General features: G+C 51.2%; 54 protein-coding genes, 1 other RNA gene and 1 other annotated feature (2 of these 56 running past the window's edge). Of the genes, 25 read left to right on the top strand and 30 right to left on the bottom strand.

Annotation, left to right across the window (positions count from 1 at the left end; translation table 11 throughout):
- From chbC to chbG, 5 genes are all read left to right on the top strand, one after another.
- Positions 1 to 435 carry the 3' end of a PTS N,N'-diacetylchitobiose transporter subunit IIC gene (gene chbC / locus OGX94_RS22045; RefSeq protein ID WP_257661666.1) on the top strand. The gene continues 924 nt to the left of window position 1, outside the view, so only the last 435 of its 1,359 coding nucleotides appear in the window; its start codon lies beyond the left edge, outside the window; its stop codon occupies positions 433 to 435.
- 54 nt (positions 436 to 489) lie between these two features.
- Positions 490 to 837: a PTS N,N'-diacetylchitobiose transporter subunit IIA gene (gene chbA / locus OGX94_RS22040; protein ID WP_003832549.1), complete on the top strand. Its 348-nt coding sequence runs from the start codon at positions 490 to 492 to the stop codon at positions 835 to 837.
- Between the two features lie 10 nt (positions 838 to 847).
- Complete coding sequence (chbR, locus tag OGX94_RS22035) at positions 848 to 1,690, top strand: transcriptional regulator ChbR (protein WP_085951046.1); 843 nt, start codon at positions 848 to 850, stop codon at positions 1,688 to 1,690.
- A gap of 124 nt (positions 1,691 to 1,814) precedes the next feature.
- A complete protein-coding gene (locus OGX94_RS22030; RefSeq protein WP_032943151.1) occupies positions 1,815 to 3,170 on the top strand; it encodes a 6-phospho-beta-glucosidase in 1,356 nt (451 codons plus the stop codon).
- Between the two features lie 12 nt (positions 3,171 to 3,182).
- On the top strand, positions 3,183 to 3,941 hold the full coding sequence (gene chbG / locus OGX94_RS22025) for a chitin disaccharide deacetylase (protein ID WP_063941492.1): 759 nt from the start codon (positions 3,183 to 3,185) through the stop codon (positions 3,939 to 3,941).
- 36 nt (positions 3,942 to 3,977) lie between these two features.
- Here the strand turns inward: chbG and katE are convergent, their stop codons facing one another.
- Positions 3,978 to 6,236, bottom strand: a complete 2,259-nt coding sequence (gene katE, locus OGX94_RS22020) for a catalase HPII (RefSeq protein WP_149335783.1) — start codon at positions 6,234 to 6,236, stop codon at positions 3,978 to 3,980.
- A 192-nt stretch (positions 6,237 to 6,428) separates the two neighbouring features.
- Between katE and cedA the strand changes: the two genes are divergently transcribed.
- Positions 6,429 to 6,692: a cell division activator CedA gene (cedA, locus tag OGX94_RS22015; RefSeq protein WP_072025560.1), complete on the top strand. Its 264-nt coding sequence runs from the start codon at positions 6,429 to 6,431 to the stop codon at positions 6,690 to 6,692.
- 65 nt (positions 6,693 to 6,757) lie between these two features.
- Here the strand turns inward: cedA and tcyP are convergent, their stop codons facing one another.
- From tcyP to hxpB, 4 genes are all read right to left on the bottom strand, one after another.
- Positions 6,758 to 8,149: a cystine/sulfocysteine:cation symporter gene (gene tcyP / locus OGX94_RS22010; protein ID WP_003832558.1), complete on the bottom strand. Its 1,392-nt coding sequence runs from the start codon at positions 8,147 to 8,149 to the stop codon at positions 6,758 to 6,760.
- A gap of 135 nt (positions 8,150 to 8,284) precedes the next feature.
- Positions 8,285 to 8,884 (bottom strand): metal-dependent hydrolase, encoded by a 600-nt coding sequence (locus OGX94_RS22005; protein WP_008784570.1) that lies wholly within the window; start codon positions 8,882 to 8,884, stop codon positions 8,285 to 8,287.
- 83 nt (positions 8,885 to 8,967) lie between these two features.
- A complete protein-coding gene (gene kduD, locus OGX94_RS22000) occupies positions 8,968 to 9,729 on the bottom strand; it encodes a 2-dehydro-3-deoxy-D-gluconate 5-dehydrogenase KduD (RefSeq protein ID WP_257661667.1) in 762 nt (253 codons plus the stop codon).
- A gap of 154 nt (positions 9,730 to 9,883) precedes the next feature.
- Positions 9,884 to 10,552 carry a hexitol phosphatase HxpB gene (gene hxpB, locus OGX94_RS21995; protein ID WP_197385035.1) on the bottom strand — a complete coding sequence of 223 codons (669 nt, stop codon included), beginning with the start codon at positions 10,550 to 10,552 and terminating at the stop codon, positions 9,884 to 9,886.
- A 166-nt stretch (positions 10,553 to 10,718) separates the two neighbouring features.
- Here hxpB and OGX94_RS21990 point away from each other — a divergent pair, with 166 nt between their 5' ends.
- A complete protein-coding gene (locus OGX94_RS21990; protein WP_008784573.1) occupies positions 10,719 to 11,255 on the top strand; it encodes a YniB family protein in 537 nt (178 codons plus the stop codon).
- Positions 11,256 to 11,319: 64 nt separating this feature from the next.
- On the opposite strand, the gene OGX94_RS21985 is transcribed toward OGX94_RS21990, so the two are convergent.
- Positions 11,320 to 12,180 carry a fructosamine kinase family protein gene (locus OGX94_RS21985; RefSeq protein WP_003030598.1) on the bottom strand — a complete coding sequence of 287 codons (861 nt, stop codon included), beginning with the start codon at positions 12,178 to 12,180 and terminating at the stop codon, positions 11,320 to 11,322.
- Between the two features lie 270 nt (positions 12,181 to 12,450).
- Positions 12,451 to 13,380: a 6-phosphofructokinase II gene (pfkB, locus tag OGX94_RS21980; protein ID WP_003832567.1), complete on the bottom strand. Its 930-nt coding sequence runs from the start codon at positions 13,378 to 13,380 to the stop codon at positions 12,451 to 12,453.
- A gap of 287 nt (positions 13,381 to 13,667) precedes the next feature.
- On the opposite strand from pfkB, the gene OGX94_RS21975 reads away from it, so the two are divergent.
- Entirely contained in the window at positions 13,668 to 14,426 is a 759-nt protein-coding gene (locus OGX94_RS21975) for a DUF481 domain-containing protein (RefSeq protein WP_003832568.1), read from the top strand.
- A 163-nt stretch (positions 14,427 to 14,589) separates the two neighbouring features.
- Here OGX94_RS21975 and yniD read toward each other — a convergent pair whose 3' ends face one another.
- A complete protein-coding gene (gene yniD, locus OGX94_RS21970) occupies positions 14,590 to 14,697 on the bottom strand; it encodes a small membrane protein YniD (protein ID WP_003030590.1) in 108 nt (35 codons plus the stop codon).
- A gap of 304 nt (positions 14,698 to 15,001) precedes the next feature.
- Between yniD and thrS the strand changes: the two genes are divergently transcribed.
- The 14 genes from thrS (at position 15,002) to selO (ending at position 27,783) form a co-directional block, all read left to right on the top strand.
- Positions 15,002 to 16,930: a threonine--tRNA ligase gene (gene thrS, locus OGX94_RS21965; protein WP_003832572.1), complete on the top strand. Its 1,929-nt coding sequence runs from the start codon at positions 15,002 to 15,004 to the stop codon at positions 16,928 to 16,930.
- Positions 16,931 to 16,933: 3 nt separating this feature from the next.
- The gene (gene infC, locus OGX94_RS21960) at positions 16,934 to 17,476 is read left to right on the top strand and encodes a translation initiation factor IF-3 (RefSeq protein WP_048997935.1); all 543 of its coding nucleotides are present in this window, start codon (positions 16,934 to 16,936) and stop codon (positions 17,474 to 17,476) included.
- Between the two features lie 96 nt (positions 17,477 to 17,572).
- Positions 17,573 to 17,770: a 50S ribosomal protein L35 gene (rpmI, locus tag OGX94_RS21955; RefSeq protein ID WP_003030583.1), complete on the top strand. Its 198-nt coding sequence runs from the start codon at positions 17,573 to 17,575 to the stop codon at positions 17,768 to 17,770.
- A 55-nt stretch (positions 17,771 to 17,825) separates the two neighbouring features.
- Positions 17,826 to 18,182, top strand: a complete 357-nt coding sequence (gene rplT, locus OGX94_RS21950) for a 50S ribosomal protein L20 (protein ID WP_003030578.1) — start codon at positions 17,826 to 17,828, stop codon at positions 18,180 to 18,182.
- A gap of 120 nt (positions 18,183 to 18,302) precedes the next feature.
- Positions 18,303 to 18,427: a sequence feature (Phe leader region), on the top strand.
- Complete coding sequence (pheM, locus tag OGX94_RS21945) at positions 18,308 to 18,352, top strand: pheST operon leader peptide PheM (protein WP_001386830.1); 45 nt, start codon at positions 18,308 to 18,310, stop codon at positions 18,350 to 18,352. Its footprint overlaps the feature before it by 45 nt.
- A 124-nt stretch (positions 18,428 to 18,551) precedes the next feature.
- Positions 18,552 to 19,535: a phenylalanine--tRNA ligase subunit alpha gene (pheS, locus tag OGX94_RS21940; protein WP_003832580.1), complete on the top strand. Its 984-nt coding sequence runs from the start codon at positions 18,552 to 18,554 to the stop codon at positions 19,533 to 19,535.
- A gap of 15 nt (positions 19,536 to 19,550) precedes the next feature.
- Positions 19,551 to 21,938 (top strand): phenylalanine--tRNA ligase subunit beta, encoded by a 2,388-nt coding sequence (gene pheT / locus OGX94_RS21935; protein ID WP_257661668.1) that lies wholly within the window; start codon positions 19,551 to 19,553, stop codon positions 21,936 to 21,938.
- Between the two features lie 4 nt (positions 21,939 to 21,942).
- Positions 21,943 to 22,242, top strand: coding sequence for an integration host factor subunit alpha (gene ihfA, locus OGX94_RS21930; protein WP_003030571.1), 300 nt, complete (start codon positions 21,943 to 21,945; stop codon positions 22,240 to 22,242).
- A gap of 121 nt (positions 22,243 to 22,363) precedes the next feature.
- Entirely contained in the window at positions 22,364 to 23,344 is a 981-nt protein-coding gene (btuC, locus tag OGX94_RS21925; RefSeq protein WP_003832584.1) for a vitamin B12 ABC transporter permease BtuC, read from the top strand.
- Positions 23,345 to 23,404: 60 nt separating this feature from the next.
- Positions 23,405 to 23,956: a glutathione peroxidase gene (locus OGX94_RS21920; protein ID WP_003832585.1), complete on the top strand. Its 552-nt coding sequence runs from the start codon at positions 23,405 to 23,407 to the stop codon at positions 23,954 to 23,956.
- Positions 23,956 to 24,705: a vitamin B12 ABC transporter ATP-binding protein BtuD gene (gene btuD / locus OGX94_RS21915; protein ID WP_003832588.1), complete on the top strand. Its 750-nt coding sequence runs from the start codon at positions 23,956 to 23,958 to the stop codon at positions 24,703 to 24,705. Before OGX94_RS21920 ends, btuD begins: the two co-directional genes overlap by 1 nt.
- Before the next feature lie 77 nt (positions 24,706 to 24,782).
- Positions 24,783 to 25,247, top strand: coding sequence for an NlpC/P60 family protein (locus OGX94_RS21910; protein ID WP_003832591.1), 465 nt, complete (start codon positions 24,783 to 24,785; stop codon positions 25,245 to 25,247).
- Positions 25,248 to 25,565: 318 nt separating this feature from the next.
- The gene (locus OGX94_RS21905; protein WP_003832592.1) at positions 25,566 to 26,279 is read left to right on the top strand and encodes an EAL domain-containing protein; all 714 of its coding nucleotides are present in this window, start codon (positions 25,566 to 25,568) and stop codon (positions 26,277 to 26,279) included.
- Between the two features lie 61 nt (positions 26,280 to 26,340).
- On the top strand, positions 26,341 to 27,783 hold the full coding sequence (selO, locus tag OGX94_RS21900) for a protein adenylyltransferase SelO (RefSeq protein WP_003832593.1): 1,443 nt from the start codon (positions 26,341 to 26,343) through the stop codon (positions 27,781 to 27,783).
- Here selO and OGX94_RS21895 read toward each other — a convergent pair.
- The 8 genes from OGX94_RS21895 to ppsR form a co-directional block, all read right to left on the bottom strand.
- Positions 27,780 to 28,559 carry a heme ABC transporter ATP-binding protein gene (locus OGX94_RS21895; RefSeq protein ID WP_126956219.1) on the bottom strand — a complete coding sequence of 260 codons (780 nt, stop codon included), beginning with the start codon at positions 28,557 to 28,559 and terminating at the stop codon, positions 27,780 to 27,782. The two genes, selO and OGX94_RS21895, sit on opposite strands and share 4 nt — an antisense overlap.
- The gene (locus OGX94_RS21890; protein WP_003832595.1) at positions 28,552 to 29,544 is read right to left on the bottom strand and encodes a FecCD family ABC transporter permease; all 993 of its coding nucleotides are present in this window, start codon (positions 29,542 to 29,544) and stop codon (positions 28,552 to 28,554) included. The genes OGX94_RS21895 and OGX94_RS21890 overlap by 8 nt, the downstream gene beginning before the upstream one ends.
- A complete protein-coding gene (locus tag OGX94_RS21885; protein WP_257661670.1) occupies positions 29,544 to 30,365 on the bottom strand; it encodes a heme/hemin ABC transporter substrate-binding protein in 822 nt (273 codons plus the stop codon). The genes OGX94_RS21890 and OGX94_RS21885 overlap by 1 nt, the downstream gene beginning before the upstream one ends.
- The gene (chuS, locus tag OGX94_RS21880) at positions 30,362 to 31,393 is read right to left on the bottom strand and encodes a hematinate-forming heme oxygenase ChuS (protein ID WP_164562862.1); all 1,032 of its coding nucleotides are present in this window, start codon (positions 31,391 to 31,393) and stop codon (positions 30,362 to 30,364) included. The genes OGX94_RS21885 and chuS overlap by 4 nt, the downstream gene beginning before the upstream one ends.
- Positions 31,394 to 31,440: 47 nt before the next feature.
- Positions 31,441 to 33,423, bottom strand: coding sequence for a TonB-dependent hemoglobin/transferrin/lactoferrin family receptor (locus OGX94_RS21875; RefSeq protein WP_286569943.1), 1,983 nt, complete (start codon positions 33,421 to 33,423; stop codon positions 31,441 to 31,443).
- Between the two features lie 74 nt (positions 33,424 to 33,497).
- Entirely contained in the window at positions 33,498 to 33,686 is a 189-nt protein-coding gene (hemP, locus tag OGX94_RS21870) for a hemin uptake protein HemP (RefSeq protein WP_003832599.1), read from the bottom strand.
- Between the two features lie 170 nt (positions 33,687 to 33,856).
- Entirely contained in the window at positions 33,857 to 34,903 is a 1,047-nt protein-coding gene (gene aroH, locus OGX94_RS21865) for a 3-deoxy-7-phosphoheptulonate synthase AroH (protein WP_003832600.1), read from the bottom strand.
- Between the two features lie 126 nt (positions 34,904 to 35,029).
- Positions 35,030 to 35,863, bottom strand: coding sequence for a posphoenolpyruvate synthetase regulatory kinase/phosphorylase PpsR (gene ppsR / locus OGX94_RS21860; protein ID WP_003030553.1), 834 nt, complete (start codon positions 35,861 to 35,863; stop codon positions 35,030 to 35,032).
- A gap of 328 nt (positions 35,864 to 36,191) precedes the next feature.
- On the opposite strand from ppsR, the gene ppsA reads away from it, so the two are divergent.
- A complete protein-coding gene (gene ppsA / locus OGX94_RS21855; protein WP_003832604.1) occupies positions 36,192 to 38,570 on the top strand; it encodes a phosphoenolpyruvate synthase in 2,379 nt (792 codons plus the stop codon).
- A gap of 67 nt (positions 38,571 to 38,637) precedes the next feature.
- Here ppsA and fadK read toward each other — a convergent pair whose 3' ends face one another.
- The 5 genes from fadK to OGX94_RS21830 form a co-directional block, all read right to left on the bottom strand.
- Positions 38,638 to 40,275 carry a medium-chain fatty-acid--CoA ligase gene (gene fadK / locus OGX94_RS21850; protein ID WP_218667472.1) on the bottom strand — a complete coding sequence of 546 codons (1,638 nt, stop codon included), beginning with the start codon at positions 40,273 to 40,275 and terminating at the stop codon, positions 38,638 to 38,640.
- Between the two features lie 82 nt (positions 40,276 to 40,357).
- A complete protein-coding gene (locus OGX94_RS21845; protein ID WP_003832609.1) occupies positions 40,358 to 40,651 on the bottom strand; it encodes a ferredoxin family protein in 294 nt (97 codons plus the stop codon).
- Complete coding sequence (locus tag OGX94_RS21840; RefSeq protein WP_257661672.1) at positions 40,648 to 41,937, bottom strand: FAD-dependent oxidoreductase; 1,290 nt, start codon at positions 41,935 to 41,937, stop codon at positions 40,648 to 40,650. The genes OGX94_RS21845 and OGX94_RS21840 overlap by 4 nt, the downstream gene beginning before the upstream one ends.
- Positions 41,938 to 41,993: 56 nt before the next feature.
- Complete coding sequence (locus OGX94_RS21835) at positions 41,994 to 42,929, bottom strand: electron transfer flavoprotein subunit alpha (protein WP_063941506.1); 936 nt, start codon at positions 42,927 to 42,929, stop codon at positions 41,994 to 41,996.
- 21 nt (positions 42,930 to 42,950) lie between these two features.
- Entirely contained in the window at positions 42,951 to 43,715 is a 765-nt protein-coding gene (locus OGX94_RS21830) for an electron transfer flavoprotein (protein WP_003832614.1), read from the bottom strand.
- A 506-nt stretch (positions 43,716 to 44,221) separates the two neighbouring features.
- Between OGX94_RS21830 and OGX94_RS21825 the strand changes: the two genes are divergently transcribed.
- A complete protein-coding gene (locus tag OGX94_RS21825; protein WP_257661673.1) occupies positions 44,222 to 45,112 on the top strand; it encodes an AraC family transcriptional regulator in 891 nt (296 codons plus the stop codon).
- A gap of 54 nt (positions 45,113 to 45,166) precedes the next feature.
- Here OGX94_RS21825 and OGX94_RS21820 read toward each other — a convergent pair whose 3' ends face one another.
- The 9 genes from OGX94_RS21820 to ydiK form a co-directional block, all read right to left on the bottom strand.
- Entirely contained in the window at positions 45,167 to 46,318 is a 1,152-nt protein-coding gene (locus OGX94_RS21820; RefSeq protein WP_003832619.1) for an acyl-CoA dehydrogenase, read from the bottom strand.
- Positions 46,319 to 46,331: 13 nt separating this feature from the next.
- Positions 46,332 to 47,927 (bottom strand): acyl CoA:acetate/3-ketoacid CoA transferase, encoded by a 1,596-nt coding sequence (locus tag OGX94_RS21815; RefSeq protein WP_003832621.1) that lies wholly within the window; start codon positions 47,925 to 47,927, stop codon positions 46,332 to 46,334.
- Between the two features lie 155 nt (positions 47,928 to 48,082).
- Complete coding sequence (aroD, locus tag OGX94_RS21810; RefSeq protein WP_003832623.1) at positions 48,083 to 48,841, bottom strand: type I 3-dehydroquinate dehydratase; 759 nt, start codon at positions 48,839 to 48,841, stop codon at positions 48,083 to 48,085.
- Positions 48,842 to 48,877: 36 nt separating this feature from the next.
- Entirely contained in the window at positions 48,878 to 49,744 is an 867-nt protein-coding gene (ydiB, locus tag OGX94_RS21805) for a quinate/shikimate dehydrogenase (RefSeq protein WP_063941508.1), read from the bottom strand.
- 21 nt (positions 49,745 to 49,765) lie between these two features.
- Positions 49,766 to 51,001 carry an MFS transporter gene (locus tag OGX94_RS21800; RefSeq protein ID WP_003832627.1) on the bottom strand — a complete coding sequence of 412 codons (1,236 nt, stop codon included), beginning with the start codon at positions 50,999 to 51,001 and terminating at the stop codon, positions 49,766 to 49,768.
- Between the two features lie 240 nt (positions 51,002 to 51,241).
- Positions 51,242 to 52,462 (bottom strand): MFS transporter, encoded by a 1,221-nt coding sequence (locus OGX94_RS21795; RefSeq protein WP_003832629.1) that lies wholly within the window; start codon positions 52,460 to 52,462, stop codon positions 51,242 to 51,244.
- Between the two features lie 48 nt (positions 52,463 to 52,510).
- Positions 52,511 to 52,867 (bottom strand): YdiL family protein, encoded by a 357-nt coding sequence (locus OGX94_RS21790; protein ID WP_126956230.1) that lies wholly within the window; start codon positions 52,865 to 52,867, stop codon positions 52,511 to 52,513.
- A gap of 157 nt (positions 52,868 to 53,024) precedes the next feature.
- Positions 53,025 to 53,132: antisense sRNA RprA (gene rprA / locus OGX94_RS21785), an RNA gene on the bottom strand.
- A gap of 183 nt (positions 53,133 to 53,315) precedes the next feature.
- Complete coding sequence (ydiK, locus tag OGX94_RS21780) at positions 53,316 to 54,425, bottom strand: AI-2E family transporter YdiK (RefSeq protein ID WP_003832632.1); 1,110 nt, start codon at positions 54,423 to 54,425, stop codon at positions 53,316 to 53,318.
- 213 nt (positions 54,426 to 54,638) lie between these two features.
- Here ydiK and ydiJ point away from each other — a divergent pair, with 213 nt between their 5' ends.
- Positions 54,639 to 57,671, top strand: the 5' portion of a protein-coding gene (gene ydiJ / locus OGX94_RS21775) for a D-2-hydroxyglutarate dehydrogenase YdiJ (RefSeq protein ID WP_257661674.1). Its footprint extends 24 nt past the window's final position; the window shows 3,033 of its 3,057 coding nt (coding positions 1-3,033); the start codon lies at positions 54,639 to 54,641; its stop codon lies off the right edge, out of view.

The following is a 57,671-nucleotide window of genomic DNA, read 5'->3' as shown; positions in this document are numbered from 1 at the left end:
GCAACGCTGGGTCTGATTATCGCTATCTTCCTGGCATCGCGTCGTCCTGACTATCGTCAGGTTGCTAAGCTGGCACTGCCATCAGGTCTGTTCCAGATTAACGAACCTATCCTGTTCGGTCTGCCGATCATCATGAACCCGGTGATGTTTATCCCGTTCATTCTGGTGCAACCGATTCTGGCGGCGATTACGCTGGCAGCTTACTACTCAGGCATTATTCCACCGATTACCAACATTGCACCGTGGACTATGCCAACCGGTTTGGGCGCGTTCTTTAACACCAACGGTAGCGTCGCTGCTCTGCTGGTCGCGCTGTTCAACCTCGGTATCGCAACGCTGGTTTACCTGCCGTTCGTGGTGGTAGCCAACAAAGCGCAGAACGTTATTGACCAAGAAGAAAGCGAAGAAGATATCGCTAACGCATTAAAATTCTAAATTTAATCCGGCATGGCTTTACGGTCATGCCGGACTGAACCAGAGGAAAAAAGTATGTTGGATATCGAGAACATCGTCGACACGCAGTCAGAAGCAGAAGAACTTGAAGAAGTGGTGATGGGCCTCATCATCAACTCCGGTCAGGCGCGTAGCCTGGCGTACGGCGCACTCAAAATGGCCAAGCAGGGTGATTTCGAGTCAGCTAAGACCATGATGGACCAGTCTCGTCTGGCGCTGAACGAAGCGCACCTCGTGCAAACGAAATTGATTGAAGGCGATCAGGGCGAAGGTAAAATGAAAGTTAGCCTGGTGCTGGTCCACGCACAGGACCACCTGATGACATCAATGCTGGCGCGTGAGCTGGTGACTGAACTGATTGAGCTTCACGAAAAGCTGAAATAGCGAGGAGTGCATAATGCAGCTACAGATTAACGCACCGGAAATCAAAACCGTTTATGAACAGCAGCTGTTTAATGGCAAAAATTTCCATGTGTTCATCTATAACAAAACTGAGAGCATCAGCGGGCTGCATCAGCATGACTACTATGAATTTACCCTGGTTTTAACCGGGCGCTATTATCAGGAAATCAACGGTAAACGCGTCCTGCTCGAACGTGGAGACTTTGTCTTTATCCCGTTGGGATCGCACCACCAGAGTTTTTATGATTTTGGTGCGACAAGGATCCTTAACGTCGGCATCAGTAAACGTTTTTTTGAACAGCACTATCACCCGCTGCTGCCATTTTGTTTCGTTGCATCGCAGGTCTACCGGGCAAATAACTCGTTTCTTACCTACATTGAAACGGTTATTGCATCACTGAACTTTCGTGAGAGCGGGCTGGATGAATTTGTAGAAGTGGTCACCTTCTATATTATAAATCGGTTACGCCATCATCGTGAAGAGCAGGTGCTGGATGATATTCCGCAGTGGCTTAAAACCACCGTCGAGACCATGCACGACAAACGGCAGTTTAGCGAGAATGCGCTGGAAAATATGGTACACCTGTCCGCGAAATCCCAGGAGTATCTGACCCGCGCTACCCAGCGTTATTACAGCAAAACGCCGATGCAGATTATTAATGAAATCCGCATTAACTTTGCTAAAAAACAGCTGGAAATGACGAACTATTCTGTAACGGATATTGCTTACGAGTCTGGCTACAGTAGTCCAAGCCTGTTTATTAAAACGTTTAAAAAGCTGACGTCGTTTACACCGAATAGCTACCGTAAGAAATTAACTGAATTTAATCAGTAGATATTATTTGCCAATAACCCATTTTTTATAGCTTGCCCAAAATAGCGTCGGGACAGCCACGCTATACCTGACAAACGGGTTGAGCATAATACACGTCAGTGTTTTTACACTGAAGGGAGAAAGTATGAGCCAGAAATTAAAAGTCGTCACTATCGGTGGCGGGAGCAGCTACACCCCTGAATTACTTGAAGGCTTTATTAAGCGTTATCATGAATTACCGGTTTCTGAGTTGTGGCTGGTTGATGTCGACGGTGGAAAAGAGAAGCTGGACATTATTTTTGACCTTTGCCAGCGCATGATCGACAAAGCCGGCGTACCGATGAAGTTGTTTAAAACGCTGGACCGCCGTGAAGCACTGAAAGATGCTGATTTCGTTACCACCCAACTGCGCGTAGGGCAACTGAAAGCCCGTGAAAAGGATGAACGCATTCCGCTGAGCCACGGTTATCTGGGACAGGAAACCAACGGTGCGGGTGGGCTGTTCAAAGGTCTGCGTACCATTCCAGTTATCTTTGATATTATTAAAGATGTGGAAGAACTGTGCCCGAATGCTTGGGTGATTAACTTTACTAACCCGGCAGGGATGGTGACTGAAGCGGTCTATCGCCACACGAATTTCAAGAAATTCATCGGTGTGTGTAATATTCCTGTCGGCATGAAAATGTTCATTAGCGATGTGCTGGCGTTGAAAGAGAGTGATGACTTATCCATCGATCTGTTCGGTCTGAACCACATGGTCTTTATTAAAGACGTGTTGGTGAACGGTACATCGCGCTTTGATGAACTGCTGGACGGCGTGGCTTCTGGACAACTGAAAGCTTCCACCGTGAAGAACATTTTCGACCTGCCGTTCAGCGAAGGGTTGATTCGTTCGCTGAAGCTGCTGCCGTGCTCGTATTTGCTGTACTACTTCAAGCCAAAAGAGATGCTGGCGATCGAAATGGGCGAGTACTATAAGGGCGGCGCACGTGCCCAGGTAGTACAAAAAGTAGAAAAACAATTGTTTGACCTCTACAAAAATCCTGAGTTAAACGTTAAGCCGAAAGAGCTGGAGCAGCGCGGTGGTGCGTATTACTCCGATGCGGCCTGTGAAGTGATCAACGCCATCTACAACGACAAACAGACCGAGCACTACGTCAACATTCCACATCATGGACACGTTGATAACATTCCTGCGGACTGGGCGGTTGAGATGACCTGCACGCTGGGACGTAACGGTGCTACGCCGCACCCGCGTATTACCCATTTTGATGAGAAAGTGCTTGGCCTTATCTACACCATTAAAGGCTTTGAGGTTGCGGCGAGCAATGCGGCATTGAGCGGCGAGCTGAATGATGTGCTGCTGGCGTTAAACCTGAGTCCGCTGGTTCATTCTGACAGCGATGCCGAGATTCTGGCGCGTGAGCTAATCCTGGCGCATGAAAAATGGTTGCCAAACTTCGCCGGGTGCATTGAGAAACTCAAAAGCGAACAACACTAACTGAGGTCGGCTATGGAACGCGTACTGATTGTGAATGCGGATGATTTTGGCCTGAGTAAAGGACAAAACTACGGCATTGTTGAAGCCTGTCGTAATGGCGTTGTCACCTCGACAACGGCATTGGTTAACGGTGCGGCGATTGACCATGCGGTACAGCTGAGTCGCGACATACCTGCACTCGCCGTCGGAATGCATTTTGTTCTGACGCTGGGTAGGCCGTTGACGGCAATGCCGGGCCTTACCCGTGACGGATTACTGGGGAAATGGATCTGGCAGATGGCAGAGGAGGATACTTTGCCGCTGGATGAAATTTCTCAGGAACTGGCCGCGCAGTATCAGCGTTTTATTGACCTGTTCGGGCGGGAGCCGACGCATCTGGATAGCCATCACCATGTGCATATGTTCCCGCAAATTTTCCCTATCGTAGCCGGGTTTGCTGCCCAGAAGGGGATTGCATTGCGTATCGATCGTCAGAGCGTGTTTCAGGCGTCTGATTTTCCGGAAACGTTACGTACCTCCCAGGGATTCAGCAGCGAGTTTTACGGCGAAGCGATTTCCGAGGCTCTGTTTTTACAGACGCTGGATGCGTCAGTCGACCGGGGAGAGTCTTCGCTGGAAGTGATGTGTCATCCGGCCTTTATCGATGACATTATTCGTCAAAGTGCCTACTGTTACCCCCGCTTAACTGAGCTCGACGTGCTGACGTCTTCGTCACTGAAATATGCAATTGCGGAGCGCGGTTATCGTCTTGGCAGTTTTCTGAACGTGTAATTCCTGAGTTTGCGGCGCTTAATGCGCCGCATTTTTTTAGGCGGGAATCGTTTCTATTTTTCCGGCACGTGACCAGACGCGGTGTGCGGTCATCAGCGTCAACAGGGTATCCATAAACTGTGCGTCTGCACTGTCCGCTTCCACCACACCTTCTTCTCCTTCATTTTTGATATTCAACGTTGCTTTAAACTGACGAGCATCGCCGGCCAGGGCGATAGGTTTTAAGTGCTTATACGCTTCGAGTAAATAATATCGGGCATCACCGTTCTTAATGATGTCCGCGAGATTACCGCATGGAACGATAACCGCATCGACCGTCAGGGATGGCGAACCCGCAAAAGTACCGGCGATCGTCAGGGCAGATCCATCATCGGCAACTACCTTACCCATTCGGGAATAGAGCAATTTGGCATGAACACCTTTGGCCTGTAGGGCTTGCATGATGGCGAGCAGGTCGCTCGATTTCACCTGGTCATTAAGTAGGATGGCGACCATGCGGCCCTTAATCTCACCTTGCGCACCTGCATATAAACTGAGTGACGGTGCATTTTTCAAACCGTTAACGTTGGGCGGTGGCGCAATGCTGGCCTGTTCCTTGGTTAGCTTAAAACCGAGATTATCGGCAACCGCCTCGGCGAGGGCAGTATCAATATGAGCTAACTGTTCGACCACTCTTTCCCGAATATAGGGGCGCGTAACCTTACTGAGTTCGAAACTGAATCCGCCGATAATATGCTGCTGTTCAATTGGCATCTGACTTAGCCAGAACAGGCGAGGGTGCGCATAGTATTCGCCAAAAGAGGGGCTACGTTCGCGGATTTTGTTTCCTTCAATCCGTTCCTGATACGACTCAAATCCACCGCGTTTTGGCCCCGGCGGCGTTTCACGCGGCCAGTTATCATTGATGGAATTCGGTTCATAGTTGGCTGGATTGGTATCGATGTCCATTCGATGCATGCCGTCACGCTGGAAATTATGGTACGGACAGGTCGGGCGATTAATCGGGATTTCATGGAAATTGGGCCCACCCAGGCGACTGATTTGGGTATCGGTATAGGAGAACAAGCGACCCTGCAGCAGGGGATCGTTAGTAAAATCGATGCCAGGGACGATATGTCCGGGATGAAAAGCGACTTGTTCATTTTCGGCGAAGAAATTATCAGGATTGCGGTTCAGCACCATTTTACCGACGCGTTGCACCGGAACCAGCTCTTCCGGGATCAGCTTGGTCGGGTCGAGCAGGTCAAAATCGAACTTAAATTCATCTTCTTCGGGAATCAGCTGTAGTCCCAGTTCATATTCCGGATAATCGCCCGCTTCGATAGCTTCCCACAGATCGCGGCGATGAAAGTCAGGATCCCGACCGGTAAGTTTTTGCGCTTCATCCCATACCAGCGAGGCTTTGCCTGCCAGCGGTTTCCAGTGGAAACGGACAAAGGTGGCTTTCCCTTGCGCATTAATCAACCGAAATGTGTGAATACCGAAGCCTTCCATCGTGCGATAGCTGCGCGGAATAGCCCGATCGGACATTGCCCATATGACGTTGTGCAACGTTTCAGGCTGTAATGAGACATAATCCCAGAAGGTGTCATGGGCGCTTTGGCCCTGCGGGATAGCCCAATGCGGCTCCGGTTTAACCGCATGGACGAAATCCGGGAATTTATGGGCATCCTGAATAAAGAAGATGGGAGTATTGTTTCCCACCAGGTCGAAAATACCCTCTTCAGTGTAAAACTTGGTCGCAAATCCCCGTATATCCCTGACCGTATCCGCAGAGCCTGCGCCGCCCTGAACGGTAGAGAATCGGACAAAAACCGGGGTGATTTTATTTTCATCACTTAGAAAGTCCGCTTTCGTCGTCGCACTCAGGTTGGCATAGGACTGAAAGTAACCATGAGCGGCAGAACCTCGGGCATGTACAATCCGCTCCGGGATGCGTTCATGATCAAAATGGGTAATCTTTTCCCGCAGGATAAAGTCTTCCAGCAGGGTTGGCCCGCGATTACCTGCGCGCAGAGAGTTTTGATCGTCTGCGATTCGCACACCCTGATTAGTTGTCAGAGCAAAATCTTCGCTTCCTTTACGAAAACTGTCCAGTGCATTGAGTTTGTCACTTTTGATATCTGGCGCTTTTAAACTGCCGGACGTAGTGGGCTGCATACCTGGCGGTGTGGGTTCAGGTGTTGACCGATGTGAACCGTCTGTGGGTGCCAGTGAGTCAAGTCCTGGCTGGGATTCGCTGGCATCATGAACCGGCGCTGAGTGATGGAGTGGATGCTTATCATTCTGTGACATTAAACTCGTCTCCTGGTTTCATTGCTGAAAGGGTCGTTGTTGTTGTCAAAAGCTTTAACTATAGACCACTCACTCAGCGGCGCAGGTACAGGCCGATGACGTAAAGCGCGATGAACCAGGCAAACAGCGCACGCAAGGCAGGACGCAAGGCGGCAAAATCGGCTAAGATAGCGGTTTTCTGATTTTTAGAATTTGTCTTTAGTGAAGCAACTGATTATGAAACCTCTTCGCCAACAAAATCGTCCGGTTATCAGCTATGTTCCCCGCGTGGAGCCCGCGCCACCAGAGCATGCGGTTAAAATGGATGCGTTTCGTGACGTATGGATACTGCGCGGAAAATATGTCGCTTTTGTCTTAATGGGGGAGGCGTTTCAACGTTCGCCTGCATTTACGGTCCCGGAATCAGCGCAACGCTGGGCTAATCAGGTTCGCCAGGAAAATGAACTAAGCGATTAATGGATATAAAAAAACCGCCGGAGCATGACACTCCGGCGGTTTTTTGTTTTTTTTAGCTGACAGACTTAGCGATGCGCCAGTTCGGCGTTATCGTCGCTGTCCAGAATCGTTTTATCAGTTTGCTTGAGCCATTGGCTGGTCAGCGTACCGGCAGTCATGGAACCGCTTACGTTCAGCGCGGTACGACCCATATCGATCAGCGGCTCAACGGAGATCAGCAGCGCAACCAGCGTGACCGGCAGACCCATAGCGGGCAGGACGATCAGCGCGGCAAATGTTGCACCGCCACCCACACCCGCAACCCCTGCGGAGCTCACGGTCACGATACCAACCAGCGTGGCAATCCACATTGGGTCCAGTGGGTTGATACCGACGGTCGGTGCAACCATTACTGCCAGCATTGCCGGGTACAGGCCCGCACAACCGTTCTGACCAATCGTGGCACCAAACGAGGCGGCAAATGAGGCGATGGATTCAGGCACGCCCAGACGACGGGTCTGCGCTTCAACGTTCAGCGGAATTGAGGCTGCGCTGGAGCGGCTGGTGAAGGCGAAAGTCAGCACTGGCCATACCTTGCGGAAGTATTTCAGCGGGCTAACGCCGTTAATACCCAGCAGGATCCCGTGAACCACGAACATAATGCCCAGACCGAGATAAGAGGCCACGACGAAGCTACCCAGCTTGATGATGTCCTGCAGGTTGGAACCTGCAACCACTTTGGTCATCAGCGCCAGAACACCGTACGGCGTCAACTGCATCACCAGACGAACCAGTTTCATCACCCAGCTTTGCAGGGTATCGATAGCGACCAGAACGCGCTCGCCTTTTGGTGCATCATCTTTCAGCAGTTTCAGTGCGGCTACACCGAGGAATGCGGCGAAGATAACCACGCTGATAATCGACGTCGGGTTGGCGCCGGTCAGATCGGCAAACGGGTTTTTCGGAATAAACGACAGCACCAGTTGCGGAACGCTGAGGTCAGCCACTTTGCCAACATAGTTGGTTTCAATCGCGTTCAGACGTGCGGTTTCGGCACCACCTTGCACCAGACCTTCGGCGGTCAGGCCGAACAGGTTGGTCACCAGAACCCCTACCAGCGCGGCAATCAGCGTGGTAAACAGCAGCGTTCCGATGGTCAGGAAGCTGATTTTACCTAACTGAGAGGCGTTATGCAGACGTGCAACGGCGCTGAGAATAGACGCAAATACCAGCGGCATAACAATCATCTGCAGCAGTTGGACATAACCGTTGCCGACAATGTTGAACCACTGTACGGAATCTTTAAGAACCTGGCTGTCGGAGCCATAAATGGTGTGCAGGGCAAGGCCGAACACGACACCCATGACCAGACCGACCAGTACTTTTTTGGCCAGACTCCACTGTTTGTGACGGGCTTGCGCCAGCACGAACAGCAGCACTACGAACACGATAATGTTCGCGATTAATGGAAAGTTCATCCCCGTTCTCCTGATCTTATTATACGTATCACCGTTTAAAGGTGATTCTGTTGGCGCAAGATTAGCAGAACTGTGACTTGCCTCTTATATTCAAATGGAATTGTTTATACCTAAAATGACTTTTTGGCTGATTTATTAGTCAATCTGATGCGTTATGAAGCGATTAAACTGCATTTGTAGCGTATTAATCATCTGCGAAGACCAGCGTACCGCGCTGTTCTCTTGTACGGTCTGCGGCATCCAGATTGCCCACGCGAACAGCGCCATGCACAGAAACCGCTCCAGCTGGTTGCCTTTTTGCGGCACGAGGATGGGCAGACGAAAACGCCAGCGGCAGGGCCAAAGCAGGGGAACGCCTGCTGGGGTCAGCATGTCGGCCAGAATGTGACTAAGATAGCCGAGTACCATACCTTGTAAGGCATCGGCCGGTATTATCCAGGTATCCGGGACTTTCAGGTAGAACGTGGCCAGCAGGGCAAAAACCGCCAGCAGGCTATGTGTAAACCCGCGATGACCAAATGCCCGGGCAATGGGTTTTGATATCCACTTCAGACGCTGTCCCAGCAGAGATTTGGGATGATCGATATCCGGCAGCAGGCACGTTAAAATGGCTGAAGGAACAATATGCCACCAGTCACCCTGCGCAAGAACGGGCGTTAGTTCGGCATTCTTGGCAAATACCGCACAGGCAATAGAAAAAAGAAGGTGGCCTTCCGCCGTCATGATAAAACCCAATAAACTGTCAATTCATACAGTATAGGGGTTTTATACAGTAGGCGGAAGAGGTGACGTTGTAACCCTATGTCACAAGTGCGGGTTTAGCGTGCCAACCAACCGCCATCCACGGCCAGCGTATAGCCATGAATATAGTCAGAGGCGGGACTTGCAAGGAAAACGACCGGGCCTTTCAGGTCATTTGGCGTGCCCCAGCGTCCTGCGGGAATACGATCGATAATCTCCTGATTGCGCTCGCTGTCCGCGCGCAGTTGCTGGGTGTTGTTGGTCGCCATATAGCCGGGCGCGATGGCGTTGACATTAATTCCCTTGGCCGCCCATTCATTGGCGAGCAGGCGGGTGATGCCCAGAACACCGCTTTTTGATGCGGTATAGGAAGGTACACGGATACCGCCCTGAAAAGAGAGCATCGATGCAATGTTAATGATTTTTCCGCCATTGCCCTGAACCAGAAACTGACGCGCCACAGCCTGCGACAGAAAGAAAACGGATTTGAGATTCAGATTCATCACGTCATCCCAATCTTTTTCACTGAAGTCCAGCGCATCCTGACGGCGTATAGTTCCTGCATTGTTGACCAGAATATCGACCCGGCCAAACGCCGACACCGTTTTTGTCACGATGCTGGTGAGGGCATCTTGGTGACTTAGGTCGGCCTGAATGGCCATAAAGCGTCGACCGAGGGCGTTAATTTTCTCTGAGGTTTCATGCGGTATTTTACGATTCACGCCGACTACATCGCAGCCCGCTTCAGCCAGCGCCACTGCCATACCCTGCCCGAGGCCGGTGTCACATCCAGTGACGATGGCGACTTTACCTTCGAGACGAAAAGCTTCCTGAATCATGTTTACCTCAACTATTTATGTCATTAACGCTTGCGCTATAGGGCAAGGATAGGAGAGGTTAAACAGAAATACAATTTAAAATGAAACGGCATTTTAAAAAATGCAAGGATGAAAAATGAAAAAGCGGGCAATACGATCATTGCCCGTTACAGGATTAGCCGCGCAGATGTGCGGCAGTAAGTTCGGTGAGCGAGGTTAGTTTGACGTCGGCAAGCACGAAGCGAGGATCGTCCTGATTCTCATGCGCTGGTACGACGATGGAACGCATACGAGCAGCTTTCGAGGCAATCATGCCGTTCACTGAGTCTTCCAGTGCTACGCAGTTTAACGGGTCAATGCCCAGTTTTGCCGCACAATCGAGGTAAACCTGTGGGTGCGGTTTGCTGTAAGGCAGTTTTTCTGCAGAAGCCAGCGCGTCGAAGTCATCGCGCAGATCAAACATGGTCAGCACTTTTTCCAGCATATGTAGCGGCGAGGCGGATGCCAGTCCTACTTTGATTCCCTGAGATTTGCACAGTGCCACAGCTTCACGAACGCCTGGCAGCAGCGGTTTTGTCTCTTCAACCAACGCAATGGCCCGGGTAATGATGCTCTCGGTGACTTCCTGACGTGAGGGGCCGTTCCAGGGTTGCTGCGCAAACCACAAATCAACCACCATGTCGATGCGTAAGCCAAGGGTATCGGGAAGTTCATGGCGGCGGGAGATATCAACGCCTAAACTTGCTATCACATCCAGTTCAGCCTGATCCCAAAGCGGTTCAGAATCGACCAGTAACCCATCCATATCGAAAATTGCAGCAAGAATTTGACGCGGGGTTGACATTACAACCTCTCCTTTACGGTGATAAAAGGGATTAGAGCCAGCCTGGACGGACTCTGAGCGTTCATTATGGCTAATTCAGAAGTATACCGCCTTTAAAGATCAGGCGAAAACGGTAATCAACGGGTAAACTTAGGCCAAAATGACACGTCTTAATCAAGGGGAACTCATGACGTATCAACAAGCTGGACGCATTGCCATCTTGAAAAGGCTGGTGGGATGGGTGGTTTTCATTCCTGCGCTGATTTCAACGCTGGTTTCAGTACTGAAGTTTATGTACGCGCACAGCGAAAAGCAGGAAGGGATTAACGCGGTCATGCTCGATTTTGCCCATGTGATGATCGACATGATGCGGGTGAACACACCTTTTCTTAACGTGTTCTGGTATAACTCGCCAACGCCCGATTTTCAAAGTGGACTGAATCTCGTTTTTTGGCTGATATTCATTCTGATTTTTATCGGCCTGGCGTTGCAGGACTCAGGCGCCAGAATGAGCCGCCAGGCGCGTTTCTTACGCGAAGGCGTTGAGGATCAGCTAATTCTGGAACAAGCAAAGGGCAGTGAAGGATTATCCCGCGAGCAACTTGAGTCGCGAATTGTGGTACCGCACCATACGATCTTCTTACAAATTTTCCCGCTTTATATTCTGCCGGTGATCGTTATCGTGATCGGCTACTTCTTCTTCTCACTGCTGGGCTTTTTGTAAGTGCCACTCTATCGGGCCTGCCACGTTGCGAAACGGCAGGCCTGATAAGCAACACGGTACGTCGTTAAGCCGCCAGTAATCTATCCAGCGCTTTCTGCGCCACAACTAAATGCTGTCCCCCGAACAGAATTGCCCGATTCAGCAGCGTATAGAGCTGGTAGATTGGCTGCCTGTCGAGAAAGTCCAGCGGCAGTGGCGAGACAGACTGGTAACCGTCATAAATTTGCGGCGGCTGATCGGTATGTAACGGCAGCATTGCCAGGTCACACTCTCTGTCCCCCCAGTAGCAGGCAGGGTCAAAGATGTACGGACCGTTAGGACCGAGGGCGCAGTTCCCGGACCACAAATCACCGTGCAGGAGAGACGGCTGCGGCTGATGAGAAGAGAGACGTTGCTGGACATGTTCGACGATGGCGTCAATATTGCCAAACGCAATGCCTTTTTCAGCGGCGAGTTCCAGCTGCCAGCCTATACGCTGCTCAGCGAAAAAGGTTGACCAGCGACGTTGCCAGGTATTTGGCTGCGGCGTGGTAGAGAGCGCGTTATCGAAGTCGAGACCAAACTGAGGCTGGTCGCTCCATTCATGCAAATGCGCAAGCTGTTGACCGAGGATAAACGCGTTATGCGCATCAAGCGGACGGGGAGGGAGGAAATCCATCACCAGAAAGCTGTAATCTCTGTCTGCGCCTACTGCCCAGACTTTCGGTACCGATACAGTTTGACTGCGGGAAAGTAGCTCCAGCTGATCGGCTTCTGCCGTAAAGCCGGTTAACAGCTCTCTTTCATCGCATTTGACGAAAAAATCTCGCCCCGCATAGCGTAAATGCCATGCGGCGTGGATCTCTCCGCCGGGCAGTTCATTACGCAGTTCGATTTCGCCTTCACCTAATTGCTCGCTTAAAAGACGACTGATAGCCTGCCACATGATGTCTCTCCCCATGTTGTCTGCCAGATCATAAGGTTAGCGCAAGAATGCGGTTAAAAAACACGAACTGACGCACACCACGGACGCGTCATCGCTGGAAAGGCACTTAATGTTTGTCGTTCTTCTTCACCTCGCACCGTTGTGGAGACACCTGACTGCACATGATTCACTTCTTTGTAATCACGTGATTTTTTATCATAGTCGCATAACACCCATGCTGACAGTTTTACGCGAGAATCCCCCTTTTTCTTCAAAAGAGGGACGGTGTCATTACTGAGCGAGATACGAATATATTTTTTGCGTGTCGTCCAAAGAGCACAGGCGAGTACCCTGATTCAGCGTTGCTGCACTGCCCGCGGCGACACCGTAACGGACAATATCCTCAAAAGGCGCGTTCTCTGCCAGTTTAAGCGTCATGGCCCCGACCATACTGTCGCCTGCACCTACGGTACTTTGACTTTTCACCGGTGGCGGAACCATCTGAACGCAGGTATCGCGATCTACGCCCAGCGCCCCTTGCGGCCCAAGCGAGACCACAACGCGGTGCGCTTTCCCACTCTGTACGATTTCCTGCGCGGCCTTTCGCACATCATCGGGTTGAGTGAGTTCGCGGTTTACCAGCGCACTCAGTTCTTTGAGGTTGGGTTTGACCAGTTCGATATTGCCGATGGCTAACGCCGCCGTCAGTGCTTCGCCTGAGCTGTCGACAATACAGCGGATCCCCTGTTTTTGTGCGGTGGTAATGAGCCGGGTCAACTTCTCAAGCTGTACGCCGGGCGGCAAACTGCCGCTGATGACCAGCAGCGCACCAGACTCAATTTCCAGCACCTGATCCTGAAGTTGGTAGAACTCGTCATCGGTCAGCGCAGCGCCTGGCATGACAAAACGATATTGTTCACCGCTGGACTCCACGTGGACATGAAGATTTTGTCGGGTCCAGTCTTTGGCTTCGACGGTAGATACGGGAACATTTTCGTCGGCGAGCAATGCAACAAGATGCTCTCCGGTTGCTCCCCCCGCGGGGAAAATCGCCGTTGCGGTTCCGCCAAGATGGGCAATTGCGCGAGCGACGTTGATACCGCCGCCGCCGGGTTCAAAAACCGGCGAGGTACAACGAAGCTTACCTTCCGGGTAAATTTGCGGGGTGATTGTTGCGCTATCGAGAGAGGGCGCAAGTGTTAACGTATAGATACGTACCATCTTTACCTCCTGTTAGGCTGAACTCAGTCTGGCACTTAACCTCCCGAAAGTGAAGTAATTAACAACATGATTTTTCATATCTTTATTTAAAATTATCGTCATAAAGATATATAAATAAAATAAAGGTTTAGGAACGCTCTTATTCAAAAAATGAAATAAGAATTTATTGCTATGTTATTCGAGTCTTTTTATAATTTGTTACCTTTCAGGGGTCTTTTGTCATTGATCCATATGAAAGTTTCCGAGACCGTAATGGTCTCTTTTTTTGTTGTACGGACTCTTAATAAATGAAGCTTTTGAAGACAGTGCCCGCAGCACTACTGCTGACGGGAGGCCTGCTTGCGTCAATGCATGCTGTAGCCGATGATTCCGTTTTTACTGTCATGGATGACCCTTCCAGCGCGAAAAAACCCTTTGAAGGTAACCTGAACGCGGGATATCTCGCCCAGTCAGGCAACACAAAAAGTTCTTCTTTAACCGCAGATACCACCATGACCTGGTACGGCCAAACGACGGCATGGTCTCTGTGGGGAAATGCCAGCAATACCTCCTCAAATGATGAGCGTTCATCGGAGAAATATGCCGTAGGTGGCCGTAGTCGTTACAACATGACCGACTATGACTATCTCTTTGGACAGGCAAGCTGGTTGACCGACCGCTACAACGGCTACCGCGAGCGTGACGTGCTGACCGCGGGTTATGGTCGCCAGTTCCTCAACGGACCTGTGCACAGCTTCCGTTTCGAATTCGGTCCTGGCGTGCGCTATGACGAGCACACGGATGGCACCACCGAAACGCAGCCGTTGGGCTATGCGTCCGGGGCCTATGCATGGCAGATGACGGACAACACCAAGTTTACTCAGGGTGTGTCGGTATTCGGCGCTGACGATACCACACTCAACTCTGAAACAGCCCTCAACGTTGCCATCAACGAACACTTTGGGTTAAAGGTGGCTTACAACGTGACCTGGAACTCTGAACCGCCGGCAACAGCGCCGGAGCATACCGATCGTCGTACTACTGTTTCACTCGGCTACCGGATGTAATGACAAATCGGGTCAAATAATTGGCCCGGTTTTTATCTATTAAAGTTAAGGTTATTTAATATTTAATTTGCGTTTTATTTTTTACCTGGCCATAACACGCTATTTTCAGACAAATTCGATTAATCGATAAATAAACGAAACCGGAACAGTGGGTGAGCGTCATTTAGCCCCAGATCATCGCAGCCCAGCGCAGCATCAACATGGCCGCACAAATAACGAGCAGAATCACAACCATCTTCCAGTGTTTCTTCGCAAAGCGATTTGTGGGCATTGTTTTTTTCCTGCTCAGGTTAGATGACTTTGTGCAAGTGTAACAAAGACGGTTGGGTGTCAGTGAATTGATTTACATCATAGAGCGCACGTTGATTGTTGCTTTGATCGACCCGTAATGCCGTGTACACTGTTAAACGGTGTTATCAAAAAGCGGGTGTAGGTCCAGTGTGGTCTTTAAGGCGACCAGTGACATATTTCGCAGAGTGAAGCGGGAATCAGCCCACACCTTTTTGATAATTTTAAATATTGAATCTTTGTATGTGATCTTACGTGTGGGTCACCACTGCAAATAAGGATATAACATGCCTGTTATTACTCTTCCTGATGGCAGCCAACGCCATTACGACCACGCTGTAAGCCCCATGGATGTTGCGCTGGACATCGGTCCAGGTCTGGCGAAAGCCACTATTGCTGGCCGTGTTGACGGTGAGCTCGTAGATGCTTCCGATCTGATTGAGCATGATGCGAAGCTCTCCATCATTACCGCGAAGGATGAAGAAGGTCTGGAGATCATTCGTCACTCCTGTGCGCACTTGTTAGGGCACGCGATCAAACAACTCTGGCCGCACACCAAAATGGCGATCGGACCGGTTGTTGATAACGGTTTTTACTACGATATCGATCTTGACCGTACGTTAACCCAGGAAGATGTCGACGCGCTCGAGAAGCGGATGCACGAGCTCGCTGAGAAAAACTACGATGTCATTAAGAAGAAAGTCAGCTGGTACGAAGCGCGTGAAACCTTCGTGAAGCGTGGCGAGACCTATAAAGTCTCCATTCTTGATGAAAACATTGCCCATGATGACAAGCCTGGCTTGTACCATCATGAAGAATATGTCGATATGTGCCGTGGCCCGCACGTGCCGAACATGCGTTTCTGCCATCATTTCAAACTGATGAAGACTGCAGGGGCATACTGGCGTGGCGACAGCAATAACAAGATGCTGCAGCGTATTTATGGTACTGCATGGGCAGATAAAAAAGCCCTGAATGCCTACCTGCAACGTCTGGAAGAAGCGGCCAAACGCGATCACCGTAAAATCGGTAAACAGCTTGACCTGTATCATATGCAGGAAGAAGCACCGGGTATGGTGTTCTGGCACAACGATGGCTGGACTATCTTCCGTGAACTGGAAGTATTCGTTCGCTCAAAACTGAAAGAATACCAGTATCAGGAAGTGAAAGGTCCGTTCATGATGGACCGTGTGCTGTGGGAAAAAACAGGTCACTGGGACAACTACAAAGATGCAATGTTCACCACCTCTTCTGAGAACCGTGAATACTGCATTAAGCCAATGAACTGCCCAGGCCACGTGCAGATCTTTAATCAGGGTCTGAAATCCTATCGCGATCTGCCGCTGCGTATGGCTGAGTTTGGTAGCTGCCACCGTAATGAACCGTCAGGTGCGCTGCATGGCCTGATGCGTGTTCGTGGCTTCACTCAAGATGATGCACATATCTTCTGTACTGAAGAGCAGATTCGTGATGAAGTTAACGCGTGCATTCGTATGGTCTACGATATGTACAGCACCTTTGGCTTCGAGAAAATCGTCGTCAAACTGTCCACTCGCCCCGAAAAACGTATCGGTAGCGATGAAATGTGGGACCGTGCTGAAGCTGACCTGGCCGTTGCGCTGGAAGAAAACAACATCCCGTTTGAGTTCCAACTGGGTGAGGGCGCGTTCTACGGTCCGAAAATTGAATTTACCCTGTATGACTGCCTCGATCGTGCATGGCAGTGCGGTACTGTACAGCTGGACTTCTCCCTGCCGTCCCGTTTAAGCGCCTCTTACGTTGGCGAAAACAACGAGCGTCAGGTTCCGGTTATGATTCACCGTGCAATTCTTGGGTCGATGGAACGTTTCATCGGTATCCTGACCGAAGAGTTCGCTGGCTTCTTCCCGACCTGGCTCGCGCCGGTTCAGGTTGTGGTCATGAACATCACCGATTCTCAGTCTGAATACGTTAACGAATTAACGCAGAAACTACAAAATGCGGGTATTCGTGTAAAAGCAGACTTGAGAAATGAGAAGATTGGCTTTAAAATCCGCGAGCACACTTTACGTCGTGTCCCTTACATGTTGGTCTGTGGCGACAAAGAGGTAGAAGCAGGCAAAGTTGCCGTGCGCACCCGTCGTGGCAAAGACTTGGGCAGCCTGGACGTAAATGAAGTGATTGAGAAGCTGCAACAAGAGATTCGCAGCCGCAGTCTTCAACAACTGGAGGAATAAGGTATTAAAGGCGGAAAACGAGTTCAAACGGCACGTCCGAATCGTATCAATGGCGAGATTCGCGCCCTGGAAGTTCGCTTAACAGGTCTGGAAGGCGAAGCTTTGGGTATTGTGAGTCTGAGAGAAGCGATCGAAAAAGCTGAAGAAGCTGGAGTAGATTTAGTTGAAATCAGCCCTAACGCCGAACCGCCAGTTTGTCGTATTATGGACTACGGCAAGTTCCTTTATGAAAAGAGTAAGTCTTCTAAGGAACAGAAGAAAAAGCAAAAAGTTATCCAGGTTAAGGAAATTAAATTCCGTCCTGGCACCGACGATGGCGATTACCAGGTAAAACTCCGCAGCCTGGTACGCTTTCTGGAAGATGGCGATAAGGCTAAGATCACGCTGCGTTTTCGCGGTCGTGAGATGGCCCACCAACAGATCGGTATGGAAGTGCTCAACCGCGTCCGTGACGATCTGAGTGAACTGGCAGTAGTCGAATCCTTCCCTACGAAGATCGAAGGCCGCCAGATGATCATGGTGCTCGCTCCTAAGAAGAAACAGTAAGGCCTTCAAGTAGCAATGTCTGTGGAGCCTACGGGTTCCGCAGCCGTTGTTCGCCTACGTTTCGTTTATTAACAATGCGAAGTGGAAGTTATTAAAATGCCAAAAATTAAGACCGTACGCGGTGCTGCTAAACGTTTCAAAAAAACCGGTGGTGGTGGATTTAAGCGTAAGCACGCAAACCTGCGTCATATTCTGACCAAAAAATCTACTAAGCGTAAACGTCACCTGCGTCCAAAAGGCCTCGTGTCTAAAGGCGATCTGGGTCTGGTTATCGCGTGCCTGCCGTACGCATAAGCCGTTAACGTTTAATTCATTTTTTTACTAAGAATATAGATACAGGAGAGCACATATGGCTCGCGTAAAACGTGGTGTAGTTGCCCGTGCACGTCACAAGAAAATTTTGAAACAAGCTAAAGGCTACTACGGTGCGCGTTCTCGCGTATACCGCGTTGCCTTCCAGGCTGTTATCAAAGCTGGTCAGTACGCTTATCGTGACCGTCGTCAGAAAAAGCGTCAGTTCCGTCAACTGTGGATTGCGCGTATCAACGCAGCAGCACGTCAGAACGGTATTTCTTACAGCAAATTCATCAACGGCCTGAAAAAAGCCTCTGTTGAAATCGACCGTAAGATCCTGGCTGACATCGCAGTATTCGACAAAGTAGCGTTCACCGCTCTGGTCGAAAAAGCGAAAGCAGCTCTGGCATAAGCCGGTGAAAAGAGGGAGCCTGGCTCCCTCTCTTTTATTTGTAGAGCAATCAATTAGTTGACAATTTATCCGTAAGCCTTTTCAATAAAGGTTGTCCGGTTTTTACCACACAAGGTAACGCAAGCATGAATGCTGCTATTTTCCGCTTCTTCTTTTACTTTAGCACCTGAACTCAGGAGGCTTGCGCGTGAAAGAAGAAACGGAAAACAGCGCCTAAAAGCCTCCCTGGTGGAGGCTTTTTTTATACGCGTCATCCTTCAAGTTGTCTCTATATTGGCTGCATTCGCTCTTTGGCCGCGTTGATACAACTTGAATGATTTTGCGTATATACGAGCGACTAGTGAATATCGCAACATAACGAGGAAAACCATGTCACATCTCGCAGAGCTGGTTGCCAGTGCAACGGCCGCCATTAACCAGGCTTCAGATGTTGCCGCGTTAGACAATGTCCGCGTCGAATATTTGGGCAAGAAAGGGCACTTGACCCTTCAGATGACAACCCTGCGCGAACTGCCGCCAGAAGAGCGCCCGGCAGCAGGTGCGGTGATTAACGAAGCTAAAGAGCAGGTACAGCAAGCGCTGAACGCACGTAAGGCCGAATTAGAAAGCGCTGCACTGAATGCTCGTCTGGCTGAAGAAACGATCGATATCTCCCTTCCTGGGCGTCGTATCGAAAACGGCGGTCTGCATCCTGTAACGCGTACAATCGACAGGATTGAAAGTTTCTTCGGTGAGCTGGGCTTTACCGTGGCGACCGGTCCGGAAATCGAAGATGACTATCATAACTTCGATGCGCTCAACATTCCTGGCCATCACCCGGCGCGCGCTGACCACGACACTTTCTGGTTTGACGCGACGCGTCTGCTGCGCACGCAGACTTCCGGCGTGCAGATCCGCACCATGAAAGAAAAACAGCCGCCGATCCGTATTATCGCCCCGGGCCGCGTATATCGTAACGATTACGATCAGACTCACACCCCAATGTTCCACCAGATGGAAGGGCTGATTGTTGATACCAACATCAACTTCACCAACCTGAAAGGCACGCTGCACGATTTCCTGCGCAACTTCTTTGAAGAAGACCTGCAGGTACGTTTCCGTCCTTCCTACTTCCCGTTTACTGAACCATCTGCGGAAGTTGACGTGATGGGCAAAAACGGCAAATGGCTGGAAGTGCTGGGCTGCGGGATGGTTCACCCGAACGTGTTGCGTAATGTTGGCATCGATCCGGAAATCTATTCCGGCTTTGCATTCGGTATGGGTATGGAGCGTCTGACCATGCTGCGTTACGGCGTTACCGATCTGCGTTCTTTCTTCGAAAACGATCTGCGTTTCCTCAAACAGTTTAAATAAAGGCAGGATAAAACAATGAAATTCAGTGAACTGTGGTTACGCGAATGGGTAAATCCGGCGATTGATAGCGATGCGCTGTCAAACCAAATCACGATGGCGGGTCTTGAAGTTGACGGTGTGGAACCTGTTTCCGGCGCGTTCAATGGCGTTGTGGTAGGTGAAGTGGTTGAATGTGGCCAGCACCCGAACGCTGACAAACTGCGCGTCACCAAAGTGAATGTAGGCGGCGACCGCCTGCTGGATATCGTCTGCGGTGCGCCAAACTGCCGTCAGGGGTTGAAAGTGGCTGTGGCAACCGTTGGTGCCGTTCTGCCGGGCGATTTCAAAATTAAAGCCGCGAAACTGCGCGGTGAACCGTCTGAAGGCATGCTGTGCTCGTTCTCCGAGCTGGGTATTTCCGACGATCATAACGGGATTATCGAACTGCCTGCCGATGCGCCAATTGGCACCGATATCCGTGAATACCTGAAGCTTGACGACAACACCATCGAAATCAGCGTCACGCCGAACCGCGCCGACTGCTTAGGCATCATCGGTGTAGCGCGTGATGTTGCTGTACTGAACAAAGCCCCGCTGGTTGAACCGGAAATCGCGCCAGTAGCCGCGACCATTAGCGACGTCCTGCCGATTCAGGTTGAAGCCGTGGAAGCCTGCCCACGCTATCTGGGCCGCGTGGTGAAAGGCATCAATGTTAAAGCGCCGACCCCGCTGTGGATGAAAGAAAAACTGCGCCGTTGCGGTATTCGTTCTATCGATGCCGTGGTTGACGTGACTAACTATGTGCTGCTCGAACTGGGCCAGCCGATGCACGCATTCGACAAAGACCGCATTGAAGGCGGAATTGTTGTCCGTATGGCAAAAGAGGGTGAGACCCTGGTATTGCTGGACGGCAGCGAAGCGAAGCTGAATGCAGATACGCTGGTGATTGCGGACCACAACAAAGCGCTGGCGATGGGCGGCATCTTTGGTGGCGAACATTCCGGTGTGAACGATGAAACACAAAACGTCCTGCTGGAATGTGCATTCTTCAGCCCGCTGTCTATTACCGGTCGCGCGCGTCGTCACGGCCTGCACACCGATGCATCTCACCGCTATGAGCGTGGTGTCGATCCTGCGCTGCAACATAAGGCCATGGAACGTGCAACGCGCCTGCTGATTGATATCTGCGGCGGTGAAGCGGGCCCAGTCATTGACGTGACGAACGAAGCCACGCTGCCAAAACGCGCAACCATTACGCTTCGTCGTAGCAAACTGGATCGTCTGATCGGACACCATATTACCGATGAGCAGGTGAGTGACATTTTGCGTCGTCTGGGTTGTGACGTGACGGAAGGGCAGGATGAGTGGAAAGCGGTCGCGCCGAGCTGGCGTTTCGATATGGAAATCGAAGAAGACCTGGTCGAAGAAGTCGCCCGCGTATACGGGTATGACAATATCCCGAACACGCCGATTCAGGCGGGTCTTATCATGGGTACGCATCGTGAAGCGGATTTGTCGCTGAAACGTGTAAAAACCATGCTGAATGACAAAGGCTACCAGGAAGTCATTACCTATAGCTTCGTCGACCCGAAAGTCCAGTCGCTGCTGCACCCGGGTGAAGAAGCGCTGCTGCTGCCAAGCCCAATCTCTATTGATATGTCGGCAATGCGTTTGTCCCTGTGGACTGGCTTGCTGTCTACGGTAGTGTATAACCAGAATCGTCAGCAGAACCGCGTACGTATTTTCGAAACGGGTTTACGTTTCGTGCCAGATACGCAGGCCAACCTCGGGATCCGTCAGGATCTGATGCTGGCTGGCGTGATCTGCGGTAACCGTCATGATGAACACTGGAATCTGGCAAAAGAGACCGTTGATTTCTATGATCTGAAAGGCGATCTGGAAGCAGTTCTCGACCTGACCGGAAAACTGGGGGACATTCAGTTCAAAGCTGAAGCGAATCCAGCACTGCATCCGGGTCAGTCTGCGGCGATTTATCTGAAAGGTGAACGTATTGGTTTCATTGGGGTTGTTCATCCTGAACTGGAACGTAAACTGGATCTGAACGGTCGCACTTTGGTGTTTGAACTGGAGTGGAATAAGCTCGCAGACCGCGTGGTGCCTCAGGCGCGTGAAGTTTCTCGCTTCCCAGCGAACCGTCGCGATATCGCAGTCGTTGTGGCAGAAAACGTTCCCGCTGCGGATATTTTATCCGAGTGTAAGAAAGTTGGCGTAAATCAGGTAGTTGGCGTAAACTTATTTGACGTGTACCGCGGTAAGGGTGTTGCGGAGGGCTATAAGAGCCTCGCTATCAGCCTGATCCTTCAGGATACCAGCCGTACACTTGAAGAAGAGGAGATTGCCGCTACCGTCGCCAAATGTGTAGAGGCATTAAAAGAGCGATTCCAGGCATCATTGAGGGATTGAACCTATGGCGCTTACAAAAGCTGAAATGTCAGAATATCTGTTTGATAAGCTTGGGCTTAGCAAGCGGGATGCCAAAGAACTGGTCGAGCTGTTTTTCGAAGAGATCCGTCGTGCTCTGGAAAATGGTGAGCAGGTAAAACTCTCTGGTTTTGGTAACTTCGATCTGCGTGATAAGAATCAACGTCCGGGCCGTAACCCGAAAACGGGCGAAGATATTCCCATTACAGCACGGCGCGTGGTGACCTTCAGACCCGGACAGAAGTTAAAAAGCCGGGTTGAAAACGCAACGCCCAAAGAAGAGTGATTTAACGATACGCAGAGTATGGCGCGTATAACTAAAAAGGCCGCTATGCGGCCTTTTTCCTTTTCACTACCGAATCAGCACCGTAGAATCACCTCCATCTCTTTTCAGCAGAATGGAAAACATGCTGACTTTCGCCCATCAACAGCAGCGTCGAAACGTACGCTGGATACTGTCACTGTCAGTACTTATGCTACTGGCAACGATTCTAAGCTTGTGCGCAGGAGAACAATGGATCGCTCCCGGCGACTGGTTCAGCGCCCGCGGCGATCTGTTCGTCTGGCAAATTCGACTTCCCCGTACTCTTGCCGTTTTGCTGGTAGGCGCTGCATTGGCCTTATCTGGCGCAGTGATGCAAGCTCTGTTTGAAAACCCGCTCGCAGAGCCTGGATTACTGGGCGTATCTAACGGCGCGGGAGTCGGGCTTATCGCGGCGGTGCTGCTGGGGCAGGGGCAACTCCCCGGCTGGGCGTTGGGCCTTTGCGCCATTGCCGGGGCGTTGATTATCACGCTTATTTTGCTACGTTTCGCCCGTCGACATCTGTCTACCAGCCGTCTGCTGCTGGCGGGGGTGGCGCTGGGGATAATCTGTAGCGCGCTGATGACATGGGCTATCTACTTCTCTACCTCGTTTGACTTACGACAGCTGATGTACTGGATGATGGGGGGCTTCGGTGGCGTAGACTGGCATCAGGCTTGGCTCATGGTGGCGTTGATTCCGGTACTGGTGTGGATCTGCTGTCAGTCGCAGCCGATGAATATGCTGGCGTTAGGAGAGACTTCTGCGCGTCAGCTGGGACTGCCATTATGGTTCTGGCGCAACCTGCTGGTGGTTGCCACAGGCTGGATGGTTGGCGTGAGCGTGGCTCTGGCAGGGGCGATTGGTTTTATTGGGCTTGTGATCCCGCATATTTTGCGACTGTGCGGCCTCACCGATCACCGTGTTTTACTGCCAGGTTGTGCGTTGGCTGGCGCAATCGCATTATTGTTTGCTGATGTTGTCGCGCGTTTGGTGCTGGCCTCGGCTGAGTTACCTATCGGCGTGGTAACGGCCACTATGGGTGCGCCGGTATTTATCTGGCTATTGTTAAAAGCCGCGCGCTAGAACGCGTTGGTTCGGTCTATGATTAAAAACTGAAAATCCACCTGTTGTTCTGGAGATGCTATGCAAAACACTATCCTCGATACAGAAGTGACGACCATCGACGGCGAGGTTACCTCACTGCAGCCGTATTCCGGGAATGTGCTGTTAATCGTCAACGTTGCTTCAAAATGTGGGCTGACGCCGCAGTACGAGCAACTGGAGAATCTGCAGAAAGCCTGGCACCAACAGGGCTTCAGCGTTCTTGGTTTCCCTTGCAATCAGTTTCTGGGCCAGGAGCCGGGCAGCGAAGAGGAAATAAAAACGTACTGCAGTACCACATGGGGCGTAACTTTCCCGATGTTCAGCAAAATTGACGTCAACGGCGAGGGACGCCATCCGCTGTATCAGAAGCTGATTGATGCCGCGCCAACGGCCGTTGCGCCTGCGGACAGTGGGTTCTACGAGCGAATGGCGAGCAAAGGTCGTGCGCCGCTCTACCCGGACGATATCCTGTGGAATTTCGAGAAGTTTTTAGTGGGTCGCGATGGAAAAGTGCTGCAACGATTCTCACCGGATATGACGCCTGAGGATCCCATCCTGGTGCAAACCATCAAGCAGGCGCTGGCAAACTAATGTCTCGATTGATGCAGCTACAGGACGTCGCGGAATCGACCCGTCTCGGCCCGCTTTCTGGTGAGATAAAAGCAGGAGAGATCTTGCATTTAGTGGGACCAAACGGTGCCGGAAAAAGTACGCTGTTGGCGCGTATGGCGGGTCTGACAAACGGAGAGGGCAGTATCACTTTTGGTGATATGCCGTTGGAGGAATGGCCGGCCGCCAGGCTGGCGCAATATCGCGCCTATCTTGCGCAACAGCAAAATCCGCCGTTTGCCATGCCGGTCTGGCATTTTCTGACGCTGCATCAACCCGACAAAGAACGCACCGATCTGTTACAGGAGATCGCCGATGCGCTCGGTCTGGGAGATAAACTGGGGCGCGGCGTGAACCAACTCTCCGGCGGTGAGTGGCAGCGTGTGCGCCTGGCTGCGGTTATCCTGCAGATTTGCCCACAAGCGAATCCATTAGGTCAGCTTTTACTGCTGGATGAGCCGATGAACAGTCTGGACGTCGCGCAACAAAACGCACTGGACCGACTGTTGAGTCAGCTGTGTTTGCAGGGCATAGCGATTGTGATGAGTAGCCATGACCTTAATCACACCTTACGCCATGCGCATAAAGCCTGGCTACTCAAACGCGGGAAACTGCTTGCCAGTGGTTCACGAGATGCGGTACTGACGCCGGCCAATCTGTCTGCGGCCTATGGCGTCAACTTCCGACGTTTGGATATTGAAGGGCACAGAATGCTCATATCAACCACTTAAGTGAAATGGGTTCTTGAAAATCATATAATTTCCACGCTAAATTGGCATAAAAATAAAATTCAGAGGATTCGTACTGAATGCGCTTTTGGCTCCTTTTCATCACAGCATTGTTTTTGGCGGGCTGCAGCAGCCATCGTGCGCCTGCGCCAAATGCCCGCTTGTCGGATTCTATTGCCGTTATCGCCGGTCTTAATGATCAGCTCCAAACCTGGCATGGCACACCCTATCGTTATGGCGGTATGAGTCGTAGTGGGGTGGATTGTTCTGGATTTGTTTTGATGACGATGCGCGATAAATTCGACCTGCAACTTCCGCGCGATACGCGTACGCAATCAAAGATTGGTACCGAAATTGATAAAGATGATTTGCTGCCAGGCGATCTGGTTTTCTTTAAAACCGGGTCTGGGGAAAGCGGTCTGCATGTTGGTATTTACGATACCAATAATCAGTTTATTCATGCTTCAACCAGCCGTGGCGTGATGCGCTCGTCTCTGGATAATGTTTACTGGCGTAAAAACTTTTGGCAGGCACGACGTATTTAATCCCCCGTAACTCCGAGGCTGCCATCGAGTGTGCAGCCTCAACATCACCATTTGAAAGTTAACTTTTATTTCTGCTTTTGGTTAGACAATACCCCTGAACATTAAGAGCGTATCTTGCTAAAAATATGATTTATTCCGAGATATTAAAAAGTGCAAAGCTGGATATTCGCTTATAATCAGGATAAGCTAAAAAAAAGGATTCGATTTACCGGCTAAAAAGGGAAAAATGAAAGGGCCTCTACTTGCATCAGCAGTAACGTATTTCTCCATCCTTTGCTACAGGATGCCGGATAACACCCATGCAGCGGGGCTGGCACGATGATTGTTTCACTGGATAATCTTTACCATTCTGAGTTCTCTTTTCTTCCTGCGAGAAGCGAAAAAGGCGATCTTGAATTCGTCGATATCATCACCAGTTTCGCCAGTGCGCATGGGGATGTGCGTATACCCACCGAGCTGGTCCTACCTCGGATGTCAGACGACGAACAATGTCGTTTATTTGTAGAAAAACTAGAATTAATCGAAACGTGCCAACATTTCTTTATTCAGCGAAAAGTATCCGCCTGGATTAATTTAACGCCAGCAGTTGCTAATACTTTATTATCAGATACTGAACTTGCTTCACAAGTTGAACGATTTTCATTTCTGGAGCTGACTATTAATGAAAGCTATCCGGAGTTAAACAAAGGTAAAGATAATCCAATATTGGCCGCACTTGCTGCGCGATTTCCATTAGTCCTGACAAACTATGGTTCTGGTGGTATATCAACCCGGGCAATTTTTGACGGCCTGTTCAAACGCGTCGTGCTGGATAAAAACTTTGTTCAACAAAGGATTACACATATTTCGTTTGAACCGTTTATGCGGGCTATTCTGGCGCAACTATCGCCCAGCTGTGAGTCAATAATCATTAGCGGAATTGATACACAAGAGATGCTGGAGCGCGTCTTGCCTGTGGGATTCAGTGCCATGCAGGGAGGATTGTGGCCTGCGGTGCCTCCTGCGCAGATAATTTCGCTCGCTAAGATATAACCCTTTTATTTGCTGGTGTTTAACAGGCTATTAACAGTCTACACTAGAGGCAGGAGGCCCTATGACCCTGTCTTTTACCACTCGCTGGCGTGATGAACTACCAGCAACCTATACCGCGCTTTCACCCACCCCTCTGAAAAACGCGCGCCTTATCTGGCATAACGATGCGCTGGCGGAGCAATTAGCAATTCCTGCGGCGCTATTTGATATTCCGACTGGTGCAGGCGTTTGGGGAGGCGAATCGTTGCTTCCCGGGATGTCGCCTTTAGCCCAGGTTTATAGTGGGCATCAGTTCGGCGTCTGGGCTGGTCAGCTTGGCGACGGACGTGGGATCCTGCTGGGCGAACAACAGCTCGCGGATGGTTCAACGTTTGACTGGCACCTGAAAGGCGCCGGACTCACGCCGTATTCCCGCATGGGTGATGGGCGTGCCGTGCTGCGCTCGACCATTCGTGAAAGCCTGGCCAGTGAAGCGATGCATTACCTGGGAATACCGACCACGCGGGCATTGTCGATTGTCACCAGCGACACGCCGGTTTATCGCGAAACGGTCGAAGCGGGGGCGATGCTCATTCGCGTGGCGCAAAGCCATATGCGGTTTGGCCATTTTGAGCATTTTTACTATCGCCGAGAGCCGGAAAAAGTGCGCCAGTTGGCTGACTTTGCGATTCGCCATTACTGGCCGCAATGGCAGGAAGAAGCCGATAAGTATCAGCTGTGGTTTAACGATGTTGTCACGCGTACTGCGACGTTAATCGCTGACTGGCAGGCGGTAGGATTTGCACATGGTGTTATGAACACGGACAACATGTCGATTCTGGGTCTGACGATGGATTACGGTCCATTCGGTTTTCTTGATGATTACGTGCCCGATTATATCTGCAACCACTCTGACAACCAGGGGCGATACAGTTTCGATAATCAACCGGCCGCCGCGTTGTGGAACCTGCAACGTCTGGCGCAAACCCTGTCGCCATTTATCCCGGTCGAGGCGCTCAATGATGCGCTGGACAGTTACCAGCTGGCGCTGTTAACTCGCTACGGTCAGCGGATGCGGCAAAAGCTCGGCTTCTTTAGCGAGCAGAAAGACGATAACGAACTGCTTAGCGAACTGTTTAGCCTGATGGCGCGAGAAAGAAGCGACTATACGCGAACGTTTCGCATGCTCAGCGAAACGGAGCAGCACAGTGCGCAATCTCCGTTGCGCGATGAGTTTATCGACCGCGCAGCATTTGACGACTGGTTCACGCGGTATCGCTCGCGCCTTCAGCAAGACAATATTGCCGATGCAGTCAGACAAACACAGATGAAGGCGGCAAATCCGGCGATGGTATTACGTAACTGGCTGGCGCAACGGGCGATTAGTCAGGCAGAGCAGGGGGATTACGCTGAACTGCATCGGTTGCACCAGGCGTTGCGTACCCCGTTTGCCGATCGTGATGATGACTATGCCAGCCGTCCACCTGACTGGGGCAAACGGCTGGAAGTGAGTTGTTCAAGCTAAGGGGCCAGAAATACCTGCGGGGAGGCGTTGGCCGGATGCTGGCCAACGTGTACCTGAGCACCGTACCAGCGCTTCAGATCATCGGCCTGTAACACAGTTTCCGGTGTTCCCTGCGACACCAGCCTGCCGTTGTGCAGCAGCACTATTCTGTCTGCCCACAGTGCGGCGAGGTTCAAATCGTGAAGCACAATGCACACATGCAGCCCACCCGAAGCGGTTAGCGTTTTTAGCATGCGCAACAAATGCTGCTGGTGGTAAAGATCCAGCGCGGAGGTCGGTTCATCAAGGAATAACCAACCGCGAGGCGCGCCATCGCACCAGAGTTGCGCCAGTGCACGGGCTAACTGCACTCGCTGTTGCTCGCCGCCGGAAAGCGCGGCGTATTGCCGGCCTGCCAGAGGCGTACATCCGGTCATCTCCATTACCTGTGCAATAAGCCCAGGTTCCGGTCGTTGGCTCCAGGGCGCGCGCCCCATCGCGATGACGGCCTCTACCGGCCAGTCAAACCCCAACTGTGTTTGCTGACGCATCACCGCCCGGTGTCGTGACAGCTTCTGGGTAGGCCACTCCTCCAGCGGTTTGCCCGACAGCACGCAGCGCCCGGTAGCCGGTTTCAGAAAACCGGTCAGCAGTCGCAGTAGAGTGGATTTCCCCGCACCGTTCGGACCGATGAGCGCCACCAGTTCACCTTTTGTAAGGGCGAGCGATACGTCGTCAATCACTGGTCTGCCAGCTACGTGATAGTGAAGCCCTTCAGCGATGAAATGTTCAGCCATGCGGTCCTCGCTGACGAAAAATAAGCCATAAAAACCACGGTGCGCCGAGAAGACTGGTCAACAGACCGACCGGCATCTCCGCAGGCGCAACCGCCGTACGGGCCAGTGTGTCGGCAATCAGCAATAAAAACGCGCCCGCCAGCACGGAACCCGGAATAACGGCCCGATGGTCTGAGCCGAGCCACATACGTATTAAATGTGGGATGACCAACCCGATAAAGCCAATCACGCCGCTTACCGCCACGGCTGAGGCAACCAGTAGTGCGCTACAAAGCAGCAAAATACGCTGGATTGTACGCACATCAACGCCGAGATAATGCGCCTCTTCCTCACCCAGTTGCAGAAGATTCAGCGCCGGAGCAAGTCGCCAGATGATCAGCACTGTCGGGATTGTCAGTGAAGTGACAGCCAACAGTGTGGACCACTGCGCGGCCCCCAGACTTCCCATCCCCCATAGCGACAGCTGGCGCAGTTGCGCATCATTACTGACCCACGACAAAACGCCAACCGCCGCCCCACAGAGCGCGTTAATGGCAATGCCGACCAGCAGCAGGCGTGAGAGTGAACCGTCGCGCTGTTGGCTAAGGATAAAAATCACTACGGTTGCCGCCAGCGCGCCGAAAAAAGCGGCCAGCATTGGAGCATACAACATCAGCAGCGCGGGCAAGGAGACAGGCAGCACCACCCACAGGGCCACAGCGCAGGCGGCACCACTGCTTATTCCCAGTAATCCAGGGTCTGCAAGTGGATTGCGAAACAGCCCCTGCATCACGCAGCCAGCGAGCGCCAGAGAGCCGCCAATCACCAGCGCAAGCAGGACGCGGGGCAGACGAATCGTGAGCCAGATTTGACGCAGTGCCTCATCGCCATCACGCCAGAGCAGACTTACCGGCAGGCGCAACGCGCCAAAACCGGTAGCCAGAACCGTCATTACAACCAGCATCAATGCCAACATCCACAACGAACAGGTGATCCGCCGGGACATCAGGGCAATTGCTCCGCTTTAGCACGAAGCTGCAAAATTGCCTGTGGTGTGCGAACGCTGAAGCCCAACAGCGCCATATCGTCAACCTGCAATACCTGTTTATTCCTGCCGGCAGGTGTTTGCGCAAGTCCTGGTAGCGTCCACAGATTATCTTCGCCACCCATCGCCTTAACACCTTCTTGTGAAATCACCACCAAATCGGGTTGGCTGGCAATGACACCTTCTTGTGACAGCGGTTGATAGCGATTAACGCCCTGCATCGCGTTGCGTAGACCTGCGGCACGAATCGCTGCATCGGCTCCGGTTTGCTGGCCCGCAGCCATCGCGGTCATCCCGCCATGATTGAGAATAAACAGCACACGTTTATTAAGTTCAGACGACGGGAGCGTCGCCAGTTCCTGGCGTAACGTTGCGCGCAGCGTTTCGCCGTCGGCCTCCCGATGGGTAGCCTCGGCGATAACCCGAACTTTTTCATCAATCACGTTAAGATCGTTGCTTGCCGGGATCGTGACAACCCTGACATTGCTCTGCTCGATCTGTTTTAACACCAGAGAAGGCTGCGCCTGCGCGCTGGCAAGGACCAGCGTAGGGCGTGTGGCAAGGATCCCTTCGGCGTTGAGCTGGCGCAAATAACCAACATCAGGTAACGCGGTTGCCGCAGCAGGCCATTGGCTGGTGCTGTCTCTCGCCACAAGGGAGGGTTGTGCTCCCAGTGCGTATACGATCTCGGTGACATCGCCACCGAGGGCAACAACTCGCTCCTCGGGCGCAGCAAGTGCGGCGAAGGGCAGCAGCGCGATCAGGGCCAGCAGTTTTTTCATGCGGCCAGTCCTTTTGGCGTTAGCGCGTCAATCTGTGTGCGCCATTGCGTCTGTTCCGGCTCGCCTTCCGTACGTTGACCATACAGTTGTGCGATTTGCGTACCGTCGGCAGCAAACAGTTCCAGACTGGTGACGTGACCATCGGCGGTCGGTTTGCGCGTCACCCACGTTTCGGCCACGCTCTCTTCCAGCAGATGCAGGGTAAAGGTTGGGTTGAAGATGTTCAGCCAGCCTTTCATCGGTACCAGTTTTTCAATCACACCGGTAAAAATCTGTACACAGCCGCGATTACCCACAAAAACCATAATTTCGTTGCCATCCTGACGCGCGGTATCGAGTAACTGCGCCAGTGCACTATTAGAAACCTTACAGGCCAGATCGTCGCCAACCAGATTAAACGCCTGTTGGCGGGTGAGATCGTGGCGTTTCAGCAGACCGAAGAACTGGTGGACATCGGTCATTGCTCGCCACTCTTGATCAACGGTCTGTGCGTCGACCGTGACGGTGGCAGGCGCAGAATTGTTGGCAGGTTGCAGCACCAGCGGCGGGTTTTCTGCAAAGATGAAACGGGTCAGCAACGCCGCCCATTCCTCAACGAGGGTATTTGGCGTGGTATAGACCTTCAGCAGCGCATCTCCCTGATGGTCAAAGAACTGAATGCTCTGGCGCTCACCATGGGCGGTTGTTTCGCTGATATGAAAGGTGCTGGCCCACTGATTCAGGAACAGACGCAGGTCGAGGGCGCGCGGATTGAGTACCAGTCCGGCATGACCGTTCAGGTGCTGATTGGTAAACGTACCCACCTGCTCATGTACCGCATATTCGTTGCGGCAAATACATTTGGTTTCGCCAACCGCTTCCAGTGCGCCGAGGATTTCGCGCACTTCGCCACGTAAGCGCCAGGCGTCATGGCCGACGCGAGCAAAGGTCAGTTCGGCTTCGCTAATATTCATCAACCCCGCAATATCACGTGCGTATTTGCCAGGATTTTCTTTCTTCAGTTCCAGCCAGCGTGTGTAATGATTCATTGTCTCTTCCTTCCAGATTGCTGCCCCGGCGAACCGGGGAAAAGTGATTACCACTGATAACTCACGAAAATTTTGCCATTACGACCATCCTGCGGAATGCCTTGCGGCGACCAGTATTCTTTGTCGAAGGCGTTGCCCAGTACCAGCGTGGTGGTCATGCCTTTCAGCGCTTGTTGGCCCTGATAGCTCACGTAGAAATCGTTTACCGCATAGCCAGGCTGTTTTGTGTAGCTGTTGCTGATATGCGTGGAACGGTCAGCAAATGTCCCTATCCAGCCGACAGAGAAACCGCTGTGCGCAACCGGCACATTCAGTTTGCTGGTGACGGTATCCGGGTTAATGCTGGAAATGTATTCACCTGTGTCAGTATCTTTTCCGCGTGTGCGGTTATAGGCCATGTCAAGGCTGAACAGGTCGGTGGAATATTTCGCCATCACGTCCCAGCCCCAGATTTTGGCGTTGGGTACGTTATAGGACATGGTTGTCGCAGCGGCGAAATCGACGCTGGTGGAGATGTAATCTTTCGCTTTGGTGTCGAAATAGCTGGCTTTAAATTCGAGCGCATCGCTCGCCATCAGAAGATCGTCAAAGCGCAGGCCAAATCCGTATTCCTGTGTTTCGTTGGTTTCCGGGCGCAGGTTAGGGTTAGGTACCCAGTAGTTGGTGTAAAAACGACCAATCGAGAAGTGTTTCGCATCGTTATACATCTCGCCCATAGTCGGGGCACGGAAAGCCTGAGCGTATGAACCGAACAGCATCAGCCAGTCAGTTGGCGCAACTGTTAATCCGGCGCGGGATGACCATTTATCGGCATCGACATCTTCATAGCCGTCGCTGCTGCCGCGATAAGAGTCATAACGGGTACCGCCCAGCAGCGTAATCGGCAGGTCGCGCAGGGTGATTTCATCCTGTAGCCAGCCGGAGCTGAAATCGATCTTTGCCTCCGGGAAGCCAGTTGTTGCTCCTCCAGGCTGTTGTTCCTGACGATAGTATTCACCGCCGTAGGTCAACAGGTGAGATGCAAAAGAGTCGGTAAACAGGCGGCTGCGGTTGTCGATCTTCCCGCCTTTGGTGGTTTGCTTGCGAAATTCGCTAGTGTTATCTGCATTCTGAGCATTAATGCGCGCTTCGGACCAGTAGATACGGGCGTCAGCGTTCAGCCAGTCATTGTCCGCCGGAGCGAGCGAGTAGGTCAGTTGCGCATCACGCTGGATCGTTGAACGGTTGGTCATCGGGTTGCTGGCATCCGCCGTGCTGGTCTGCGGGTTTTTAGGTTCCCGGGCGTCATTGTTGTAGTAACGCAGCGAACCGGCCAGCGTCTGGGCGCTGTTAATTTTCCAGCTACCTTTCGCCAGCATATTGTTAATTGCTTCGTCATTCGGCGCAGTAGTACCGTCACTCTGGCGTAAATCACCGCGATCGCGGCTGGACCAGGCAAGCAGTCCGTCCAGCGTATCGGTACGGCCATACGTGCTGGCGCCCATGCCGAGACTGTGATCGCCGGTCGCCGCGGTACCGAACACGCGATAACCGCTGTTTTGCCCGACTTCCAGTAGATCTTTGGCATCTGCAGTGTCATAGGCGATCACGCCGCCTAGCGCGCCGCTACCGTACAGTAGTGCGGAAGGACCACGCACGACTTCGATGCGTTTGATAAGCGCCGGGTCGAGGAAGGTACTGTTCAGGTGTCCGGTGTCGGTTCCCTGGCGAACGCCGTCAACCAGCACCAGAACGCCGCGTCGATCGTACCCGCGCAGATTCACGTCCTGGCCGTTGGTACGGCCCGTACCGTCAAGGGTCAGGCCTGGAACCCTACGTAACAGGTCGGCAGCTGAGCTGGCGGTTTGGTTTTCTGGGGCGGTGGCGTCAATGACGCTGACCATCATCGGTGCTTCAAAGGCGCTACGGGCATTGCCGGTGGCGGTAACGGTCATATCCTCGGCCGCCGCATAGGCGACGGCGGGCAGGTTACTGACAATCGCCAGCGCCAACAGCGATGGGCGCAGGGAAGCGGTGTGCAGGTAAGGCATAGCAACTCTCCATTAGGAAATCGAAAAGCGCTGGCTGCCTGGGTATGACCTGGGTGGCTGGCGAAATGTGTTGTTTATTTAGTCAGAATGAGTTTTCCGGCTTGGGTCTGGCGCAGCAGGTAGTGCTGACCATCATGTTCTATGATCACGCGTCCTTCGTTACCCAGCAGGGTTTTACTGTCAATTCGTCGGTCGTTTGGCGCGACGGAAGGCGGTGTTTTGTCTTTTGCAGGCGTTGCCGTTGTGTTATCCATACGTGACATAGTGTTTAAAAATAACAATCAATGTAACAATGATAATCATTATCATCAAACTGCAAATTTGCGGCAAGCGTTTTTGTGAAATAATTGTGACGAGAACGTTTTTTGCACAACAATCAAGGGAAAAACAAGGGATTAGCGCCGGGCAAAGTGATATTGCCCGGCGAACAGCATTAAAAACGGCTATCAACTGCAGAGGCGAGTTTTTCAACCAACAGTTCAGTATCTTCCCAGTTCAGGCATGGGTCGGTAATGGACTGACCGTAAACCAGCGGCTGGCCGCTAACGATTTTTTGCGTGCCTTCACGCAGGAAACTCTCCGCCATGATCCCGGCTATTGCCGTTGAACCGTTACGAATTTGCTGGCACACGTCATCACAAACCTCCAACTGACGGCGATGCTGCTTCTGGCAATTACCGTGGCTAAAATCGACCACCAGATGCTCAGGCAGAGAAAATTCGTGCAGGGTATCGCAGGCGGCAGCAATATCTTCAGCATAATAATTCGGCTTTTTACCGCCGCGCATGATGATATGCCCGTAAGGGTTACCGCTGGTCTGATAAATGGTCATCTGACCGGTTTTATCCGGCGAGAGGAACATGTGACTGGCGCGGGAGGCGCGAATCGCATCGACGGCGATGCGCGTGTTGCCATCCGTTCCGTTCTTAAAGCCGACCGGGCAGGAGAGCGCGGAGGCCATTTCACGATGGATCTGACTTTCGGTGGTGCGCGCGCCAATAGCTCCCCAACTGATTAAATCGGCAATAAACTGGCCGGTCACCATGTCGAGGAATTCAGTCGCCGTGGGGACGCCCAGTTCGTTGACCTGCAACAGCAGTTTTCGCGCCAGTTCAATACCGTGGTTTACACGATAACTGCCGTTCAAATCCGGGTCGGAAATCAGGCCTTTCCAGCCTACGACGGTGCGTGGTTTTTCAAAATAGGTACGCATTACGATTTCCAGACGCGCCTGGTGCTTAGTGCGCAGCGCCTGTAATCGTGTCGCGTATTCCATCGCGGCATCAAGATCGTGAATCGAGCAGGGACCTACGATCACCAGTAAACGGGGGTCTTCACCATTTAAAATTTTTTCTATCCGACGTCGGGAGTCCGTAACATGACGGGCGACGGAGGACGAAACAGGATGCCGTTGCGCAAGCTCTGCTGGAGTGACCAGGTTGTCAATACGCGCAGTACGGAGTTCATCGGTTCTGTTCATTACTTGTCTCAGAAATTTGTTGCTTCAACGGCAGGACTACCGGGAAGTGATGTACATCACAATATCACACTCATCCTGCCTGGTGGCGAGCATAATAACAAAAAATCGAACCAATGCACTAGCATTCTAGTACATGCGGCGATTTAGTCCCATGATATCGAGGATCTTGGTAGCAATCTCTTCTACCGAATAATTGGTACTGTTCAGCCAGGGGATCTGGTTTTTCCGGTACAGCGCTTCTACCTCAGCGACTTCCATACGGCACTGACGCAGCGAGGCGTAACGACTGTTCTCACGACGCTCTTCGCGGATGGCTGCCAGGCGCTCAGGGTCGATGGTCAGGCCGAATAATTTATGCTGCAACGGCTTAAGGGATGCTGGCAGCACCAGATTATCCATATCATCGGCAATAAAGGGGTAGTTGGCCGCGCGGATACCAAACTGCATGGCCAGATAAAGACTGGTCGGCGTTTTGCCGCAACGGGAAACGCCGAGCAGGATCACCTGCGCCTGATCGAGGTTGCGCAACGAAATACCGTCGTCGTGGGCGAGGGTGTAGTCAATGGCGGCGATGCGCGCGTCGTACTTGTTGAGGTTACCGGGATTCAGACCGTGCGTGCGATGGGCGATAGGCGTAGGGTCGAGTTTCATCTCGTGTTGCAGTGGGGCAACCAGCGCCTGCACGATATCCTGACAAAATCCTTCGCTTTGCAGAATGATCGAGCGAATTTCCGGCAGGACGATGGAGTAAAACACCAAAGGGCGCACACCAGTTTGTTGATAGATCGCGTCAATCTGGTCTTTAACCGCGCGCGCACGACTCTCATTTTCCACAAACGGCAGCGTAATACTGCTGATCGTGACAGGAAATTGCGACATCACCGCGTGACCCAATACCTCGGCGGTGATGGCCGTACCATCAGAAATATAAAATACGTGACGATCAACAGCATTATCCATTTTGCTCATCCTGGGGCAGATATAATTCTCTGAAAGCATAAATTAAAATTTGCCAGAAGCGAATATTGCTGCATCTATTTTATAAAATGAAACGGTATTTTTATATTTACTGAAAAGTACATTTCATTTTTCGGAACAAATGTTTATACCGGTCGTTTTTGTGGTGATCCCGTGTGGTTCGCGGGTTTGCGCAAATGCGGAAACAATCTGAAAAAATAAAAAATAAAGTTGCTTGAACGATTCACCGTTTTTTTCGACGGAGTAAATATGCCAAGATAATTACGCAAAATTGAGTTTCCTAACCTCGTTCATATATAAGGATTGTTCGATGTCCAACAATGGCTCGTCACCGCTGGTGCTTTGGTATAACCAACTCGGCATGAATGATGTAGACAGAGTTGGAGGCAAAAATGCCTCCCTGGGTGAAATGATTACTAACCTTTCAGGTATGGGTGTTTCCGTACCGAATGGTTTTGCAACGACCGCCGATGCGTTTAACCAGTTTCTGGACCAGAGCGGTGTAAACCAGCGCATTTATGAGCTGCTGGATAAAACGGATATCGACGATGTCACCGAGCTTGCGAAAGCCGGGGCGCAGATCCGCCAGTGGATTATCGACACTCCTTTCCAGCCAGAGCTGGAAAATGCCGTCCGCGATGCCTACGCGCAGCTGTCAGCGGACGATGCCAATGCCTCTTTTGCCGTGCGTTCTTCCGCTACCGCAGAAGATATGCCAGATGCGTCATTTGCCGGTCAGCAGGAAACCTTCCTCAACGTCCAGGGATTTGATGCCGTACTGGTTGCCATCAAACACGTATTTGCCTCGCTGTTTAACGACCGCGCGATCTCTTATCGTGTTCACCAGGGCTATGACCACCGTGGCGTAGCGCTCTCTGCTGGCGTTCAGCGGATGGTGCGTTCTGACCTCGCATCCTCAGGCGTAATGTTCTCCATCGATACCGAATCCGGTTTCGACCAGGTCGTCTTTATTACGTCTGCCTGGGGTCTGGGCGAAATGGTCGTGCAGGGCGCCGTTAACCCGGATGAATTCTACGTGCACAAACCGACCCTTGCGGCTAACCGTCCGGCGATCGTCCGTCGCACAATGGGTTCGAAAAAAATCCGCATGATTTACGCGCCGACCCAGGAACACGGTAAGCAGGTGACCATTGAAGATGTCCCGCAGGAACAACGTGACATTTTCTCCCTGACTAACGAAGAAGTGCAGGAACTGGCGAAGCAGGCGGTACAAATCGAGAAGCACTACGGTCGTCCAATGGACATCGAATGGGCGAAAGACGGTCATACCGGCAAGCTGTTCATTGTTCAGGCGCGTCCGGAAACCGTGCGTTCTCGCGGCCAGGTGATGGAGCGTTATACGCTGCATGCTCAGGGTAAAATTATTGCTGAAGGTCGCGCCATCGGCCACCGCATTGGCGCGGGTCCGGTCAAAGTCATTCATGACATCAGCGAAATGAACCGTATCGAACCAGGTGACGTACTGGTTACCGACATGACCGACCCGGACTGGGAACCGATCATGAAGAAAGCAGCAGCAATTGTCACTAACCGTGGCGGCCGTACCTGTCACGCGGCGATTATTGCCCGTGAACTGGGGATCCCGGCCGTGGTGGGCTGTGGTGATGCGACCGAGCGCATGAAAGACGGTGAGAAGGTAACCGTCTCCTGTGCCGAAGGTGACACCGGTTATGTCTACGCTGACATGCTCGACTTTAGCGTGAAGAGTTCCAGCGTGGAGACCATGCCGGATCTGCCGTTGAAGGTGATGATGAACGTCGGTAACCCGGATCGGGCTTTCGACTTCGCCTGTCTGCCAAACGAAGGCGTCGGCCTGGCGCGTCTGGAATTTATCATCAACCGTATGATTGGCGTGCACCCGCGTGCGTTGCTGGAGTTTGATGACCAAACGCCTGAGCTGCAAAATGAAATCCGCGCCATGATGAAAGGTTTCGATTCTCCGCGTGAATTCTACGTAGGTCGTCTGACGGAAGGGATCGCGACGCTGGGTGCGGCGTTTTATCCAAAACGCGTCATCGTGCGTATGTCGGACTTTAAGTCCAACGAATATGCCAACCTGGTCGGCGGTGAGCGTTATGAACCGCATGAAGAGAACCCGATGCTGGGCTTCCGTGGGGCGGGCCGTTATGTTGCCGATAGCTTCCGCGACTGCTTTGCGCTGGAATGCGACGCAGTAAAACGTGTCCGTAACGACATGGGCCTGACTAACGTTGAAGTGATGGTACCGTTTGTACGTACCGTTGCTCAGGCGAAAGCGGTGGTGGAAGAGCTGGCACGCCAGGGGCTGAAACGCGGCGAGAACGGACTGAAGATCATCATGATGTGTGAGATCCCGTCTAACGCCTTGCTGGCCGAGCAGTTCCTCGAGTACTTCGACGGCTTCTCCATCGGCTCAAACGACATGACGCAGCTGGCGCTGGGTCTGGATCGTGACTCTGGTGTGGTTTCTGAACTGTTTGATGAGCGTAACGACGCGGTGAAAGCACTGCTGTCGATGGCGATTCGTGCAGCCAAGAAACAGGGTAAATACGTGGGTATTTGCGGCCAGGGACCTTCTGACCACGAAGACTTCGCGGCCTGGCTGATGGAAGAGGGGATCGACAGCCTGTCGCTGAACCCGGACACCGTCGTACAAACCTGGCTGAGTCTGGCTGAACTGAACAAGTAATATCATGCCTTATCCGGCCTATTCAACGTAGGCCGGATAAGATGCGTTAGCATCGCCATCCGGCGCTTTATCCTGTAATACTCTCCACGCTCAAACGCTGAATAATATCCTGACGAAGCTGGTATTTTTGTACTTTACCGGACGCCGTGCGCGGTAATTTCTCCACGATCACAATGTGCTCAGGGTATTTGTACTTTGCCACCCGCTTGCGGCTAAAAAAGGCCACCACTGATTCCAGCGACAACGAATGATGCGGAGGTTTTAGGACCACGTAAGCACACGACCTTTCACCTAAGCGTTCGTCCGGCATCGCGACAACACAAGCATCGTGAATTCGAGGATGCTGCAATAAAATATCCTCAACTTCGCGGCTGCTGATGTTTTCTCCACCACGGACAATGATATCTTTTTTCCGCCCGGTGATTTTGATGTACCCCGCATCGTCCATTCGGCATAAGTCGCCGCTGTAATACCAGCCGTCTTGATCCAGCGCGCGGGCGGTGAGTTCGGGTTCATTGAGGTAGCCCATAAACACATTGGGACCACGCGAAGCTTCTTCACCTTCTACCCCCGCGGGCAACGTATTGCGCGCTTCATCGACGACTTTAATTTCAACGCCTGCAGCGGCATATCCGTCCGTATTCATCATGCGAGAAAGCGAATCGTCGAGATTGACCAGCGCATGTGGTGAACTCTCAGTCGAGCCATAAATGCTTAATAATTTTATGCCGAGCTGCTGGCAGTCATGGGCAATCTTCTGGGGAATGGTTGTGCCCCCACATAAGAAAAAGCGTAGTGATGAGATATCGCTTGACCGCTTTTCCATGCTACACAACATGTCGTAGACGAAGGGTGTTGCGCCGAGCACACAGGTACAGCGCTGTTGCTCCAGCAGATCAAGACAGGCGGTTGGGGTGAAAATATCTAACAATACGCTGCGTGCGCCGATTAAAAACGGTGCGGTAACGCCATGCAGAAAACCGGTAGCATGTCCCAGTGGTGCGGGCATCAAAAACACATCCTGCCAGGTGAGATTGAGGCGGGCACAGTAGGCACGCTCGCTGGCAAGGATGTTGTTGTGGGTCAGCATTACGCCTTTTGGCATTCCCTCGGTACCGGAGGTAAACAACACCGCCGCCAATTCATCGGCGTGAACATTAATCGTCTGGGTTAAAGGCGGAGCTAAAAGCAGTTGACTGAGCGCCAGCGAGGTAGTTGCCGGAGCCAGTTTATCCACGGCAACGATCTGTTGCAGATGCGGCAACTGGTTTTGTAAGGGGAGGATCAGATCGACCGGTCGGGTCTGTTTAAACAGTGTCGGTGCGAAAAAAATCTTCGCTTTACACTTATTCAGCACCCATACCAGCTCTGCTTCACGCCACGCTGGCAGCAGCGGTACGGAAACGGCCCCGGTTTTCAGGCAGGCCAGGTAGATAATCGTAAACTCGCACCAGCCCGGTAACTGGAAGGCAATGCGATCGCCGGGTTGAATACCGCAGGCTAAAAACCAGGTTGCCAGACTGCTGGCCGCGCTGTCGAGTGCAGCATAGGTGTATGAAGCGCCATGGTTATCAACCACGGCGATTTTATCTGGCATGGCTCTGGCAGTTTGGTTCCAGTAATCGCCAAGCGAAGCATCTCCCCATAAACCCTGTTGCCGCCAGACTTCGCGACGTTCGGCGTTAAACGTTAGTGTGATACTCATGAAGTTATTCCCAGGATGATTTCGGCATACATCTGACCGGATGGCCGGCGTGGCCGATCCGGTGTACTACAGGCAAAATCCATTAGCCGTAGCGAAAATCAACGCCAAATGTTCCGACCGGATATTCCCATTGGTCGAGGATCGTGTCGCCGCACAGTACTCGACACGTTCCGCACTCCAGGCAACCAGCAGAATCAAAATGAATGTTTCCACTCTCATCCTGCTTATACAGCCCGGCGGGGCAGGCTTTCAGCAGCTTGCGAAATTCATTAAGGTCTGGATGTTCGGCCAGGATAATGTGCGGGTGGCCTTCATCGACATTGAATTTATTGACGCCCAGTTTGACGTCAACGTTAACGGTATTGTCCTGATTCATAGTGCAGTTGCCCCCTTGATACCGTCTTTCAGTAAGTTCATTAGCCCGATTTGTTTTGCGTGGGACATAATCATCTTGCGAACCGGTTGATTTGGACGTCCGTCAACGGTGAACATATCGCTCATGATGTCGGCCACCATACGCGGATACTGGGTGAACAGCCGTGGGTTTTCCATTAGCGCCGGGATCTTGCGAAAATGCTGTAAATCACGCATTACACAGCCCTGTTCGAGCGCGCGCTTGTAGTCCATCAGGCTGTTGGCAGAGAAATCCTGGCGTTCTTTTGCTGCAATGGCTGTTTGGGCAGCGGCTTCTGCGGAAGCGATGGCCAAATCCATACCTCGCACCGTGAAACCCAGGTTCAAACAGAAACCGGCGGCATCGCCCACGATCATCACACCGTCATCGACCAGCTTTGGAACCATTGCCAGACCGCCTTCCGGAACCATATGCGCGGAATATTCCAGTAGTTCTCCACCGGCAATCAATGGCCGAATAGTTGGATGTTGCTTAAAGTCTTCCAGCATTTGTGGAATACTTTTTGTGGCATGAGCAATATCCCCCAGACCACACACCAGACCCAGAGAGATGGAGTCCTGGTTGGTATACAAAAATCCGCCTCCCATCAACCCATCAGACGGTGAGCCTGCAAACAGCCAGGCCGCGCCTTCATTACCTGAAAGATTGAAGCGATCTGCAATGACCGCTGGAGGTAAGCCGATCAGCTCTTTTACGCCAACGGCATAGTGATGTGCAGAAGAGGGCGGAACCATCCCCAGGGAACGCCCCAGCATAGAGTTGACGCCATCGGCAAGGATGACAATATTGGCTTCCAGGATATCGTCGCCGGCCTGAACTCCGGTAACCTTATTTCCTTCGCGGATCAGGGCATCGACGCGCACGCCGGGAATGAACTGCACGCCAGCTTGTTCCGCTTTTTCCATTAGCCATGGGTCAAGTCTGTTGCGCAAAACGGTATACGAATCCTGCGTTGGTGCGTCAGCCTTTTCACGATGAAAGTCGAGAGTGACGGCGCTTTCTTCGGTCAGAAAGGCGATTTTTTCGCGGGTGACTTTACGCTCGAGCGGCGCTTCCTGCGCGAACCCCGGCATGATGCGCTCAAGACTATGTGCATAGAGTCTTCCGCCGGTCATATTTTTACTACCTGCACTGTTTCCGCGCTCGATGACCAGCACGTCCAGTCCGGCCTGAGCCATCACGTAGCCTGCAACCGTACCCGCCACGCCAGCACCGACCACAATGGCATCAAATTTTTCATCTGACATGCTTTATGCTCCCTTCCCGCTGCGAGGGCAGCGGGATATGTGCGTTAAAAGTGGGGTTAGCGGCTGAGATGCTCGATAAGAGCCGGAACGACTTTGTAGATGTCGCCGACCAGTCCGTAATCGGCGTAATTGAAAATAGGGGCTTTCTTATCTTTGTTGATGGCGACAATGACTTTCGCGCCGTTACCGCCGACCATATGCTGAATTTGTCCTGAAATGCCGAGGGTGAGGTAAAGGTCCGATTTCAGTAACACGCCAGAAACGCCGATGTAGCGTTCGCGTTCCATCCAGTTTTCGCCTTCGGCAATCGGTCGTGAACAACCCACTTCTGCACCCAGTACAGATGCCAACTGGTGCACCATCTCCAGATCGTTTTGCGCAACCAGGCCGCGGCCCACACCCACCACACGTTTGGCTTTGCTGAGATCCACACTGCTCACGGATTTGGCGCGACGTTCCTGGCACATAATTTCATGGTGCGGTGCGATGTAAGGTGCAGAGACAACAGGGCAGGTATGTGAAGCATTAGCCTCTACCGGTTCAAGTACGCCTGGGGCAAGAGTGATAATTGCCTGAGTTGTTTTGATTTTTTCTTTGCCGAATGCCAGGCCACCGTACATACGGTGTTCTGCGAACAGTGAGCCATCATCAAGCGTTACCGACGTGGCGTCATTTACCATCGCTGCATTGAGTTGAATACTTAACCGTGCACCAAGGGATTTAGCGCGTTTAGTAGCTGGCATCAGCAATAGCCCGGTATGTTCTTGTATCAGGGCGGCGATGGTCTCGGCAAAATTTTCAACACGCTGTAAACCAGACGTTGTTTCAAGCACGACAATCTCATCGGCACCCAGAGGTTTAACCTGATTGGCCTGTTCGTTGCCTTGTACAATAAGGTGTACCTGTTCACCCCACAGGCGTGCGCCGGACATTAATTCTGCATAGCGTTCTACGTTATCGCTGAACACCCATACGTTAGCTAATTTACTCATGATAATTTCTCTCCGTTGGGCTTAGTTCAGGGCTTTTTTCAGATGTTCAGCCAGCTCGGCGATGGCTTCTGCTGAGTCATTTTCCAGAATGATGTGCTTACGTTCTGTTTGTGGCGGAACGGTGAGGCTCACCAGTTCTGCTAACGGTGAGGCAGGTGTCCAGCCAATATCGCTGGCTTGCCACGGTGTGACCGGTTTTTTACCTGCGCCCAGAATGGCTTTCATCGAGGGAATACGTGGCGTGTTGATATCCGAGGTTACGCACAGCACGGCGGGGAGCGACAGTTCAATCACTTCAACTTCGTCTTCCAGCGTACGTTCAACCACAATGCGATCGCCGTTACGTTGGATGTTGCTGACGGCGTTAATCACCGGAAGTTGTAAGAGTTCGCCAACCAGTAAGCCAACCTGCTGGGCGTAGATGTCTCCAGACCCTTCGCCGAACAGCATCAGGTCGAATTCAATGTTTTTGGCCGCGCAGGCCAGCGCCTGAGCCGTGTCTCGCGGTAATGAATGCTCCAGTTGGGGATCCTGCACCATAAACAAACTGTCCGGCCCGCGGGACAGTACGTCTTTACGCACTTTGGAGTTTTGCAGTAGCGAGCCGCCAACCGTTAAGGCGACAATTTCATCACCTTCCGCACTAAGTTGCGTCGCGGCCTCTATTGCATTCAAATCAAACTGACTGATTTTGGCATCGGCCCGGTCAAAGTTAAGCGAACGTTGTGGGGTAACAACAATGTCCTGTTCTTCAGGCACCAACTTAAAGCAGGTTATTAGTTTCATGGCATCTCCAGTGATTCTCGTGTGGATGATGACGGGGAGTGCCATCATCAACAGTAGGGAAAATTGACTGAAAATAGTGTGCGGCAGAGGGAGACTGTTTTCGACGGGGCAATCTGTTTTCATTCCCAACAATCTTGCAAAAAAAAGGACTTTAGGAATGCTGAGTTTATGAACGTAAAGAAGACGTCGGGTGTTAAAGTGATAAACATGGAAATAAAATCGAGGCGCTTTTTTGAGAAATGGATCATATTTTTATGCGATTCTGCACGCACTTTGTTTCTGGTGTGTAAATTATTATTGCTGACTTAATAACATTTATACTTTCCTATTATTTTAAAATAAAAACAATTTGCACGAGCAGCGTGCTGGAGTTGGAGGTGTCATCTTGCAGACGACGCAAATAATTTTGTTTCGCCTGGACAGAATAACGTTGTATAACGTCATCATCGTTTTTACTTTTCGATATTAATTATCCGCAAAATAACTGCCTTTCGGTGGAGGTTGTCATGTATCAACGCTGTTTTGATAATGCCATGGAGACCCTTTTTGAACAGGGGAAAACCCCGAGATTTTCGCGATTCGTCATCAGTGATGATCCTAACTGGGAGTCGGGCCATCATGTTCATGACAATGAAACAGAGTTTATCTATGTAAAAAAGGGTGTCGCAAGACTAATTATCGACTCTTCGCTGTATGTCGCGCATGCGGGTGATATCGTGGTGATAGAACAAGGGCGGTTACATGCGGTTGCTTCCGATAGCAGCGCACCTGCAACCACTTACACCTGTGCGCTCTACGGCTTTCGTTTCAACGACTGGCAGGAGAACCAACTCTTGCAGATGCACTCGTGTCCGGTTATTAGCGTCAGCCAGGGCAAAGAGGTTATTAAAAGTATCTTTAATGAACTGAGTGTTATGCTCCCGCAGAGCAAGAATAACCTGACGTCTTCCGCTTATGACGCCTTCGCTTATGCATTAACCGTTTTATATTACGAAAACTTTAAAAATGCTTATCGTTCTGAGCAGGGATATATTAAAAAAGATATTTTAATTAAAGATGTGTTGGTTTATTTAAATAACAATTTCCGAGAGAAAATTACGCTGGAACAGTTGTCTAAGAAATTTCGTGCCAGCGTGAGCTATATCTGTCACGAGTTTACTAAGGAATATCGTATTTCGCCGATTAATTATGTGATTCAGCGGCGAATGACAGAGGCAAAATTTTCCCTGACGAATACGGAGTCCTCGTTGGCAGAAATTTCCTGGCGGGTAGGGTATGAAAATGTCGATCACTTTGCCAAACTCTTTCAGCGGCATGTGGGTTGTACCCCCAGCGATTATCGTAAGCAGTTTAAAAATAACCTTGTAGAACAGGAATGTCTGATGCCAGAAATATGATTCACCTGGCACGTGCCGGATAACGCATTTGCGCTATCCGGCAAGCATTACTGCTTACTTATTCTGATAATCTTTCAGGATTTGGCGACCCGCGACGTAAATCATGATTTCATCTGTACCACCGCCAATGCGTTCACAGCGGACATCACGCCAGAAGCGGGAAACGCGTGCTTCGTCGGTGTAACCCAGCCCACCCATAATCTGAATGGCGTCATCAATCACTTCCATTGCAGTACGTGCACAATACAGTTTTGCCAGCGCTGCACTGGTGCGCAGAGACTGTTCCTGATCGGCCTGCCAGGCGACTTTTAACACCATATTGCGCATGTTATCGATTTTAATCGCCATCAGCGCCAGTTTTTCCTGGATCATCTGATTGTGACCAATTGGCTTACCGAATGCGATGCGCTGGTTGGCGTAACGAGCGGCATCTTCGAAGGCGCATTCAGCAAAACCGGTACTGCGCGCAGCGTTGATCAAACGTTCCATCTCGAAGTTGTACATGACGTTGAGGAAACCCATGCCTTCCTCTCCGACCATATCACTTTCATCCACTTCAACGTCATCAAGATAGACTTCGCATGTGCTGAGCATATGCCAACCGATTTTGTGCAGCGGATTAACCTTAATGCCGGGTTTCTTCGAATCGACCCACCACAGCGTAAAGGCTTTTTTCGGATCTTTTGGCTCTGGATCGCGGGCCAGTACCAGCATATATGGATACTCTTTCGCGCCGGTGATAAAGGTTTTCTGCCCGTTGAGATAGACCTTACCGTTTTTGCGAGTATAACTGGTGGTCGCGCTGTTGTTGTCGGAACCCGCTCCCGGTTCGGTTAATGCCAGCGCATACGCTGGATCGCCAGTTTCCATGGTGCTTTCTGCGGTCTTACGCAGCTGTTCGGCGGATCCAAAACGACGCATACTGTGAATGCACTGACCGTTAGTGATCAAAAAAGCGGGTGCGCCGCATTTTGAAACTTCCATCAGCGCCAGCATCTGTGTGACGTAATCCGCCGGGATGCCACCAAACTCTTCCGGAACGCCCAGCATCGAAATACCGTTGTCCGCCAGGGCACGCATAAACTCTTTCGGGTAGGTCGCCGTCTGATCACAGGTACGGAAATATTCTTCCGGGAAATTGCTGGTAATCAGTTCTCGAATACTGGCAAGTAGCAGTTCTTGTTCTTCAGTTAAAGAAAAGTCCATCATGGTACTCCTTTTAATTGGCGGCGTCGGGTAATACAAAACCCATCGAGGCATCGATAAATAATCTTTCGTCCATCAACTTCAGATTTGGCGAAATAATTGGCGTAAAATCCATCTTGTCCAGGATGTCTTCCTGTAAAGAGACTCCCGGTGCAATTTCGATTAAATGAAGACCATCTGCTTTTAACGTAAATACAGCGCGTTCAGTGATGTAACGCACATCAAGTCCACGTTCGAGAGCAATTTTTCCGCTGAAAGTTACTTCAGGTAATTCGTTGACGAATTTTTTCACCCGACCTTCCTGCACAATATTTAACTTGCCATCGGCAACTTCCGTTTTCAGACTTCCGGCAGTTAACGTGCCGCAGAAAATAATTTTTTTGGAGGTGGCGCTAATATCGATAAAACCGCCGGTACCCATGATTTTGCCATTGAATTTATGTACGCCGACGTTGCCGTGGCGATCCACTTCGGCAAAACTTAAATAGCACACATCCAGCCCGCCACCGTGATAGAAGTCAAACTGGGAGGTCATATCCAGAATGGCGCGGGTGTTGACGTTGGCACCGAAAGCAATACCTTGAGAGGTGATGCCGCCAATCGGACCCGTTTCGACTGTCAGAATAAAATCGTCAGCACAGCCTTCTTCGCGCGCGACGAGACCAATGCCATCCGCAATGCCTACACCAACGTTGCCGACCGCACCTTTGCGCATTTCAAACAGGGCGCGTCGGGCCACCAGTTTACGCTGATTGAGCGGCAGGGAAGTTTGCTGGTTGTCATCAAGAACAAAATCGCCAGAGATAAAGCGGTTAACCGGCGCGCCACCGTACAGTTGCGTTTGGTCGGGGTCGATGACCACAATATCGACCAGATAGCCTGGAATACGTACCGACTTCGGATGCAACGTGGCTTTCTTCACCATTTTTTGCACCTGCATCATAACAATGCCGCCGTTATTGTGTACGGCTTGGGCAATCACCAGCGCATCGAGATACATAACTTCATCTTCAAAGGTGGCGTAACCTTCACTGTCACAGGTGGTGGCGCGAATAAAGGCGATGTTTGGCGCAATGGCTTTGTAATACAGGTACTCTTTGTTATCAATTTCCACCAATTTGATCAGATCTTCGGTGGTCACTTCATTCAGCTTACCGCCCTGTTGGCGAGGATCAACAAATGTACCGATGCCGATATCACTGAGGATACCTGGCTGGTGAGCCGCCGATGCACGCAGGGTTTGGGTTAATACACCCTGAGGATAGTTATAGGCAGCAATTTTATTTTGTTCCGCCAGGTCGGAGATTCGTGGTGATTGTCCCCAGTGTCCGCATAATGCCCATTTGACTAAGCCTTCCTGTGCCAGCGGGCTAATGCCCCGGTCGGCACGGTCACCCAGACCTGTAGGACTAATCAACGCTAAATTTCGTGGTGACTGAGAGTTTTTATATTTTTCAGCCAGTGCATTAATTAATGTTGTTGCTTCGAGAATACCCCCGCCTGCACCTAATACACAAAGAGTTGCTTCATCAGGAATATAATTGACTGCATCTGCAGCGGATAATACGGGTACCCGACCATCTATACGATTTGGTCTTGAAAATTTCATGTGAACTCCAGATTATATGCGTGCGTCTACCTGTCGCTATATTCGACAATAATATTGTGAGTTATATAATAACGCTTAATTACTGGCCAGATATCCGTGGTTAGACGAATATCTGGGGTAGGGCATTACTGATATTTATATGGATATATCTGTAATTAAGCCTGATGCAATATTGTCAATACAGTACGCAGGTCGGTGACCGAAATTTGTCCTGGTGCGGAGGCTTTTTTTACTGCCCCAAAGGTTGCCGCTGAACCGAAAATCTCACCAGACAGACGTGAAATCACCCCTGTTTTAGCCATCGACATGGTAATTATCGGGCGATCGGCATAGCGTTCTTGCATTTCCAGCGTGGCACTAAGCAGCGTCAGAACATCCGCTTTATTTTGCGGCATCAAGGCAATTTTCGGGATATCTGCGCCCAGTTCCTGCATTTTACGCAAGCGCTGAACAATCTCTTCCGCGGCTGGTGTCTTATGAAAATCGTGATTGGACATAATCACAAAGACATTTTTCGCGTGCGCATGCTCGACGGTCGCTTTGACCAGTTCGTCTCCGGTAAACAGTTCCAGATCGATCATATCCACCAGACCGCTGTCTACTGCCGCGCGGTTAAGTGCAATATAGTGCTCAACAGACAGAGCCTGTTCACCGCCTTCTTTGGCGCTACGGAAGGTGAAAAGCAGTGGTTTGTCAGCCATCACATCGCGGATGGTGCGCGCAGCTTCCAACACCGCCTCAATGGAAGAGACATCGGTGAAATGGTCTACGCGCCATTCCAGAATGTCGAAATCCGCTTCGCGATAGGCCAGCGCTTCGCTTTTTACCGTTGCGATGTCTTTACCCATCAGCGAGACAATGATCTTCGGCGCACCCTCGCCAATAACGAGGTTTCTTACGGTTACGGTTTTCATTGATTACCCTTTAACTATTGTACAAATGCTTGCCCGTCAGGCGGCAAAACCCATAACCTGTTTCACATAATCCAGTGGGAAATCTTTCCCGGTCCAGAGCTTGAACTGTTCAGCCCCTTGCCACAACAACATGCCGTAACCATCAATTGTTTTGCAACCAGCATTTTGTGCCTGCTGCAATAATTTGGTCATATGCGGGTTGTAGACGCATTCGGTTACCAGCAGTTCCGGACGCAGCAGGGAAGCGTCGGTCACGAGAGATTCATTTTCCAGCGGCTTCATGCCGACTTTAGTGCCGTTGGTCAAAATATCTGCGCTGGCAAGTGCGTCAGCAAAAGCTTGGCGATCGGCGAGATCGATAACGGTGACCACGCAGTCGGTGTTTTCATTGACGCGTTTGGCAAACTCCTGCGCTTTGGTAAAAAATTCATCCTGGCGGTTAAAGAGTTTAATTTCTTTGATGCCTTCAATCGCTGCCTGTGCACCAATGGCCGTCGACGCACCGCCTGCGCCCAACAGTACCATGGTTTTACCTTTGATATCGAAACCACTTTCCTTAATTGCACGAATATGGCCCGTGCCATCGGTATTGTAACCACGCAGGTAACCATCATCATTGACGATAGTGTTAATTGCGCCGACCAGCTTGGCTGCAGGTGTTAATTCATCAACATATTCACATGCCAGCTGCTTGTTCGGCATTGAGACCCCGGTACCCCGCATCTTTAAGGCCTTCAGCCCGGCAATGGCATTAGCAAACGTTGAGTTATCGACTTCAAACGCCATGTAAGTGAATGGCAATCCCGCTTTTTCTAATGCCTTATTTTGCATTTCAGGCGACAGACTGTGTCTGATAGGGTAGGCCATCAAACCAATCAGTTCATATTTTGCAGTTACGTCCATTTGATACTCCTTCTAAACAATTTATTGAAAATAACGCTCGCCCAACCGCACATCATTTTTGGGGATATCAAATACGCGGTAGTAACGAATAAAGACGATGATGGCGGTGACAAAAGCCAACAGAGCAAATGCAAGGTCCAGCAAAATAATGTATTGCAGACCAATGTTAGAGAGGTATCCGGTGATTAATGGGATAATAAAGTTAGCTACGCCACCCATCATCATATAAATACTGGTGACTTTGGCTTTGCTCCTGGGAAAGAACTCCGACATCACCGAGACACCGAGCTGTAAAATACCGCCAGCGGCAGAGAATCCAATGAGAAATGAACCTGCGTTACATACCAACGGAGATGGGTATAAATAGATGACGGCTGCGGTGATGGTTGCCAGTCCGGCGTTAAATACATTCGCCCAAATAGGCCGTACCCATTTTTTCAACAGTGCGGCAAAGATAAATACGCAGACCAACGAACCCATACTGTAGTAAGAGATTGTTTTCAGGGCGTCGGATTCTGCCATACCGGCAAAGGCCATCGCATATTTCGGCATCCAGACTACGATGACGTAAAAAGTCGAAAAGGCAGCAACACCAAACATGACGGATGCCACACCTTCCAGCCAGACCAACGGTTTACTGTTCATCTGTGGCAGATCTTTCGCGATGCCAGCATCCACCATCTGGCTGGGGAAACGACTTTTTAGCAGCATCAGGGTAATGACTACAAACAACGCACCCGGGATAATGACCGCATAACCGTACCAGATATGGTTGAGCAGCATGGTGCTGACGACGATGGGATAGATCATCTGCCCAAACGAGACCATAGCTTTTACCAGGATAACGGCTGAGCCAGAGGCTTTAGGGAAGCATTCCATTAACGCCGGGTACCCACCGGTATCCAGTGCCGAGTTTGCCACGCCAACGCAAACGGCCAGAATAAAGGCAATCATCAGATTAGGGCTGGCGGGAATACCGAAGAAGAACAGTATATAAAGAATCGCCCCTAACAGAATGATAGCCCGACGACCAAATTTATCTGAGAGCACGCCAAAGAATAAGATGCTCACCAGTCGCCCCAGACCAATGCCTGAAATCAAATAGGCAATTCCTGCATTGTCGGTGGAAAACTTTTCTGCAAGAGAGGTCATATTTTGCGCCAGTGTTATGACGCTAATACCGTGTAGGAAATAACTTAAATAAATACAGGTTATCGCCAAAAGAAATGGCGTATTAAAGGTCTTGCTTTGAGACATTTTCACAACTCCTTGCGGATTTTAAAATTGTTCTGTGCTCGTCGATATTGTTTAAATTGCGGCGACCTTGCAATTAATATACCGGGCGGCAGCCACAGAACCTACATAGCATGGCGTTTAAGTTACCAGGTATATTGCATAACACACTGTGAAATTGAACTCTGCCAGCCGGTGTTTTGCTGATGTTTTAAAATATATGCCAATTATTTTGCAGAAGGGGGGAACAATATTGCATCCACGCTATTCTACGGCTTGTATCATTTTTAGCTGATGCTTTGACGCGATGTGGCTGCGATAACCAATAAACAACGCCAACAGGAACCCGACAGCAGCTATGCCAGTATCAAACCACATGATGTGAGCAATACTGGTTTCTGATAGTTTTGCTGTTATCAATGGAATGGTGAAGGTCGCAATGCTGCCCGCGCTATAGTAAATCCCGGTCGCTTTACCCTTCGCATGCGGAAAGCGTGCGGCCATAAGCGTTAAACCGATTTGCACAACGCCCCCGGCGGAAGAAAAACCGATGACAAACGCAAAGATAATGACCACGTAGGGTGTCGGATGCAGACAAACCATCAGCAGTGCGACAAATGAGATAAACGTATACAGCATCAGCATCGATGTCGCGCGTTCTGCTTTTCGCGCCAGCGGAGCGGTGATCAGCACACACAGTAGAGAGCCGCAGGTATAAATGCTTAACAGTTTGATAGATAACGTATAGGACATTCCGGCGACAAACTGTCCGTATTGCGCCAGCCACTGGCTTACCAGGTAAAATGTTGCCATTGCGATGTAGCCGTACAGGGTGTAACTGGCAAGGTCGAGCAGGGAGCAACGATGTTCAGGTTGTGCGGTTTCCCGTTCTGCAGGTTGAGCCCGGATGACGGTATGAGGCCCGGGGTGTGGCGGAAACCGACAGCGAAACAAAAATACGCCGTTGAGTACCATAACGGCTGCAGCCAGCAGGAAGGACCAGCCAAACCAAAGTTCGGCCCACACCAGCAGACTGATAATCATTGGCAGCAGGAATTGACCGCTGGAGACGAAGGCTTTTATCAAAATATTGGCCGTGCTGGGTGAGCGGGGGAACGCCTCCATCAGGCTGGGATAGGTTCCGGCATCGAGAAAACTGTTTGCCATTCCTGCTAAAAAACCAAAAGCATAGGCAAGAACAATACTGTGAGTATTTATGATGCCAATAAAGAAAATCAGGTAGCAGGTCATACCAAGGATAATAAATGGTCTGCGACCGTAGCGATCGGAAAGCATCCCTGCCACTAATAAAACGCTTAAGCGGCCGATACCGAGTGAGGAAATAACAATCGAGACGCCCGCAGCATTGGTTTGCCACTGTTGTTCCAGCGAAGACATATTGAGGCTCATCAGAATGACCCCCATGCCGTGAACCAGGTAATTTAGGTACAGCCCTATCGCAGTGGAGAAATAGGTGTTTTTCATAATGTGTTACTCAGCGAAGAGGCTAAATAGGTATGGCGTTGCAATCTCTTAACACATACGCTCGAGATCGTGAGCATAGAGTTCAACAGCAGCCGACTGATAGATTTTCCAGTCGAGAAAACCATCGTGGTGATAAACCGCCTGAAAAGCGTTCAGATCGGGGAAAAAACGCATGGTGTTATTACCGATACGGTTATTTATTTTGTCGATAATTGCATTAATTCTTAACTTCCTCCTGGCTTTCATTTCTGAACAAATGCGGATGATGTCGTCTGGAATTTCTCTTTCACCCTTTTCCCATTGTTGCCAGGCGGAAACATTGTCATCGCGCGCGATATACCTCGCGCTTTCTTCCACCGTCATAGCAAAAATATGGCGGATCGCCTGTAGCTCTAATGCGTTCATTATTTGGTCACTTCATAAAAGACGTTAGAATAGTAATAACATTGCTGTGGATATTTCGGCTTGAAGAGAGTCACAGTATTTTGTGCAATATTATTTGTTCCTTGACGGGGAAGATAATGTGTTGGTGCGTTAAGGTTGGTGGAGTGGCGCGCGAAGGATAAAAAAAAGCCCATCGTGGGAGATGGGCAAAGACTACACACAGCAATTCGTTGTTTCACTCAGGGGATTTCCATGCTTATAAATCAATGTGTTGATCTAAAGCCATGGGCTAATAGTAGGCATAGTGATTTTTTACGTCGATCAGATTCATCTCAATAGTTTAAAAACTGTAAAGGATTTGCGACACAAATGATTATTTTAAGAAAGACAAGGTTAGGTCTAATCCCGCAAGAGGGAGGATTGATTAGTATTGTTAAACAATCAGGCGGCGCTGCCGCCTGATGTTGGATTACTTATTGCGTTCGATTTCAGCAATTTCTTCGAGGATTTCATCCGGATTGGTACCTGGCGCAGGAGCTTCGTTTACCCAGGCGGAGAACAGACGCCAGGAAACGGCCAGTACCACTGGGCCGATAAACAGACCAATCATGCCGAAGGCAATCAGTCCACCGATGACCCCGGAGAGAATCAGGATCAGTGGCAAATCGGCACCCATACGAATCAGCATCGGTCGAATCACGTTATCCAGTGTTCCGACCACGCCGCTCCACACCAACAGCACGGTGCCCCAGGTGGAATCCCCCGTCCAGTATAGCCAGATAATGGCCGGAATCAGCACCGGCAACGGCCCCAGCTGCACCAGACAAGACAGGATCATCAATACCGCCAGCAGCGTGGCGTAAGGCACGCCGGTTACCGCCAGACCAATTCCCCCGAGCACTGCCTGCACCAGAGCGGTGACCACAACGCCTAATGCGACTGCGCGAATGGCTTGCGCGGCCAGCAAAATGGCAGCATCGCCACGTTTAGAGGCAAGACGGCAAGCGAAGTGACGAATACCTAATGCGACCTGTTCACCGCGCCAGTACAACAGGGCACTGAACAGCAGCATCAGACCACAGTGCATCATAAAGCGGCCGATATGCGCGGCCTGACCGACGAACCAGGTGGTGGTGGTACCGATATAAGGACGAACCTTGGCCATAATGGCCGAGCCGCCCATATCCAGTAAGCTGTGCCATGCGCCATACATTTTGGCACCCACCAGTGGAATGCTGTTCAACCATGCCAGATCCGGTAGCGTCATATCACCTGCGGTTACGGCATGGATTAGCGGCCCGCTGCCATCGACGATACTGTTAACCAGCAGCGCGATGGGGATGATGAACAACAGCACTAACAACAGCGTCATCACCAGTACGGCAAGTGAACGGCGTCCCCAGAGCAATTTTTGTAAGCGTAGCAGGATAGGCCAGGTCGCAATGACAATCGTGCCTGCCCAGGCAAAACCAAGGATAAAGGGCTGAACAATCCAGAGACAGGCCACAATCAGGATGGCTAAAAACAGCACCGATAGCAGCACTTGTGCAATATCCCTGGGCTGACGGAAATTTACCATAAATACTTTTCACCTTTGTCTTTGCGCCAGAACGTTGACGCGACGTGAATACTTAAATGACACCCTGTAATGATGAGCAATTTCAGCGGTTTTGAACAGGCGGATTCTGCCTGTAAATCTGCTGAGCGTATTAGAAAAAAATGTGATACAACAAACAAAGCAACACGCAAACGATTAAATTCACAACACAGACCGCAGGAAAGGGTCACTATAATGATTCCACAAATTTCTCAGGCGCCAGGTGTCGTTCAACTGGTGCTCAATTTTTTGCAGGCGCTGGAGCAGCAAGGATTCACGGGTGATACGGCAACGAGCTATGCCGATCGTCTGACAATGTCGACGGATAACAGTATTTATCAGCTGCTTCCTGATGCTGTCGTTTTCCCTCGTTCAACCGCAGATGTGGCGCTAATCGCCCGTCTGGCGGCAGAACCGCTTTTCTCGTCGTTGATTTTTACCCCACGCGGCGGCGGCACCGGGACCAACGGTCAGGCGCTGAATCAGGGCATTATTGTTGATATGTCCCGCTATATGAGCCGCATTATTGAAATCAACCCGCAAGAAGGTTGGGTGCGGGTAGAAGCCGGGGTGATAAAAGACCAGCTCAACCAGTTTCTGAAGCCATACGGCTATTTCTTTGCCCCCGAATTATCCACCAGTAACCGGGCAACGCTCGGCGGGATGATCAACACCGATGCGTCCGGGCAAGGATCGTTGGTTTACGGTAAAACTTCCGATCATGTGTTGGGCATCCGTGCGGTGCTGATGGGCGGTGATATTCTGGATACCCAGCCCATGCCGGTCGAGCTTGCCGAAATGCTGGGTAAAAGCAATACCACGATTGGCCGTATCTATAAGACCGTTTATGAGCGTTGTCGTGATAACCGACAGCTGATCATGGATAAATTCCCGAAACTTAATCGCTTCCTGACGGGTTACGATCTGCGGCACGTCTTTAACGATGAGATGACCGAATTTGATTTAACCCGCATTCTTACCGGCTCTGAAGGTTCGCTGGCGTTTATCACCGAAGCCCGCCTTGATATCACGCCACTGCCCAAAGTCAGACAGTTGGTTAACGTTAAGTACGATTCGTTTGATTCGGCGTTGCGTAACGCGCCGGTGATGGTGGAAGCGCGCGCACTGTCGGTAGAAACCGTCGACTCCAAAGTACTCAATCTGGCGCGTGAAGACATCGTCTGGCACTCGGTAAGCGAACTGATTACCGATGTAGCGGATAAAGAGATGCTGGGCCTGAATATTGTCGAGTTTGCCGGTGACGACGAAACCTTGATTAATTCGCAAGTCAGCGCACTCTGCGAACGCCTGGATGGGTTAATCGCTCGTCAGGAAGCGGGCGTTATTGGCTGGCAGCTGTGTACCGAGCTGGCGGGTGTCGAACGTATTTACGCCATGCGTAAAAAGGCCGTCGGTCTGCTGGGCAATGCAAAAGGTTCAGCGAAGCCAATTCCATTTGCCGAGGATACCTGCGTTCCACCGGAGCATCTGGCTGACTATATTGCCGAGTTTCGCGCGCTGCTCGACAGCCATGGTCTGAGTTACGGCATGTTCGGCCACGTGGATGCTGGGGTGCTGCACGTCAGACCGGCGTTGGATATGTGCGACCCGCAGCAGGAAGTGCTGATGAAACGCATTTCTGATGATGTCGTCGCGCTGACGGCAAAATATGGCGGTCTGTTGTGGGGTGAGCACGGGAAAGGTTTCCGTGCGGAATACAGTCCGGCATTTTTCGGTGATGAACTGTATCGTGAACTGCGCAAAGTGAAATCGGTGTTTGATCCGCAAAACCGGCTCAATCCCGGCAAAATCTGTCCACCGGAAGACGTTGATGCGCCGATGATGAAAGTGGACGCGGTGAAACGCGGAACGTATGACCGTCAAATCCCGCTGGCCGTACGCCAGGAGTGGCGTGGGGCAATGGAGTGTAATGGCAACGGGTTATGCTTTAACTTCGATGCGAAAAGCCCCATGTGTCCGTCGATGAAAATCAGCCTTAACCGTATCCATTCTCCGAAAGGGCGAGCTACGCTGGTACGTGAATGGCTGCGTCTGTTGGCCGATCGCGGGATCGATCCTGTGCAACTGGAAAAAGAGCTACCGGAGAAACGCGCCAGTTTACGCACGCTGATTACCCGTACCCGCAACAGCTGGCATGCACGCAAGGGCGAATACGATTTCTCGCACGAAGTAAAAGAGGCGATGTCAGGGTGCCTGGCGTGTAAAGCCTGTTCCACACAGTGTCCGATTAAAATTGATGTGCCGGAGTTTCGCTCACGCTTCCTGCAGCTGTACCACACGCGTTATCTGCGCCCGTTGCGCGATCATATGGTGGCGACCGTTGAGAGCTATGCACCGCTAATGGCGCGGGCGCCTAAAACGTTTAACTTCTTCATCAATCAGCCGCTGGTGCGAAATCTGGCTAAAAAGCACATTGGAATGGTTGATTTACCGCTGTTGTCTGCGCCATCGCTGCAACGCCAACTGGTGGGACATCGTTCCGCCAATATGACGCTGGAACAGCTCGAATTACTCAGCCTCGAGCAAAAAGCCCGTACGGTGCTGGTGGTGCAGGACCCTTTCACCAGCTATTACGATGCGCAGGTGGTCGCTGATTTTATACGTCTGGTAGAAAAACTGGGTATGCAGCCGGTACTGCTGCCGTTTTCGCCAAATGGCAAGGCGCAGCACATTAAAGGCTTTTTAAACCGTTTTGCCAAAACGGCGAAAAAGACATCCGAGTTTCTTAACCGTGTAGCGAAGCTGAATATTCCGATGGTGGGAGTTGATCCGGCGCTGGTGCTTTGTTATCGCGATGAATACAAGCTGGTGCTGGGAGAACTGCGGGGTGATTTCCATGTGCTGCTGGCCAACGAATGGTTATCGAAAGCTGTGGAAACACAGCAGTCAGTCGCTGTTGGCGGTGAACCGTGGTACTTCTTTGGCCACTGTACCGAAGTGACGGCTTTGCCGGGCGCGCCTGCACAGTGGGCGACTATTTTTGCTCGCTTTGGCGCAAAGCTGGAGAACGTCAGCGTGGGATGCTGTGGTATGGCTGGCACCTACGGGCACGAAGTGAAAAATCACCAAAACTCATTGGGGATCTATGAGTTATCATGGCACCAGGCAATGCAACGATTGCCACGTAACCGTTGTCTGGCTACAGGGTACTCCTGTCGCAGCCAGGTTAAACGCGTTGAAGGTACGGGCGTTCGCCACCCATTACAG

Origin of the sequence: Citrobacter sp. Cpo037, from assembly GCF_030332945.1 — a bacterium.
GTDB lineage: Bacteria > Pseudomonadota > Gammaproteobacteria > Enterobacterales > Enterobacteriaceae > Citrobacter > Citrobacter portucalensis.
The sequence above is the reverse complement of the archived record's forward strand: the minus strand, read 5'-3'. Positions and strand labels throughout refer to the sequence as shown.

Bases quoted from the DNA above. Each gene is read 5' to 3' on its own strand.
- chbA (WP_003832549.1), top strand. From the start codon at position 490: ATGTTGGATATCGAGAACATCGTCGACACGCAGTCAGAAGCAGAAGAA.
- OGX94_RS22030 (WP_032943151.1), top strand. From the start codon at position 1,815: ATGAGCCAGAAATTAAAAGTCGTCACTATCGGTGGCGGGAGCAGCTAC.
- chbG (WP_063941492.1), top strand. From the start codon at position 3,183: ATGGAACGCGTACTGATTGTGAATGCGGATGATTTTGGCCTGAGTAAA.
- katE (WP_149335783.1), bottom strand. From the start codon at position 6,236: ATGTCACAGAATGATAAGCATCCACTCCATCACTCAGCGCCGGTTCAT.
- tcyP (WP_003832558.1), bottom strand. From the start codon at position 8,149: ATGAACTTTCCATTAATCGCGAACATTATCGTGTTCGTAGTGCTGCTG.
- kduD (WP_257661667.1), bottom strand. From the start codon at position 9,729: ATGATTCAGGAAGCTTTTCGTCTCGAAGGTAAAGTCGCCATCGTCACT.
- hxpB (WP_197385035.1), bottom strand. From the start codon at position 10,552: ATGTCAACCCCGCGTCAAATTCTTGCTGCAATTTTCGATATGGATGGG.
- OGX94_RS21990 (WP_008784573.1), top strand. From the start codon at position 10,719: ATGACGTATCAACAAGCTGGACGCATTGCCATCTTGAAAAGGCTGGTG.
- OGX94_RS21985 (WP_003030598.1), bottom strand. From the start codon at position 12,180: ATGTGGCAGGCTATCAGTCGTCTTTTAAGCGAGCAATTAGGTGAAGGC.
- pfkB (WP_003832567.1), bottom strand. From the start codon at position 13,380: ATGGTACGTATCTATACGTTAACACTTGCGCCCTCTCTCGATAGCGCA.
- OGX94_RS21975 (WP_003832568.1), top strand. From the start codon at position 13,668: ATGAAGCTTTTGAAGACAGTGCCCGCAGCACTACTGCTGACGGGAGGC.
- yniD (WP_003030590.1), bottom strand. From the start codon at position 14,697: ATGCCCACAAATCGCTTTGCGAAGAAACACTGGAAGATGGTTGTGATT.
- thrS (WP_003832572.1), top strand. From the start codon at position 15,002: ATGCCTGTTATTACTCTTCCTGATGGCAGCCAACGCCATTACGACCAC.
- rpmI (WP_003030583.1), top strand. From the start codon at position 17,573: ATGCCAAAAATTAAGACCGTACGCGGTGCTGCTAAACGTTTCAAAAAA.
- rplT (WP_003030578.1), top strand. From the start codon at position 17,826: ATGGCTCGCGTAAAACGTGGTGTAGTTGCCCGTGCACGTCACAAGAAA.
- pheS (WP_003832580.1), top strand. From the start codon at position 18,552: ATGTCACATCTCGCAGAGCTGGTTGCCAGTGCAACGGCCGCCATTAAC.
- pheT (WP_257661668.1), top strand. From the start codon at position 19,551: ATGAAATTCAGTGAACTGTGGTTACGCGAATGGGTAAATCCGGCGATT.
- ihfA (WP_003030571.1), top strand. From the start codon at position 21,943: ATGGCGCTTACAAAAGCTGAAATGTCAGAATATCTGTTTGATAAGCTT.
- btuC (WP_003832584.1), top strand. From the start codon at position 22,364: ATGCTGACTTTCGCCCATCAACAGCAGCGTCGAAACGTACGCTGGATA.
- OGX94_RS21920 (WP_003832585.1), top strand. From the start codon at position 23,405: ATGCAAAACACTATCCTCGATACAGAAGTGACGACCATCGACGGCGAG.
- btuD (WP_003832588.1), top strand. From the start codon at position 23,956: ATGTCTCGATTGATGCAGCTACAGGACGTCGCGGAATCGACCCGTCTC.
- OGX94_RS21910 (WP_003832591.1), top strand. From the start codon at position 24,783: ATGCGCTTTTGGCTCCTTTTCATCACAGCATTGTTTTTGGCGGGCTGC.
- OGX94_RS21905 (WP_003832592.1), top strand. From the start codon at position 25,566: ATGATTGTTTCACTGGATAATCTTTACCATTCTGAGTTCTCTTTTCTT.
- selO (WP_003832593.1), top strand. From the start codon at position 26,341: ATGACCCTGTCTTTTACCACTCGCTGGCGTGATGAACTACCAGCAACC.
- OGX94_RS21895 (WP_126956219.1), bottom strand. From the start codon at position 28,559: ATGGCTGAACATTTCATCGCTGAAGGGCTTCACTATCACGTAGCTGGC.
- OGX94_RS21890 (WP_003832595.1), bottom strand. From the start codon at position 29,544: ATGTCCCGGCGGATCACCTGTTCGTTGTGGATGTTGGCATTGATGCTG.
- OGX94_RS21885 (WP_257661670.1), bottom strand. From the start codon at position 30,365: ATGAAAAAACTGCTGGCCCTGATCGCGCTGCTGCCCTTCGCCGCACTT.
- chuS (WP_164562862.1), bottom strand. From the start codon at position 31,393: ATGAATCATTACACACGCTGGCTGGAACTGAAGAAAGAAAATCCTGGC.
- OGX94_RS21875 (WP_286569943.1), bottom strand. From the start codon at position 33,423: ATGCCTTACCTGCACACCGCTTCCCTGCGCCCATCGCTGTTGGCGCTG.
- hemP (WP_003832599.1), bottom strand. From the start codon at position 33,686: ATGTCACGTATGGATAACACAACGGCAACGCCTGCAAAAGACAAAACA.
- aroH (WP_003832600.1), bottom strand. From the start codon at position 34,903: ATGAACAGAACCGATGAACTCCGTACTGCGCGTATTGACAACCTGGTC.
- ppsR (WP_003030553.1), bottom strand. From the start codon at position 35,863: ATGGATAATGCTGTTGATCGTCACGTATTTTATATTTCTGATGGTACG.
- ppsA (WP_003832604.1), top strand. From the start codon at position 36,192: ATGTCCAACAATGGCTCGTCACCGCTGGTGCTTTGGTATAACCAACTC.
- fadK (WP_218667472.1), bottom strand. From the start codon at position 40,275: ATGAGTATCACACTAACGTTTAACGCCGAACGTCGCGAAGTCTGGCGG.
- OGX94_RS21845 (WP_003832609.1), bottom strand. From the start codon at position 40,651: ATGAATCAGGACAATACCGTTAACGTTGACGTCAAACTGGGCGTCAAT.
- OGX94_RS21840 (WP_257661672.1), bottom strand. From the start codon at position 41,937: ATGTCAGATGAAAAATTTGATGCCATTGTGGTCGGTGCTGGCGTGGCG.
- OGX94_RS21835 (WP_063941506.1), bottom strand. From the start codon at position 42,929: ATGAGTAAATTAGCTAACGTATGGGTGTTCAGCGATAACGTAGAACGC.
- OGX94_RS21830 (WP_003832614.1), bottom strand. From the start codon at position 43,715: ATGAAACTAATAACCTGCTTTAAGTTGGTGCCTGAAGAACAGGACATT.
- OGX94_RS21825 (WP_257661673.1), top strand. From the start codon at position 44,222: ATGTATCAACGCTGTTTTGATAATGCCATGGAGACCCTTTTTGAACAG.
- OGX94_RS21820 (WP_003832619.1), bottom strand. From the start codon at position 46,318: ATGGACTTTTCTTTAACTGAAGAACAAGAACTGCTACTTGCCAGTATT.
- OGX94_RS21815 (WP_003832621.1), bottom strand. From the start codon at position 47,927: ATGAAATTTTCAAGACCAAATCGTATAGATGGTCGGGTACCCGTATTA.
- aroD (WP_003832623.1), bottom strand. From the start codon at position 48,841: ATGAAAACCGTAACCGTAAGAAACCTCGTTATTGGCGAGGGTGCGCCG.
- ydiB (WP_063941508.1), bottom strand. From the start codon at position 49,744: ATGGACGTAACTGCAAAATATGAACTGATTGGTTTGATGGCCTACCCT.
- OGX94_RS21800 (WP_003832627.1), bottom strand. From the start codon at position 51,001: ATGTCTCAAAGCAAGACCTTTAATACGCCATTTCTTTTGGCGATAACC.
- OGX94_RS21795 (WP_003832629.1), bottom strand. From the start codon at position 52,462: ATGAAAAACACCTATTTCTCCACTGCGATAGGGCTGTACCTAAATTAC.
- OGX94_RS21790 (WP_126956230.1), bottom strand. From the start codon at position 52,867: ATGAACGCATTAGAGCTACAGGCGATCCGCCATATTTTTGCTATGACG.
- ydiK (WP_003832632.1), bottom strand. From the start codon at position 54,425: ATGGTAAATTTCCGTCAGCCCAGGGATATTGCACAAGTGCTGCTATCG.